Source organism: Streptomyces sp. NPDC057428 (assembly GCF_042803195.1).
Lineage (GTDB): Bacteria > Actinomycetota > Actinomycetes > Streptomycetales > Streptomycetaceae > Streptomyces.
Genome location: NZ_JBHVCT010000046.1, coordinates 1 through 50,830 on the forward strand (window position 1 = coordinate 1; position 50,830 = coordinate 50,830).

The window sequence follows — 50,830 nt, forward strand, 5'->3', positions numbered from 1 at the left end:
CGGCGGGGGTGACCCCGATTTTGTCTTCCGCGCTTGATGTGTTCGGCGGGGGGGGGGGGGCCCGGTTTTTCTCTTAACCCGGGCCCCCCCCCCCGACGGGGCAGGTGGAGCCGGAGCGAGAGTCTGGGAAGATGGGGGCGACGATGACGTCGCCCCCAGGTCAGGGACCAAGCACTGCACACCCGCACATCCCAAGGAGCGGACAGATGCCCATCGCAACCCCCGAGGTCTACGCCGAGATGCTCGACCGGGCGAAGGCAGGCAAGTTCGCCTACCCGGCCATCAACGTGACGTCGACCCAGACCCTGCACGCTGCACTGCGCGGCTTCGCGGAGGCGGAGAGCGACGGCATCGTCCAGATCTCCACCGGTGGTGCCGAGTTCCTGGGCGGCCAGTACAACAAGGACATGGTGACGGGCGCGGTGGCCCTCGCCGAGTTCGCGCACATCGTCGCCGCGAAGTACGACATCACCGTCGCGCTGCACACCGACCACTGCCCCAAGGACAAGCTGGACGGTTACGTACGGCCGCTGCTCGACGTCTCCGCCGAGCGCGTCGCCAAGGGTCTGAACCCGCTGTTCCAGTCCCACATGTGGGACGGCTCGGCCGAGACCCTCGCCGACAACCTGGCCATCGGCCAGGAGCTGCTGGCCAAGGCCGCCGCTGCCAAGATCATCCTTGAGGTCGAGATCACCCCGACCGGTGGCGAGGAGGACGGCGTCACGCACGAGATCAACGACGAGCTGTACACGACCGTCGACGACGCGCTGCGTACGGCCGAGGCGCTCGGTCTGGGCGAGAAGGGCCGCTACCTGCTGGCCGCGTCCTTCGGCAACGTCCACGGTGTCTACAAGCCGGGCAACGTCGTGCTGCGTCCCGAGCTCCTCAAGGACCTGCAGGAGGGTGTCTCCTCCAAGTACGGCAAGCCCGCCGGAAGCCAGCCCTTCGACTTCGTCTTCCACGGCGGGTCGGGCTCGACGGCCGAGGAGATCGCCACCGCGCTGGAGAACGGCGTCGTGAAGATGAACCTCGACACCGACACCCAGTACGCCTTCACCCGCCCGATCGTGGACCACATGTTCCGCAACTACGACGGTGTGCTGAAGGTCGACGGCGAGGTCGGCAACAAGAAGGTCTACGACCCGCGCAGCTGGGGCAAGTCCGCCGAGGCGGGCATGGCCGTGCGCGTCACGGAGGCCTGCTCCCACCTGCGTTCCGCCGGCACCAAGCTGAAGTAAGTACGTCACGGACGTACAGGCGGGCCCGGTCACCCTTCGGGGGGCCGGGCCCGCGCCATGTCCGAAGGATGGAGACCCACTGTGAGCACGCCTGCGCGCTACGACTTCGACACCGTCATCGACCGCCGGGGCACCTGGTGCGTCCAGTGGGACGGGGTCGCCGACCGCTTCGGAGTGGACGGACTGCTTCCGTTCACCATCTCCGACATGGACTTCGAGACCGCGCCCGAGGTGCTGACGGCGCTGCGCGCGCGTCTCGACCACGGGGTTCTCGGCTACACCACCTGGCAGCACGACGACTTCCGGTCGGCCGTCGCGCACTGGCACGCGACCCGGTACGGCGCCGAGATCGACACCGGCCGGCTCGTCTACGGCCCGTCCGTGCTCAGCCAGTTCTCGCAGTTGCTGCAGATGTGGACGGCCGAGGGCGACGGCGTGGTCGTCCACACGCCGACGTACGACGGCTTCCGCAAGGCGATAACCGGGCTCGGGCGGGAGCTGCGGGGGGTGCCGGTCGGGGACGTGGACGCCCTGGAACGGGAGCTGGCGCGTGCCGACGCCAGGGTCCTGGTGCTCTGTTCGCCGCACAACCCGACGGGGCGGGTGTGGACGGAGGCGGAGCTGCGCGAGATGACGGTGCTGGCCAGGCGGCACGGGGTGGCGGTGATCAGCGACGAGATCCACGCGGACTTCGTGCACGAGGGGCGTGTGCACGTGCCGTACTCACGCGTCGCGGACGACGTCGAGGCAGACGGTGTGGGTGAGGTCCGCGGCCGGTGGGCGGTCATCACGTCCGCGTCGAAGTCCTTCAACTTCCCTGCGCTGACCGGTTCGTACGGCCTGATCGGCGACCCCGCGGACCGGGCCGAATACCTGCGCCGCATGGAGACGGGCGAAGGCCTCGCCTCCCCGGCGGTGCTGGCGCTGACGGCCCACATCGCGGCGTACCGGCAGGGGGCGGACTGGCTGGACGCGGTCCGTGCGTACGTCGCGGAAAACCTCGCCCTGGTCGCGGAGCGGCTGAACTCCGCGTACCCCGAACTGGCGTGGGAGCCCCCGCAGGCGGGCTATCTCGCGTGGATCGATCTGCGCCCGCTGGGCGTGGACGACGAGGCGCTGCAACGGGTCCTGATCGAGCGCGAGAAGGTCGCGATCATGCCGGGCGCGGTGTACGGGGCGCCGGGATTCCTGCGCCTGAACGTGGGATGCGCCAGGAGCAAGGTCGAGGCGGGGGTGTCGGCGCTGGTGCGGGGGCTGAAGGCGGTGCGGTGAGTCGGGGCGCGTGCGGTGCGGGTTCGCCGCGCGGTGAATGACGACGTGTGGGGAGGGCCGCCGCGCGGGGATCATGCTCGTCGCGGTGTCGCGGTGGCTCTCGGGGTGGTGAGCCGCGATGCTGCTGCTATGACTGATGCGGACGCCGACGGGATCCGGGTTGCCTCGCCGGCGGGGCGATGGGTCGTCCTGACCACCGTGCTGGGGTCGAGTATGGCGCTGCTCGACTCCACGGTCGTCAACGTGGCCCTTCCGCGCATCGGCAAGGACCTGGGCGCCGACCTCGCCGGGCTTCAGTGGACCGTCAACGCCTACACGCTCACGCTCGCCGGGCTCATCCTGCTCGGGGGTGCGCTCGGGGACCGGTTCGGGCGGCGGCGGGTGTTCGTCCTGGGGGTGATCTGGTTCGCCGTGGCCTCGCTGCTGTGCGGGATCGCGCCGAACGCGGCGACGCTGGTCCTCGCGCGCGCACTGCAGGGCATCGGAGGCGCGCTGCTGACGCCCGGGTCGCTGGCCATCATCCAGGCGAGTTTCCACCCCGACGACCGTGCCCGCGCCGTGGGCCTCTGGTCCGGGCTCGGCGGCGTCGGAGCGGCGGTCGGGCCGTTCCTCGGCGGGTGGCTGGTGGACGGACCGGGCTGGCGCTGGGTGTTCTTCATCAACCTGCCGATCGCCGCCGTCTGCGTACCCGTCGCGACCCGTCAGGTACCGGAGTCCCGGGACCCGCGCGCGCACGGCCGGTTCGACGTACTGGGGGCCGCACTGGCCGCACTCGCGCTCGCGCTGATCACCTACGCGCTGATCGAGGTCCCGGAGCAGGGAGCCTCCGCCCTGGTCGTCGGAGCGGCGGTCGGCGGTGTGGTCCTGGCGGCGGCGTTCGTCCGCGTCGAGCGGCACCGCGCCGACCCCATGGTGCCGCCGTCGATCTTCGCGTCCCGGCAGTTCACGTCCGTCAACATCGTCACGGTCTGTGTGTACGCCGCTCTCGGCGGGTTCTTCTTCCTGTCCGCGATCCAGCTCCAGGTGGTGGCCGGTTACTCGGCGCTGGGCGCGGGGGCCGCGCTTCTGCCCACGACGGTGCTGATGCTGTTGTTCTCGGCGTCCTCCGGCGAGATCGGCCGGCGCATCGGACCCCGGATCCCGCTCACCGTCGGCTCCCTGCTGGCGGCTGCCGGGATGCTGCTGATGCTGCGCGTCGGACCCGGCGCCTCGTACCCGCTGGACGTCCTGCCCGCCGTGCTGGTGCTGGGTGTCGGGCTGGTCTCCCTCGTCGCGCCCCTCACCGCCAGTGTCCTGGCCGCCGTGGAGACCGGCCGGGCCGGCCTCGCCAGCGGTGTCAACAACGCCGCCGCGCGGGCCGCCGGGCTCCTCGCCGTCGCCGCGCTGCCGCTGCTGGCGGGGATGGGACCGGAGGCGTACCGGGACGCGGGGGAGTTCGCCTCGACGTTCCGGCGGGCGATGCCGATCTGCGCGGGGCTGCTCGTGGCGGGTGCGGTGATCGCCTGGTGGTCGCTGCGGAAGGTCTCGAAGCCCGGGCCCGAGCAGCAGTTGGCGTGCACGATGCACTGCGGCGTCGTGGCCCCGCCCTTGGAGCCGGAACCGGAATCCAGGCACACTTGACCCATGTCGATCCACGAGAACCTGCTCGGGGGCCCCGCCCCGACCCATCTGCCCGACGACCCGGAGCCGCGCGAGCTGCTCGCGGGCGGCGCGGCACCCGCCGACGTCGCCGCCAAGTACCCCAAGTCCTCGCTGGCCTGGGCGCAGCTCGCCGACGAGGCGTTCGAGGGCGGCCGGGTCATCGAGTCCTACGCGTACGCCCGGACCGGCTATCACCGCGGCCTCGACGCGCTGCGCCGGGCGGGCTGGAAGGGGCACGGCCCCGTCCCGTTCGAGCACGAGCCGAACCGCGGCTTCCTGCGCGCCCTGCACGCCCTCGCGCGCGCCGCACAGGCGATCGGTGAGCAGGACGAGTACGAGCGCTGCTCGAGCTTCCTGCGCGACTCGTCGCAGACGGCGGCCGACATTCTGGGCTGAGGCTTCCCGGTCCCGGGCCCCGGCGGGCCGTCGCCCGCCGGGGCCCGGGCACGTGCCGCGGAAGGCCGTTAGGATGCTGTGGAGGGGACCGGAGCTCCACCACCTGCGAGGAAGGGGCGGACCGCTACCCGGAAGCTCGTGTCGAGGAGACAGAAATGTCGACGGTTCACCCCGACCCCGAAGCCACCGGCGCGGACACCCCGCACCTGGACTTCGAGGGAACGACTCCGTACGAGGACTATGTCCAGGCGGATGTCCTGACCCACCTCCAGCACCTCCGCTCGGACGATCCCGGCGAGATGGTCTTCCTGGTGACCACCCAGGTCATGGAGCTGTGGTTCACGGTCATCGTCCATGAGTGGGAGACGGCCGCGCACGCCCTGCGCGAGGACCGCATACCGGTCGCCCGCGACGCGCTGAAGCGCTCACTGCGGGAACTGGAGGCGCTGAACGCCTCCTGGAAGCCGCTGGCGGGCCTCACGCCGGCCCAGTTCAACTCCTACCGCGGCTCGCTCGGCGAGGGATCCGGCTTCCAGTCGGCGATGTACCGCCGGATGGAGTTCCTGCTCGGTGACAAGTCCGCTTCCATGCTCGTGCCGCACCGGGGCGCGCCCCGTGTCCACGCGGAGCTGGAGAAGGCGCTCCACCAGCCCGGCCTGTACGACGAGACGCTCGCCCTGCTCGCCAGGCGCGGCTACGCGGTACCGCGGTCGGTGCTGGAACGCGACCTCTCGCAGAAGTACGAGCCCTCCGCCGCGGTCGAGGCCGCCTGGGCGGAGATCTACGCCAACCCGGACCAGAACGACGAGCTCGTACGGCTCGGCGAGGTCCTGACCGACGTCGGCGAGCTGGTCTGGCGCTGGCGCAACGACCACCTCACCGCCACCCGGCGGGCCATGGGCTCGAAGACCGGCACCGGCGGATCGGCCGGGGTCGCCTGGCTGGAGAAGCGGGCGACGAAGAACGTGTTCCCTGAACTCTGGACGGCCCGCAGCCATGTCTGACTACAAGGAGCGCGCCGAGGCGCTCGACGCCGCCGACGCACTGGCCCCCCTGCGCGAGCTTTTCGTCCTCGACGACACCGTCTATCTCGACGGCAACTCGCTGGGTGCGCTGCCCCGCCACGTGCCCGGGCGGGTACAGGACGTCATCACCCGTGAGTGGGGCTCTCTGCGCATCCGTTCCTGGACGGAGAGCGGCTGGTGGACCGCGCCGGAGCGGATCGGCGACCGGATCGCCCCGCTGGTCGGTGCCGCCGCCGGGCAGATCGTGGTGGGCGACTCGACCAGCGTGAACGTCTTCAAGGCCGTCGTCGCCGCGAGCCGCCTCGCGTCCGAGGGCCGCGACGAGATCCTCGTCGACGCCACGACGTTCCCCTCGGACGGGTACATCGCCGAGTCGGCGGCCCGGATGACGGGCCACCGCATCGTGCCGGTCGCGCCGGCGGGTGTACGGGAGGCTCTGGGACCCCGGACCGCGGTCGTCCTGCTGAACCACGTCGACTACCGCACGGGCAGGCTCCACGACCTGCCCGGCCTCACCGCCGCGGTCCACGACGCCGGTGCGCTCGCCGTCTGGGACCTGTGCCACAGCGCGGGCGCGCTCCCGGTCGGCCTCGACGCGCACGGTGTGGACCTGGCCGTCGGCTGCACGTACAAGTACCTGAACGGAGGGCCCGGTTCGCCTGCCTTCCTGTACGTCGCCGAACGCCACCAGGAGGCCTTCGACTCGCCGCTGCCCGGCTGGACCTCGCACGCCGACCCGTTCGCGATGACCCCCGGGTACGAGCCCGCCGACGGTTCCGTGCGGGGCCGCGTCGGCACCCCGGACATCCTGTCGATGCTGGCGCTGGAGGCGTCGCTCGAAGTGTGGGAGGGCGTCACGGTGGAGGCCGTCAGGGCCAAGTCCCTGGCGCTGACGGACTTCTTCCTGGAGTGCGTCGCCGCGTACGTCCCCGAGGGCCGGGTCACCTCGGCCACCCCCGAGGCCCACGCGGAGCGCGGCAGCCAGGTGTCGCTGCGGTGCGACGACGCCGAGGCGGTGATGCGCGTGCTCATCGAGCGCGGAGTGGTCGGCGACCTGCGCCGCCCGGACGTCCTGCGCTTCGGCTTCACCCCGCTGTACGTCGGCTTCGCGGACGCGGAGCGGGCGGCGAGGATCCTCGCAGAGGTGCTGGCGGTTTGAGTGTGTGCCGCAGCACCGGTCCGGGCTCCGGGCCGGTGCTGCGGCAGGCCACCGTACTGGTACCGTCCCCGCAGGTCAGTCCAGTTGGGCACAGGCGTAGGACGGTTGGAGCATCATGTCGGATTCTGCCGCGCGTGAACGGGACGCCCCCGAGGCCGAGTCGGCCTTCGGGCATCCGGCGGTCGCCCCCGACCGGACCGCGGCCTACGGCAGCCATCCGGACCAGGTGATCGACTTCTACGCCCCGCGCGACGGCCGGGACGGTGCGCCGCTCGTCGTCGTGCTGCACGGCGGGGCGTACCGAGCCCCGTACGACCGGCAGCACGTGTCGCCCTTCGCGGACTTCCTGGCTCGGCGCGGCTTCGCGGTGGCCAGCGTCGAGTACCGGCGCGGCGGCGAGATCCCCCGGCAGGGCGTGGACGGACCCGTGGCCGGACGCTGGCCCGAGACCTTCGACGACGTGGCCGCCGCGATGGACGCCTTGCCCGCGCTGGCCGCCCGTGAGCTGCCGCAGGCCGATGTGCGCAGGACCGTGGTCACCGGGCACTCGGCGGGAGGACACCTGGCGCTGTGGGCCGCCGCCCGGCACGTCCTTCCCGAGGGCTCGCCGTGGCGTCTGCCGGCCTCGCCCCCGTATCGCGGCGTGGTGGCGCTGGCCCCGATCGCCGACTTCGCGAGCGCGGTGGAACTGGACATCTGCTCCGGCGCGCTGCACCAGCTCCTGGGGGACGGGGAGGACTTCGAGACGCGGAGCGCCCACGTCGACCCCGCGCTGCTGCTGCCGACCGGTATCGCGACGACCGTCGTTCAGGGGGTGGAGGACACCACCGTCCCGGCAGCCGTCAGCGACACGTTCGTGGACGCGGCGGCGAAGGCGGGCGAGGTGGTGGGGCTGACGCTGCTCGACGGTGTCGGGCACTTCCCGCTGATCGACCCGGCGGCGGACGCCTGCGCGGTGGTGGCCGAGGAGATCGCCCAGCTGGCCTGGTAGTACTTGCGACGGACGGCCAGGGATCCGCATCACTGCTGACGACCGCGGGCAGGGCGTACGCCTACCTTGGACGTGTGACCGACACCAAGACGCGAAGCCCGGAGTTCCGGCTGGCCGCAGGGGCGATAGGCGGCCTGCGGCAGGACCTGTTCCACAACGTGCTCGACTACCGGCCGCTGGAACCGTTGGGAACGGGCGGCCCGGTGCTCCGGCGGCTTCCGGCGGCGATCCGGAAGCGGGCGGTGTGGACGCCGCACGCGGTGGTCGGTGCGGTCGCGCTGATCTCGGCGCTGGCCGGGGTCTTCCTGGCGAACACCTACTCGCCCTTCGGGATCGCGACCGCCATCACCGCGTTCCTTCCCGCCGCCACGCTGCTGATGACGCTGGTCCGCCCCGTTCTCGCGTTCTGGGTGTCGATCGCGTCGGCCCCGGTGATGGCCGTGGTCGGCAGCGGGAGCTGGCCGTGGTCGCCGAACGCCTTCGTGTGCCACCTCGGCGTCCTGATCGTCGTCGCGGCGCGGACCAGACCGCGTACGGCGGCCTGGATGTGGGCGATCACTCTGTGCACCGGCTCCTTCATGGAGAGCATCGGGCCCTGGAATCCCTCCTCCACCAATGGCGTCATGGCCTTCCTGTCCGCGCTCGCCCTGCTGGTCGTGACGGTCGTGCAGACCCGTCGCGAGGCCGAGCGCGAGGTCACCGTGCAGCGCACCGTCACCGCCGTCGAACGCGACCGGCGCACGCTCCTCGAGGAGCGCACGACCATCGCGCGTGAGCTGCACGACGTCGTCGCCCACCACATGTCCGTCGTCGCGATCCAGGCGGAGGCTGCCCCGTACCGGGTGGAGAACCCGCCGCCCGAGCTGGAGCAGGCATTCGTCACGATCCGGGAGAACGCCGTCGCCGCGCTCACTGAGCTGCGCCGCGTCCTCGGGGTCGTACGGGCGGAGGACTACGAGGCGCCGGACGCCCCGCAGCCCACCCTCGCCGAGATCGACCGGCTGCTGGACAACGTCCGTGAGACTGGCCTGGAGACCGAGAAGACGGTCACCGGCGCGGTGCGGAGCCTTCCGCAGGGGGTCGAGCTGTCGGCCTACAGGATCGTCCAGGAGGCGCTGAGCAACACACTCAGGCACGCCCCCGGCGCCACGGCGAAGGTCGAGATCGGTTACGTCCTCGGCGGGCTGGGCGTGCGGGTCGTCAACGGCCCGGCGCGAGGACTGGTCAAGCCGTCGCCGGGGGCCGGGCACGGGATCACGGGGATGCGGGAGCGGGTGGCGATGCTGAACGGGGAGATGACCGCGGGGACGACGGAGGACGGCGGCTACGAGGTAGCCGTGTTCCTCCCGGTGCCGGTGGAGCGGGAGCGCGTCGAGGCCGGTGAGGTGGCATGAACGCCCCGCCCATCCGGGTACTGATCGTCGACGACCAGATGATGGTCCGCGAGGGCTTCTCCGTGCTCCTCAACGCGATGCCCGGCATCGAGGTCGTCGGCGAGGCCGTCGACGGCCGGCAGGCGGTCTCCCAGGTCGCGGCGCTCCGGCCCGACGTCGTGCTGATGGACATCCGCATGCCGGAGCTCAACGGCATCGAGGCGACCCGCGAGATCGTCGCCGCCGACGCGGACGCCAAGGTGCTCGTCCTGACCACGTTCGACCTCGACGAGTACGTCTACCAGGCGCTGCGCGCCGGAGCCTCGGGCTTCCTGCTGAAGGACGCCTCGGCACGGCAGCTCGCCGACGGCGTACGGGTGGTGGCGTCGGGAGAGGCACTGCTCGCGCCGACGGTCACCAGACGGCTGATCAACGAGTTCTCGAAGATCGCCGAGGCGCCGAGGCCTCCGGCCATGGCACGGATCGGGGACCTCACCGAGCGGGAGACGGAGGTGCTCGTGGCTGTAGCCCAGGGGCTGTCGAACCTGGAGATCGCCTCGCACCTCGTGGTCGCCGAGTCGACGATCAAGACGCACGTCAGCCGCATCCTGGTGAAACTGGGCCTGCGGGACCGCACCCAGGCGGCCGTGTTCGCGTACGAGGCGAGGCTGGTCACCCCCGGATAGCGTCGCCCCATGCACGTCTCCTTCGACCCCTGGTCCCCGGCGTTCGTCGCCGACCCCTACCCCGCCTACACCGCGCTGCGTGCCACCGGCCGGGCCCACTACTTCGAGCCGACCCGGCAGTGGCTCGTCCCGCACTACTCCGACGTCTCCGGACTGCTGCGCGACCGGCGGCTGGGGCGGACCTACCTGCACCGCTTCAGCCACGACGAGTTCGGAGTCACCGCGCCGCCGGCCGCCCACGAGCCGTTCCACACGCTCAACGGGAACGGGATCCTCGACCTGGAGGCCCCGGACCACACCCGGATCCGGCGGCTCGTCGCCAAGGCCTTCACGCCGCGCACGGTCGAGGCGCTCGCCCCGACCGTGGAGCGGCTGGCCGCCGGGCTCGTCGGGGACTTCGTGGCGGCCGGCGGCGGTGACCTCCTCGGGGAGGTCGCCGAACCGCTGCCGGTCGCCGTCATCGCCGAGATGCTCGGGGTGCCCGAGTCGGACCGGGGGCTACTGAGACCGTGGTCCGCCGCGATCTGCGGGATGTTCGAACTGAACCCCCCGGAGGAGACGGCGCAGGCCGCCGTTCGTGCGTCGCTGGAATTCTCGTCGTATCTGCGGGAGTTGATCACCGCGCGGCGGGCGGAGCCGGGGACGGATCTGATCACCGCGCTCATCGCCGCCCACGACGACGAGGACCGGCTCACCGAGCAGGAGATCATCTCCACCTGTGTGCTGCTGCTCAACGCGGGCCACGAGGCCACGGTCAACGCCACCGTCAACGGCTGGTGGATGCTCTTCCGGCACCCCGCTCAGCTCGCCGCCCTCCGCGGCGACCACGGCCTGCTGCCGACGGCGGTGGAGGAGCTGCTGCGGTACGACACCCCGGTGCCCATGTTCGCGCGATGGGTCCTGGACGACATCGAGATCGACGGCCAGGTCATTCCCCGGGGGGCCCAGGTCGCGCTGCTCTTCGCGTCGGCCAACCGGGACCCCGAGCGCTTCACCGACGCGGAGACCCTCGACCTCTCCCGCGAGGACAACCCGCACATCTCGTTCGGGGCCGGCATCCACTACTGCCTGGGCGCCCCGCTGGCCCGCCTCGAGATGACGGCCTCCTTCGGCGAGCTGCTGCGCAGAGCCCCGGCCATGCGGCTGGTGGCGGAACCCGAGTGGAAGCCGGGGTACGTGATCAGGGGGCTGCGGGAGCTACGGGTGGAGATCTGAGCGGGCGGTCCGAGAGCCGCACGAGGTCCGGCGCCGGATTCGCCCAGGAGTGCAGCGCCCACGCGGACAGGACGAGCACCCCGGCCGCGCACACCGCGGCGACCATGACCCGCATCCCGAGCTGTCCACGGCCGTGCATCAGGCGCAGCGCCAGGAGCCAGACCGCCGACGGGACGACGGCCCCCGCGAGGAGCAGAAGGGGCAGTTCCGTCCACAGAACGGAGAGGTCCTGGCCCTCGCCCTCGAAGGTGCCGCCCATGTGCAGGCGGGTGCGCCGCGAGGTACTCCAGACGAGCAGCGCCGTGACCGCCCCCGCCAGGGCGAGTCCGCAGCCGCCGTACCCCGCCGTGTCCCGTTGCTCCATGCGTGCCAGGACGTCACCCCGGCCCGACCCGGTTCCGGAGCGGGCCCGGGTCAAGGTCAGCCGTTCGCGGGAAGCACGAGCCCCCACGCTCCCGCGCGCACCGTCCAGGTCCGGGTCCTGACCGGGCCCGCGACCTGTATGTCCGCGCGGTAGCGGAAGTCCGGGCCGGCGACCGTCACCGCCTTGGCCTCGGCGGTGACGGTCTCGCCAGAGGTCGTGTGGATCACCACGTCCGCCAGGCCGCCGTCGCCCTGGGTGGTCACCGAGACGCCCTCGACCGGCCGGTCCAGGTCGTTCAGCAGGACGCCGTCCGCCTCGACGCGGAGCCGGTGCGCGCGGGGCGCCGAGGAGGGCGAAGGAGGCGCCGGGCGGACCAGGGCCGCCATCAGGGTGCGGCAGGTGTCCCACATCGTGTGGGGCGCGTCCGGGGCGGAGCTCACGGCCGGGATGCGCAGGTCGCCGAGGACGACACCGTCGCTGTCGTCGACCAGGAGGTCCAGTCGGCGGACCGTCCCGTCGAGCACCGCGCGCGCCGCCGCCACCGCGCCGCGGGGCACCCCGAGCGCGTGCGCGAGCTCCAGCGTGTGCGCGGCGCCGACCGGGACGAGGGAGAGGGCCCCGTCGGAGAGTTCCCGCTCCCGGTGGAGCTGGGACACGGCCCGCAGCAGCGAGTGGTCGTCGCCGATGACCACCGGCCGTCTCGCGCCACGCCTGGACAGGGCCCGGGCGAACTCGTCGGGGCTGTCCGGGAGGCAGATCTTGGTGTGCGCTCCGGCGCTCAGCACGTCCTTCGCGATGCGCACGGATTCGCCGTCGTAGCGGCGGGCAAGGGGGTCGATGAGCACGAGTAGCTGGTGGTCGCCGTCGCCGGGGGGCTCTGCAGCCGACACCTCGGTCCTTCCTCGGGTAGCATCTTGGTGCAAGAGCCCCTTGCGCTATTGCGCCAGGGGCTTCGTCTATTCCGGGGCACCCGGTTCGACGGCTCAGGCATTGCCGTACATCGTCGTACGGCAGGTACGACCTTTACGTACGCCCCCTGGCCTTGGACATGCCCCGCCCGGAAGGGGTGTACGCCTGTGCCCGCACTTGTGCTGCTCGGTGCTCAGTGGGGTGACGAGGGCAAGGGGAAGGCCACCGACCTCCTCGGTGGATCCGTTGACTATGTGGTGCGTTACCAGGGCGGCAACAACGCCGGCCACACGGTTGTCGTAGGCGACCAGAAGTACGCACTGCATCTCCTCCCCTCCGGAATCCTGTCGCCGGGCTGTACCCCGGTCATCGGTAACGGTGTCGTCGTCGACCCGGCGGTCCTGCTCTCCGAGCTGAGCGGCCTGAACGAGCGTGGCGTCGACACGTCCAAGCTCCTGATCAGCGGCAACGCTCATTTGATCACTCCGTACAACGTCACCGTCGACAAGGTGACGGAACGCTTCCTCGGGAAGCGCAAGATCGGCACGACCGGCCGCGGAATCGGCCCGACGTACGCCGACAAGATCAACCGCGTCGGCATCCGCGTCCAGGACCTCTACGACGAGTCGATCCTGACGCAGAAGGTCGAGGCCGCGCTGGAGCAGAAGAACCAGCTGCTCGCCAAGGTCTTCAACCGGCGCGCTATCGAGGCCGGCAAGATCGTGGAGGAGATGCTCCAGTACGCGGAGCAGATCAAGCCGTACGTCGCCGACACGACGCTGATCCTGAACGACGCCATCGACGAGGGCAAGGTCGTCCTGTTCGAGGGCGGCCAGGGCACCCTGCTGGACGTCGATCACGGTACGTACCCCTTCGTCACCTCGTCGAACCCGACCGCGGGCGGCGCCTGCACCGGATCCGGCGTGGGCCCGACGAAGATCAGCCGGGTCATCGGCATCCTCAAGGCCTACACCACCCGCGTCGGTGCCGGACCCTTCCCGACCGAACTTCTCGACGAGGACGGCGAGGCGCTGCGCCGGATCGGTGGCGAGCGCGGTGTCACCACCGGCCGTGACCGCCGCTGCGGATGGTTCGACGCCCCGATCGCGCGGTACGCGACCCGGGTCAACGGGCTCACCGACTTCTTCCTCACCAAGCTGGACGTGCTGACCGGCTGGGAGCGGATCCCGGTGTGCGTGGCGTACGAGATCGACGGCAAGCGTGTCGAGGAACTGCCTTACAACCAGACCGACTTCCACCACGCGAAGCCGATCTACGAGATGCTGCCGGGCTGGTCCGAGGACATCACGAAGGCGAAGACCTTCTCCGACCTGCCGAAGAACGCGCAGGCGTACGTGAAGGCGCTGGAGGACATGTCCGGCGCCCCGATCTCCGCGATCGGCGTCGGTCCCGGCCGGACCGAGACCATCGAGATCAACTCCTTCATCTGAGGCCTGTGTCCGGGCGCGGCCGCGTGCCCGCGTGACCCGGACGAGAGGTGACGGGAACGAGACGACGGCGGCCGGCCCTTCCGCGAGGAGGGGCCGGCCGCCGTCGTGTTCAACAACCCTTTTGGAAAACGAAGGTGACGAATTCAAACCGGAAGGGCGAGTTCTGGTCTAGACCTTGACAGGTCCAGACCATCGGCGCTTGAGTGGCTGCAACCCCCCCATGGCGGCGCACGCTCGGCGCGAGCGCCGCGCCGAAGGAGTGGTCACGTGTTGAAACGTGTCATGAGCCTGATTGCCGCGCTGGGCGCGGTCATCGTGACGCTCGTCATTCTTCCCGCCACCACGGCCGCCGCCGCTGCCTGTGCCCCGGCCTGGAACGCCTCCGCCGTCTACTGGGGCGACGGCTCCGCCTCGTACAACGGACACAACTGGACCGCGAAGTGGTGGACGCAGAACGAACGCCCCGGCACGGTCGACGTCTGGGCCGACCAGGGCAGTTGCGGCGACGGCGGTACTGACCCGGGCCAGCCCTCGGGCTTCGTCGTCAGCGAGGCGCAGTTCAACCAGATGTTCCCGGGCCGGAACTCCTTCTACACCTACAGCGGCCTCACCGCGGCCCTGAACGCCTACCCGGGCTTCGCCAACACCGGCAGCGACACGGTCAAGAAGCAGGAAGCGGCCGCGTTCCTCGCCAACGTGAGCCACGAGACCGGTGGCCTCGTGCACATCGTGGAGCAGAACACGGCCAACTACCCGCACTACTGCGACACCAGTCAGTCGTACGGCTGCCCGGCCGGCCAGGCCGCCTACTACGGCCGCGGCCCGATCCAGCTCAGCTGGAACTTCAACTACAAGGCCGCCGGTGACGCCCTCGGCATCGACCTGCTCGGCAACCCGTGGCAGGTCGAGCAGAACGCCTCCGTGGCCTGGAAGACCGGCCTCTGGTACTGGAACACGCAGTCCGGCCCCGGCACGATGACGCCGCACAACGCCATGGTCAACGGCGTCGGCTTCGGCGAGACCATCCGGTCCATCAACGGCAGCATCGAGTGCAACGGCGGCAACCCCGCGCAGGTGCAGAGCCGCGTCGACAAGTACAAGGCGTTCGTCCAGATCCTCGGCACCGCCCCCGGCTCGAACCTGAGCTGCTGAGCCCGGCCCCACACCGGGGAGTGGGGCCGCGTCCGGCCACTGCCGGGTGCGCCCCCGATTCGCCGTCCGGGAGAGGCGGTTGGCAGGATCACGCCCCTTGACATCCTCCCCTCCCTAAAGTTATCGGCGGTTCGCCATGAGATTTGGCGTGTTGCCGCAGCGTGTGACGTTCATGAGATCGAAGGGACATGGTCGATGTCAGTGCGTCACCGTATCTTGTCTCGATGATTCGGAACGTGGTCGACAAGCGGGCCGTCGAGGCGGCAGTCATGGATGCCCAGCGGGCGGTTGCCGAGTTCGACGGGGCCTGCCAGTGGCTCGCCGCTGCCAGGCAGGGGCCGATGGAGCCACTTGCAGCCGAGGTTTGGGTATTCGACGAGGCCCTTGCCCAGGTGCTGTTGGTGAAGCACCGTTGGCGGGGGTGGGTTCCGCCGGGCGGGAAGGTCGAAGCCGGAGAAACGCCCCGGGAGGGTGCGAGCCGGGAACTGCTTGAAGAGGCGGGTCTTCAGCCGGAGTTGCTGCCTGACCCGGCGGCGGTCGCGGTTCGCTCATATCATCCGGACTATCCGGTCACCCTGGGGTTGTCGTATGCAACGGTCGTTGATGTGGCGACCCGGTTCGTGGCGGAGGACGGGCAGCCGGTGGCCTGGATGCGTTTGGACGAGGTTTGGGAGAGCTACTTTCCGGATGATTTGTTCCGTATCCGTCAGCACGCGGCATGGATGGCTGATCGGATGGGGCGTCACTGAGGAGTTGCCTCGGGTCCGCCGCGACGTGCGAGTTCGCGGCGGAGTTCGAGGTTCTCGCCGTGGGCTTGTGCGAGCGCGTCCCGCAGTGCCTGTGTCTCTTGGCGGATCTGCTTTTTGAGGCGGGCGACCTCGGCGGTGAGGGCCAGGACGAGGTTGCTCTCGCTGTTGTCCGCTTGTTGGGGCCGCACCGAGGAGCCGTCGGCCCATCACGAGCACCTTGCCGTCGCGGAGGGTATGCGCCACCGTCTCGACGCGGGCGGAGGCCTCGAAGTCCAGCCCGGAGAGCACCCGGGCGGCCCGGGCCACGGCATCGGTCAGCGCGCCACGTTCGATGCGGAACTCCACGGCAGGGGCCTCTCGTCCGGCGTACTACACGGTCGAGAACCACGCTAGGCGGTACCACTGACAGTCGCCGCAGGCCGACGACAGCGACGACCTCCGTGAGCCGCTGCCGTCGTGTCGTGCGGACGCCCCCCGACGCCCTCCGATCCCCCGGCCCGGAACGCCCCGACGTCCTCCGACGTCCTGCTAGCGCTCCGGAACACCCTGGGGACTCCAGGCGGGCGGGTCCCCGGCCGGGGAGATTCAGATCGCACCGTGTGGCCGGGAACGGGTATCAAACCGCACAGCCGTCCCGGTACTCTGCACTCCGATTTCGGGGTACGAACGTTTCGGACAACGAACGGGGGAGTGGTGGTGAGCCGCCGTCCCCGGCCGGGTCGGTCGGCAGACCGTCTCAACTCTCCTTCGTGTACGTCAGACTCTCGCCGGTGTCCGTGATCTCACGGCGCAGCGAGCCGTCGGGCAGCAGCGTCAGAACGGTCGGCCTGCCGGGGGTGCAGGACGACAGCGGCTTCCCGGACGTGACCTCGGACGGCCCGATGCGGACCGGTGAGTCCGGGGACGGATCACTCTCCAACTCCGCCTGGAACACGCAGTGGTAGGAGCCACCGGTGCCGAGAGGGCCCTCGGCCGTGAGTGACAGCACGGTGTCGCCCGCCCTGCCCTGCTGGATGACGAGTCGACGGGTGGGGGACCCCGTGCCGCCTCCGATGGTCCCGGACCAGGTGCCCAGGTATCCGGAAGGAATGTCGCCGTCCGCATCCCTTCCGTCCCCGGAGGAGCCGGACGAGGAGGTCCCGCCGGACCGGGACACGTTGCCGGTCGGAGGCGCCGTTGTGTCGCCGTCGCCGCCCCGCATGAAGGTGTAGACCCCCCAGCCCGCGCCCGCGGCGACGAGCACCGCGACCGCGCCGAGCGCAAGGACGGAACCCAGCCCGCGGCGGCGCTCAGGCTCGGCGGCCGGGGCGAAGTGGGCCGGGGGAGCGCCGTACGGCGGGTTCGGCCGGCCGTGTCCGTGGCCCCGGGCGGGTTGTCGGGGGTAGCCGTACGAGGGTCCCGGCGGGGCCGGCCGGCGGCCGGGCGGGCCGAACGGTGTGGGGGGCCCCGGTGTGCCGTCCGGCGGTCGCGGGGCAGCGGACGGGAGCGGACCGGGTGCCGAAGGGAACTGGGGCAGACGGTTCGAGGGGCCCGACGACGGGCCGGCGCCTCCCGGGGCCGTCACCGGAGGTCTGGCCTGGGGACGGCCCGGCGCCGCGGTGAGCGGCACGGGCCTGCTGCCCACGGCGCCGCTCACCGCCGGCCCGCCGGACGCCGGTCCGTTCGCCATCGGACCGTTCGCCGCCGGTTCACCGGGCGCCGGTCCGCCTGTCCGGCCGGCCCGCGTGGGCTCCCCGGCTTCCTGCCCGGCCGGTGCCGGGTCACCGGGCACCCCGCCGGCCGGGGGCGGGCCGTGCTCCTCCTCCGGGTCCTCGGAGTCCAGCAGTCCCACCGCGTGCCGTCCGAGCTGGGCGATGAGCGCGCCCGGCAGCCACGGTTCCGCCGTGTCCGTGTCACCCATGCGTTCCAGGACCGCGTCCGTGGAGGGCCGTGCGGAGGGGTCCTTGGCCAGGCATTCCCCGATCAGCCCGACGAGGTCCTCGGGTACGCCGGTGAGGTCCGGGTCCTCCTGCGCGATCCGGAACATCAGGGCGTGCGCCCCGTCGTCCGAGGAGCCGAAGGGCAGCCTGCCGGTCGCCGCGTACGCGAGCACGGAGCCGAGGCAGAACACGTCGCACGCCGTCGTGAGCCGCTCGCCACGCACCTGCTCGGGCGCCATGAACCCCGGTGAACCGATCATGGAGCCCGTGCGGGTGAGACCACTCTCCGCCGAGGTCTCCAGGGCCCGGGCGATACCGAAGTCGATGACCCGGGGCCCGTCGATCGTCATCAGGACGTTGGAGGGCTTCAGGTCACGGTGGATGAGCCCGGCGGTGTGGATGTCCTGGAGAGCCCCCGCGAGTCCGGCACCGAGGGCGCGGACGGAGCGTTCGGGCAGCGGGCCGTAGGCACCCGAGTCGGACACCGCGGCACCGGGCCGCCCGGAGACGATGCGGTGGAGCGAGGGGCCGGCGACGTAACCGGTCGCGAGCCACGGCACGGCGGCGTCGACCCCGGCGTCCAGTACCGGCGCGGTCCAGGCACCGCCGACGCGACGGGCGGCCTGTACCTCGGCGCGGAAACGGTCGCGGAACCGCTGCTCCGCGGCGAGTTCGGGGCGGACCAGTTTGATGGCGACGGTCCGGCCCCGGTCCGAGCGGGCCAGGAACACCTGGCCCATCCCGCCGGAGCCGAGGCGGCCCAACAGGCGGTAGGTGCCGATGCGTTGCGGATCGCCGGGCCCCAGCTTCTCCATGGTGCGCTTCCTCCCCCGTACGGTCATGGCGGACCGGGGTCGAGAATAGCGGCGCGCGCACCTCGGCCGCCGTCCTCATTCCCCGGAGGGCTCCGGCGGTGCCACGGTCCGGGAGGCCAGGGCGTCCATCGCCTCGGACAGGCGTTCCAGCACCGCCGCGGTCCGCGCGAACTCCTCCTCACCGAGTTCCTCGGCAAGCCGCGCCGCGAACTCCGCGTGCCCGGGGCCGATCCGGCTTACCGCCGCCCGCCCCGCGGCCGTCGGGCGGAGCAGTTTGGCACGCCGGTGGGCGGGATTCGCGACGTACTCGGCGAGACCGCGGTCCACCAGGAGATCCGCGATCCGCTGCACACTCTGGCGGGTGATGCCCATCGACCGGGCGATGCCCGAAACGGGGAGCGGCTCAGCCAGGACCGCGCCGAGTACCTGCCAGCGGGCAGCGGTGAGTCCGGCGGGCCCGGCCAGCTCCTCGGCGACGGCCAGGAACCTGCCGTTGAGCCGGAACACCCCGATCGCCGTCCGGCTGAACCGGCCAGGGTTGTCGCCGTTCTTCCCGCTCATCCTTCGAGCACCTCGTACGCACTCGGGTCCGAGTCGTGGAAGAGCCGGTGGAACGCGTCGAGCTTCTTCGGCCCGTACACCCCGAGCAGTCCCAGGATCTCCCGGGCGAAGGCGACCGGTTCGGTCGGTCCGGCCGTGACGAGGGCGCCGCGTGAGGCACCGGCAGGGTCCGTCACCGCGTCGGTGTCCACGTAGTGCGCGCCGCCCGCGTACCCGGTGGCCGCGAGGTAGAAGGACACGGCGCTCGTGTGGGACCGGTCGTCGAGCAGGCCCTCGCGGGCCAGTCCCGCGGTCGCCCCGCAGATGGCGGCGACGGGTACGCCCGCGTCGAGGAAGGCGCGTGCCGCCCGGGCGAAGGGGGCCAGCGTCCCGCCGGTGTCCCAGAGGGACGCGCCGGTGAGGACGAGCAGTCCGCTGTCCTCGGGGCTCAGCTCGCCGAGCGCGAGGTCGGGCTGGACGCGCAGCCCGCCCATGGTGGTGACGGGTTCGGTGGTGAGGCCGACCGTCCTCACGCTGTACCCGTGCTGCGTGAGACGGACCGTGGCGAAGCCCGGCTCCCAGTCGGCGAACGTGTCGTAGACGGCCAGGTGGACGGTCGTGCCGGTCACGGTGACCCCCGGTGGCTGGACGGAAGACCTCGATGACAGAAGGCTGTCATGATGACAGCATTCTGTCAATGTATCGACCGGTCCGTCCCGGGAACCCGACACCCTGCCGAGCCTGGCGGCCCATGCCGTACAGAGTGGCCATGGATGAGGGCGGGCGCGACCGCCTAGGCTCGCGACATGAGCTCCGATGCCCCTCGCGCCCCATATGCCGACCCCGCAGCCGGCGCGGCCGTGAAGGCCGCCGACCGCGCGCACGTCTTCCACTCCTGGTCCGCCCAGGGCCTGATCGATCCGCTCGCCGTCGCGGGTGCCGAGGGGGCGCACTTCTGGGACTACGAAGGCAACCGCTACCTCGATTTCACGAGCGGCCTGGTCTTCACCAACATCGGCTACCAGCACCCCACGGTCGTCGCCGCGATCCAGGAGCAGGCGGGGAAGCTCGTCACGTTCGCGCCGGCGTTCGCCGTCGAGGCGCGCTCGGAGGCGGCCCGACTGATCGCGGAGCGCACCCCCGGCGACCTGGACAAGATCTTCTTCACCAACGGCGGCGCGGAAGCCGTCGAGAACGCCGTCCGCATGGCCCGCGTGCACACCGGGCGACCGAAGGTGCTCTCCGCCTACCGCTCGTACCACGGTGGCACCGCCACGGCGATCAACCTCACCGGCGACCCGCGTCGCTGGGCGTCCGACAACGGCTCGGCGGGCGTCGTCCGCTTCTGGGCACCGTTCCTCTTCCGCTCCCCGTTCCACGCGCAGACCGAGGCCGAGGAGTGCGCCCGCGCGCTCCAGCACCTCGAGGACACGCTGGCCTTCGAGGGCCCTGCGACCGTCGCGGCGCTGATCCTTGAGACCATCCCGGGCACGGCGGGCATCATGCCCCCGCCGCCCGGCTATCTCGCGGGCGTCCGCGAGATCTGCGACCGGTACGGGATCGTCTTCGTGCTGGACGAGGTGATGGCCGGCTTCGGACGCACCGGGCAGTGGTTCGCCGCCGACCACTACGACGTCGTGCCCGACCTGATGACGTTCGCGAAGGGCGTCAACTCCGGTTACGTGCCCCTCGGCGGAGTCGCCATCAACGCCGAGATCGCCGCCACCTTCGAGACCCGTCCGTATCCCGGCGGGCTCACCTACTCCGGGCATCCGCTGGCCTGCGCGGCGGCCGTCGCCACGATCAAGGTCATGGAGGAGGAGAGGATCGTCGAGAGCGCCGCGCACCTGGGCGAGCACGTGCTGGGCCCCGGACTGCGGGAAATCGCCGAGCGCCACCCGTCGGTGGGCGAGGTGCGCGGGCTCGGCGCCTTCTGGGCCCTTGAGCTGGTCCGCGACCAGGAGACCCGCGAACCCCTCGTCCCCTACAACGCCACCGGTGAGGCGAACGCCCCGATGGCGGCCTTCGGCGCGGCCTGCCGGAAGAGCGGCCTCTGGCCCTTCATCAACATGAACCGCACCCACGTGGTGCCCGCCTGCAACATCACCGAGGCCGAGGTGAAGGAGGGCCTCTCCCTCCTGGACGCCGCCCTGTCGGTCGCCGACGAGCACACCGTGTAGCGGACACCGGAACGACGCCCTCCCCCGTGCCCGGAAGCGGACACAGGCCCTGGCTTATGGTGACCCAAGCCGAGATCGGGAGGGGGCGTCGTGCCTGCCAGCGGAGGTGTGACCCGCAGTACTCTGCGCCAGCAGATCGCCGACGCGCTGCGTGACGAGGTCCTCGCGGGGCGTATGCAGCCGCGGGTGGAGTTCACCGTCAAGCAGATCGCCGAGCAGTACGGGGTGTCCGCGACCCCCGTGCGGGAGGCGCTCTTCGACCTCTCCGCGCAGGGGCTGCTGGAATCGGATCAGCACCGGGGATTCCGGGTCCGCGAGTTCACCGTCGCCGACTACCGGGCGATGGTGGAGGCACGCGCACTGGTCATAGACGGGGTGTTCCGTGCGATCTTCGACGGGGCGAGCCCGGCGTCCACCGTGCTCGCCGTCCACCGTCCCGCCCTCATCTCCGTACGCCGCCGGGCCGAGGAGGCCACGCGGGCGGCGCGCAGCGGCGACCTCGACATCCTCATCGGCTACGACCTGAGGTTCTGGCGGGAACTCGGCGCGGTCATCGGCAACGCCTACATCAACGACTTCCTGCAGCGCCTCAGGATGCAGGCGTGGGTCTTCGCCGTCCCGTACCTGCGGGGGGACGCCTATGTGTGCGACCGGCTGTGGAACGGCCACCGGGAGCTGGTGGAGGCGGTCGCGGCCGCCGACGGCCCCGCCGTACGCGCGGCGCTGGACGCCTACTACGCGCACGGCCGCGACTGGGCCGACCGGCTCGCCGGCGACAACCCGCCGCCCCCGGACCACCGTGGCTGACCGTGGCGCCGGCCGCCTCGCCGGCCACCGTCGCACCGGGGCTGCCGGGGCGCCGCGACGAGACGATCGCGGCCGACTGCGGCGCGAACGGCCGGTCCTGGCCGTGCCGCGGTCCCGGACCCTGTGCGTGGGGACCCGGTCGCATTACGCTGTCCCGACCATCGCACGAACCCGTTGGAGAGCGAGACTTCGTGGCCTGTGACCTGTGGCTGGTCCCCCTCGTCGATGTGCTGTGCCACAGCCCCGACAACCCGTTCGCCGAAGAGATCGCCGTCTACGACAAGGCGTTGACCGAGGCGGGCCTGCCGCCCGTGCCCGTCTACGCCTACATGCCCGGCCTCACCGGGGACGTCGCCCCGGTGGCCGGCTTCGACTACGACGCCCTGCACTTCCTGCGCCGGGCCTATCTGCTGCACCTGAGCGGCCTCGCCGTCACGCCGGTCGACGAACTGGGCGGGGACTACGAACAGTTGCTGGAGATGTTCGAGCAGAGCGCGCAGGAATCGCATCTGGTCTGGCACTACGACCACGCCGGGGCCTACGTACCGCTGGACTTCCCGCACCCGCTGTCCAACGACCAGCTCCTGGAAGGCGGGGGCCCGCTGGGCTCGGCCCACGGGCTGCTGAGGGAGCTGGAGTTCGTCGGCCCGTCCATCGGCATCGACCCGGCCAACCCGCCGGCCGCCCCGCTCCCGCCCGCCGGGCCGACCACGCTGGAGGAGCCGGCCGCCCCGGCCCCGTACGACGACAGCCCGTTCGCCCGGGAACGGCACGTCTGGCTCGGCCTGCACGCCGGGGCCACCCGCAGTCTCGCGCAGGGCTCGATGATCATCTTCAGCTGACCGCCGGCCCCGGCCCCGGGCCGCCCTGTTCAGCGGGGCGGCTCCGGGGGGCGCTGGCGCGGCATGTTCGGACGGGCCACCGACGGCATGGTGAGCCGGCCCGGAGGCGCCCCCTGCTCGGGGCGGCCGCCGGTCCCGCCCGAGACCAGCGACTGCATGCCCATGGGCGCGGGCCCGGCCCGGAACTCCACCATCCAGTCCGCCGTCTCCATGCGGCCGAGCTCGGTGATGTCCTCCGAGAACCGGCGCAGCACACCGAGGCACCGCTCCGCGGCCTCGCTGGCCGTGCCCTCGGTCGGCCCGAGCATCTCCCGGACGCACTCCGAGGCCCAGTCGAACTGCAGGACCTGGAGGCGGCGCTGTACGGCCTGGGCCGTCGCCAGATTCCTTATCCAGCCCGAGGTCAGCCCGAAATACCGGTCGCAGGCCATGCACGCGGCCCCCAGCAGCAGGGACAGATAGCCCCAGCCGGCCGAGCCGTGCAGCTCGCCCGTCAGGTCGAGCAGGGGCAGGGCCGCGCCGGCGACCACCCCCACCGCGGTGCCGACGCGCAGGAGCCGCGCCGTGCGCCGCTTGCGGAACCTGTCGCGCAGGTACCAGTCGGCGGTATCCAGGGCGCCGGCCTCGACCCAGCGGTAGAGCTCGTCGAGCCGCTCGGCCGGATCGCCCCAGTCGCCCAGGGGGAACGCGCGGCAGGTCAGGTCCCGGGGGCCGGCACTCCGGCGCGTGGCGGACCGTCCGGTTCCGGTACCCGCGCCGGATCCAGCGCCGGACTCCTTGCGGGGCTGCTCGTCGGGCTGCATCTCCGGCTGACTCACCGGGGCACTCCTCTGCATTCTGCGTTCGGCGCGTAACGACGCGGATCGGCACGGTTGTCGGTCACGGGGAGGGATGGATCTCCGGCATATGACCGGGCCCCACTCGTGTAACTCTGCGTTACCTACGGTGTGCGTGTGCGTACGGATACGCGTCCTCTTCCTACCGCCGAATGGTGGGGCATGGGGTCGAAATCGCGGGATTCCCGCGTGCATACCGCCTCTGGTCAGGTATAGGAGCACCGCAGAGTCTCTTGCGGACTCACTCGAAAGAGTTGCTCCCCGGCGGGTGGGGCGCGGCGTCCGGTGAACACGTAGGCTCGGCGTACCGAAACAATCCGTCGTCGAAGTGCCAGGAGTGACCGTGATTCCCGGTGGTGGCCAGCCCAACATGCAGCAGCTGCTCCAGCAGGCCCAGAAGATGCAGCAGGAACTCGCCGCGGCCCAGGAGGAGCTCGCCAGGACCGAGGTCGAGGGTCAGGCGGGCGGTGGCCTCGTGAAGGCCACGGTGACGGGCTCCGGCGAGCTCCGTGCCCTGGTCATCGACCCCCGGGCGGTGGATCCGGAGGACACCGAGACGCTCGCCGACCTCGTGGTAGCAGCGGTCCAGGCGGCGAACGAGAACGCCCAGCAGCTCCAGCAGCAGAAGCTGGGCCCGCTGGCCCAGGGCCTGGGCGGCGGCGGCATGCCGGGTCTTCCGTTCTGACCCTTTAGCCACCCCGACGTACCGTCTACGGTACGAGCAGAAGAAGGAAAGGCGTTCCGTTGTACGAAGGCGTGGTTCAGGAGCTCATCGACGAGCTGGGCAGGCTGCCCGGTGTCGGTCCCAAGAGCGCGCAGCGGATCGCCTTCCACATCCTGCAGGCGGAACCCACCGACGTACGCCGGCTGGCCCATGCCCTCCTCGAGGTCAAGGACAAGGTCCGCTTCTGCGAGATCTGCGGCAACGTCGCCCAGCAGGAGCAGTGCGGCATCTGCCGCGACGCGCGCCGCGACCGCTCGGTCATCTGCGTGGTCGAGGAGCCCAAGGACGTCGTGGCGATCGAGCGGACCCGTGAGTTCCGGGGCCGCTACCACGTGCTCGGCGGCGCGATCAGCCCCATCGAGGGCGTCGGCCCCGACGATCTGCGCATCAGGGAACTCCTGGCCCGGCTCGCGGACGGCTCGATCACCGAGCTCATCCTGGCGACGGACCCGAACCTCGAGGGCGAGGCCACGGCGACGTACCTGGCCCGGATGGTCAAGCCGATGGGCCTGCGGGTGACACGGCTGGCGAGCGGACTGCCGGTCGGCGGCGACCTCGAGTACGCCGACGAGGTCACGCTCGGCCGTGCCTTCGAGGGGAGGCGACTGCTCGATGTGTGACCTGACATCTGATGGCGGCTTTATGTTCGGCGGCGCTATGTTCTACCCACCGTTCGCGACCGTGCCCACGGGAGGTCCCCTCGATGTCTGACGCCACGCTGAATTCCGTCACGCAGGACCCGGACGACTTCGCCGTCCAGATCGCGGACCAGATCAAAACGTTCATCGTCGCGGTCACCGAGGTCTCCAAGGCGGACGAGCCCGAGACGGCCGTCCCCGTCCTCCTCCTCCAGGTGTCGCAGCTCCTCCTGGCAGGCGGCAGGCTCGGCGCCTACCAGGACATCCTCCCGGACGAGCGCTACGAGCCCGATCTCGGCCCGGAACCGGACGCCGACGGCCTGCGTGAGCGCTTCGCGGAGCTCCTGGAGCCCATCGACGTCTACTCCGAGGTCTTCGACCCGTACGAGCCCCGCAAGGCCCCGGTGCCGCACCGCATCTCCGACGACCTGGCCGATCTGGTCACGGACCTCGGTCACGGTCTGGCGCACTACGAGGCGGACCGCACGGCGGAGGCCATGTGGTGGTGGCAGTTCTCGTATTTCTCCAACTGGGGCTCCACCGCGTCGGCCGCCCTGCGTGCCCTCCAGTCCCTCATCGCGCACATCCGGCTCAATCAGCCGCTCCAGGAGCTCGACGGGCTGGACATCGACCAGGACCCCGGTGACGGCGACCTGGTCGAGGAAGCGGGCCGTGTGATGGCAGCGGAGATCGCCGGGCCCCTGGGTCTGCGGCCGGTCCTGTAGCCGGCCTCGAAGGCTCCGGCGGAATCCGCCTCCGCTGTGTCCTGGGCCACAAACAGGCTTGCGGTTCCACGAAGCGGGGCAGCAGCCCGCTACGAGCAGTTCGGAGCGACACGTCGTTCCGCGTGGTGGGCGGGACATCTCACCATCCGGTATCGACAGGTCGATTCCGGGCTGCTCGTTAAACTGAGCCGACCGCACCATTATTGAGCGAGGAGCGCACGTGGGCCTTGTCGTGCAGAAGTACGGAGGTTCCTCCGTAGCCGATGCCGAAGGCATCAAGCGCGTCGCCAAGCGAGTCGTGGATGCCAAGAAGAACGGCAACCAGGTGGTTGTCGTGGTGTCCGCGATGGGCGACACGACGGACGAGCTGATCGATCTCGCCGAACAGGTATCCCCGATGCCCGCCGGTCGTGAGTTCGACATGCTGCTGACCGCCGGGGAGCGGATCTCCATGGCCCTCCTGGCGATGGCGATCAAGAACCTGGGTCACGAGGCCCAGTCGTTCACGGGCAGCCAGGCCGGTGTCATCACCGACTCGGTCCACAACAAGGCGCGCATCATAGATGTCACGCCCGGCCGCATCCGGACCTCGATCGACGAGGGCAACATCGCCATCGTCGCCGGGTTCCAGGGAGTGAGCCAGGAGGGCAAGAACATCACGACCCTCGGCCGCGGCGGGTCCGACACGACCGCCGTCGCGCTGGCAGCCGCGCTGGACGCGGAGGTCTGTGAGATCTACACCGATGTGGACGGTGTCTTCACCGCCGACCCCCGGGTCGTGAAGAAGGCCCGGAAGATCGACTGGATCTCCTTCGAGGACATGCTGGAGCTGGCCGCGTCCGGCTCCAAGGTGCTGCTGCACCGCTGTGTCGAGTACGCACGCCGTTACAACATCCCGATCCACGTCCGCTCGTCCTTCTCCGGACTGCGCGGGACCTGGGTCAGCAACGAGCCGCAAGGGGACCAGCTGGTGGAGCACGCGATCATCTCCGGAGTCGCCCACGACGTCTCCGAGGCCAAGGTCACCGTCGTCGGTGTGCCCGACAAGCCGGGCGAGGCCGCCGCGATCTTCCGCGCCATCGCCGACGCCGAGATCAACATGGACATGGTGGTGCAGAACGTCTCCGCCGCCTCGACCGGCCTGACGGACATCACGTTCACGCTGCCCAAGGCGGACGGCCGCAAGGCCATCGACGCCCTGGAACGCAGTCGCGCCGGCATAGGGTTCGAGTCCCTGCGCTACGACGACCAGATCGCGAAGATCTCCCTCGTCGGCGCGGGCATGAAGACGAACCCCGGCGTGACCGCCGGCTTCTTCGAGGCGCTGTCGAACGTGGGCGTGAACATCGAGCTGATCTCGACGTCCGAGATCCGTATCTCGGTGGTCACCCGTGTCGACGACGTCAACGAGGCCGTGCGCGCCGTGCACACCGCCTTCGGACTCGACAGCGACTCCGACGAGGCCGTCGTCTACGGGGGCACGGGCCGATGACCGTACGCCGCCCCTCGCTCGCGGTCGTGGGGGCGACCGGGGCGATCGGCGGCGTCATGCTCCAGATCCTCTCGGAGCACGCGGACGTCTGGGGCGAGGTCAGACTGGTCGCCTCCCCACGCTCGGCCGGTACCAAGCTGGTCGTGCGCGGCGAGGAGACCGAGGTCCTCGCTCTCTTCGAGGACGTGTTCGACGGGGTGGACGTGGCCCTGTTCCTGGTGCCGGACGAGGTGTCCGCCCGGTGGGGGCCCGTTGCCGCCGCCCGGGGCGCCGTGGTCGTGGACGACTCTGCGGCGTTCCGGATGGACGCCGAAGTGCCCCTGGTCGTGCCCGAGATCAACCCGCATGCCGCGCGGCGCAGGCCACGCGGCATCGTCGCGTCCCCGACCTGCACGACGCTGTCGCTGATCGTCGCCGTCGGCGCTCTGCACGCCGAATTCGGGCTGCGGGAACTGATCGTCTCCTCCTACCAGGCCGTGAGCAGCGTGGGCCGGGACGGCGTCACCGCGCTGCGCGAGCAACTCGCGCTGGTGGTGGGCACGGAGCTGGGCACGCGGCCCGGGGACGTGCGGCGGGCCGTGGGCGACGGGGAGAAGAGCCCCTTCGCCGCGCCGGTGGCGCTGAACGTGGTCCCGTGGGCCGGGACCGACGCCGGGGACGGCTGGTCGTCCGAGGAACTGGCCATCCGTGACCAGTGCCGCAAGATCCTGGGCCTGCCCGGCCTGAAGGTCACGGCGACCTGTGTGTACGTACCCGTGATCGCGACGCATTCCATGTCGGTGCACGCCCGCTTCGAGAACGAGGTCTCGGTGGACCGCGCGCACGAGGTCCTGGCGACCGCGCCCGGTGTGGTGCTCTTCGACAGTCCGGCGGCAGGGGACTTCCCCACGCCCTCCGACGTGGTGGGAACCGACCCGACCTGGGTGGGCCGGGTGCGGCAGTCGATGGACGATCCGCGTGCCGTCGAGATGTTCATCTGCGGAGATAATCTCCGAAAAGGCGCGGCCCTCAACGTGGCCCAGATCGCCGAGTCCGTAGCCGCAGAATTTCCCCGGACCTGATCGAACCCCTTTTGTAGGATCTGTGCGCACCCTGTGGGTAAATCGCTGGTGCGAACCCCTTGAGCTGGGGTGTTGTCGTATCCGACGATGATCTCCTCGGCATCTGCAACCGCTGGTCGGATGCGACGCGTCTACATCGTCACTTCTTGCGTGGCTGGATGCGTTTTCGGGGCGTTTGGGGAAGAGCAGGTACGAATGAGGGCATGTCGCACAGCATCGAACGCGGTGCCGTTGGCGTACAACCCTGACGGGGGGATGAGTGTCCAACTGGCGTGGCAGAGGTTCTCGACATCACAGTGGTGGGCCCGTTGCGAGGCGCTTCGGTGCGCCCGCTCCGGCGGCCCCGCGCACCCGGCGGTATGCCGGTGATTGCGCCCATGCGCGCCGCGCGCTCCGCCCGGCTGCCTTCGCAGCGCGAGGGCGCTGAGGAGACGGTGGCGGCAGGAACGACGGTCGATCATCTGACCGAGACCTATCGCGCCCACTACCGTTCGCTGCTGGGCCTCGCCGCCCTCCTGCTGGACGACACCGCGTCCTGCGAGGACGTGGTGCAGGAGGCGTTCATCCGGGTGCACTCGGCGCGCAACCGCGTACGGGACCCGGAGAAGACGCTCGCGTATCTCCGGCAGACCGTGGTCAACCTCTCCCGCTCCGCGCTGCGGCGCCGCATCCTCGGGCTGAAGCTGCTCTCCAAGCCGATGCCCGACATGGCGAGCGCGGAGGAGGGCGCGTACGACCAGTTGGAGCGGGACGCGCTGATCAAGGCGATGAAGGGGCTGCAGCGCCGTCAGCGCGAGGTGCTGGTGCTGCGCTACTTCTCGGACATGACGGAGGCTCAGGTCGCCGAGACACTGGGCATATCGCTCGGTTCGGTGAAGGCGTACGGATCCCGGGGCATAGCCGCACTGCGCCTTGTGATGGAGGCGCAGGCGTGAGCGGGCCCGAACACAGGCACGACGATGACCGGACTGGAAACGGAATTGTGAACGACGGGCCGGACGACACCCCGCACACCGAGCCTGAGCGGGACGGTGAGCAGAAGCAGGGCAAGGACGTAGGCGTCGACGGCGCCGAAGCGGCCCCAGGTGACGCAGCCGACGCTTCTGCGCCCGGCGATACCGAGGGCCGTGGCCTCGCGCCCGGTGGGGGTGGCACGCTGAGCGAGCTGTTCGGGGGCATGCCCGGTGCTGCCTCCGGCGGTACGGCCGGCGGTGCGAGCGATGGCGGGCCGGGTGGAGCCTTCGGCGGCGCCCGCGAAGGCGAGGACATGGGTGAGGCCGAGCTGCGGCTCATGCTGCGCGGCGCTGTCCAGGGCCTCGAACCCTCGACCGGCACCCTTGATCACCTGCAACGGGCTGTGCCGGCCAGGCGGGCCAGGCGGCGTCAGGCCCTGGTGGGTGCCGCGGCCGCGGCGCTGCTGATCGGTACGGCGGTTCCCGCCTTCGTCCACGTGGCGAACTCGGACGGTTCGGCCACTGCCAGTCCGGCCATGGCCGGTCATGGGCAGCAGGCGCAGGGCGGCAGCGGCGAGGCTGCGGGCAGCGGGGCCGACGGCCCGCGGCCGGCTGGTCCCGAGGACTCCCGCACCGAGGGGAGCGAGGGCGAGAACGGCAACTCCTCTACCCCTTCCGAGGGATCCGGCCCCGACGCGGAGGGCAGCGGGAAGGGGGACGGCGGCGACATCCCGGACGGTAAGCCCGGTGCGGCCACCGCCTGCGAGCCCGTTCAGCTCCGCGTCGCCTCGGCCGAGGCGGGCGCCGCCGGTGCGAAGGGCACGGTCTACGGGGCGTTCAAGATCTCCAACAAGTCCGGGACTTCGTGTTCGGTCACCACCGACGGCACCGTCGGCTTCCAGGCGGCAGGCGCCGCGGACCCGATGAAGATCAGCGTCGTTCAGCACATCGCGGGGGACGCGGCGTCCGGGCTGCCCGACCCCTCGCTGGAGCCGGGGACCGTGGTCCTGAAGCCCGCGATGGCGTACGAGGTGCGCTTCGCGTGGGTGCCTTCGGACACCTGCCCGACCACTGTCGGTACACCCAGTCCGACGCCTACGGACGGCGGCGGAGGCGGCGGTGACAGCACCGGGACCACCGCCGGTACGGAGGACACCACGGCACAGTCCGGCAGTGCGGACGAAGGGCCTGCGGACGGCAGCATCGCGGTGACGCACACCCCGGAGGCCGGTGCGCCGACCGCGGAGACCACGATCTCCAACGCCTGTGCCGGCACGATCTACCGGACGGGCGTACTGGAAGCCTCGTAGTGACCCGACACGATCCGCGGCCCGCCGGGAACCGGCCAGGTTCCGGCGGGCCGGTTCGTTCCATGCCGCGGCGCCGCTTCCTTCGTCCCATGGAGAAGCCGCCCGCCCCCGGGGCCGCAGCCGACCGGGCACGCAGCCGTCCCGCCCGCGCACCGGCGCGCCACGCGGCCGGCCTCGTGCTGGGAGCCGATCGGGACGGCACTTTTCTCAGGCCCGCTTCTCCGGCCGCCTCCTCAGGGCACGCCCCGGTTCAGTCGGCGTCGGCCGCGAGCCCCAGCTCCACGTCCCGCGCTGCTTCGGCCTCGCGGCGCATCAGCCGGAACCACATGAAGAGCACGAAGCCTCCGAACACGAACCACTCGCCGGTGTAGCCGAGGTTCTGGAATGCCTTCAGGTCGAGCCCGCTGCCCTGCGCAGCCGCGGCGGGCACCGGCTTCATGCCGCCACCTGAATCGCCCGACCCGGCAGGACCACCCGAACCGCCTTCCGGCAGGGTGACCCAGGCGTCGTACACGTCGTACGGGACGAGGTTCACCAGGGAAGCGGCACTGATCATGCCGACCTGGCCCTTCGGCAGGCCGCCCGTGAGATCAACGCCCTTGGTTCCGCTGTTCTCGGACGCCTGCAGGTCACCGGTCACGGTGACCTCCCCGGACGGCGCCGCCGGGACGTCGGTGCCGCCGGGCTCGCCCGGCAGCCAGCCCCGGACGACCGGCAGTGCCTTGCCGCTGTCGGTACGCAGCAGATCCAGCACGTAGAAGCCGCCCCGGTCGTCCAGTTCGCGCCCGGGCACGAGGAACTGGTCCTCGTACGTCCCCGTCGCCACGGCCGGGCGCCCGGAGGTCTCCGTGCTCACCGGCAGCAACTCGTCGACCGGTTTCGCGGCGCGGGTGCCCGGATCCGGGCGTTCCCCGGCCGTCTCATGGGTCTGGACACGGTCCTCGAAGCGGCCGAGCTGCCAGGTGCCCATGAACACGCAGAACGACATGGCCAGCACGGCGAAGAGGTTGATCCCCCACCATCGCGGGGTCAGCAGGAACCGGTACACCCCTCTACGGTACGGTTCCGCCATCCGGGCGCCGGGAGCGGGGTGCACCATTTATCCGGACCTTACGCCTTCGGCCCCGGGCCTTCCCCGGCACGGCCCGCCGTCGCTGCTCCCAGGTGCCGCAGCGTGAAGTCCAGCTCCAGCCTGACCTGTTTGATGCGTTCCTCCACGACGAGCGAGCCGTGACCGGCGTCGTAGCGGTACACCTCGTGGACGGCGCCGCGGGCAGAGAGACGGTCGACGTAGTTCTCCACCTGGCGGATGGGGCAGCGCGGGTCGTTGACGCCGGCCGAGATGTAGACGGGCGCGCGCACCGCGTCGACGTACGTCAGGGGGGACGAGGCCTCGAAGCGTTCGGGAACCTCCTCCGGTGTGCCACCCAGAAGGGTGCGGTCCATGGCCTTCAGGGCCTCCATCTCGTCGTGGTACGCGGTGACGTAGTCGGCGACGGGGACCGCGGCCAGACCGAGTGCCCAGGCGTCCGGCTGCGTGCCGAGGCCGAGCAGGGTCAGGTAGCCGCCCCACGAGCCGCCTGCCAGTACCAGCCGCTCGGCGTCCGCGAGCCCCGACTCCACCGCCCACTCCCGGACCGCCGCGATGTCCTCGAGTTCGATCAGCCCGACCCGGTGCTTGAGGGCGTCCGTCCAGGCGCGGCCGTAACCGGTCGAGCCGCGGTAGTTGACCCGCACGACGGCGAAGCCGTGGTCCACCCACGCGGCGGGCCCCGAGGCGAAGGCGTCGCTGTCGTGCCAGGTCGGTCCACCGTGTATCTCGAAGACCGTGGGGAACGGTCCGTCACCGGAGGCCGGTGTCTGGACCAGGGCGTGGATGCGGCCTCCGGGGCCGTCGACCCAGGCGTCCCGCACCGGCACCGACGCGGGTGCCTTGGCCCCGGGCGGGTCGAGGACGACCGCGCCCGTCGTGGAACGCACGGCGGGGGGCTGTTCGGCCGACGACCACAGGTACTCCACCGTGCCGTCGGGCCGTGCCGTGGCGCCGGACACCGTGCCCGCGGGGGTCTCGACCCGGATCGTGTCCTGGGTCCCCGGCTCGTGCCGCCACAACTCGCTGCGTGCCTCGAAGCTGTGCTCGATCAGCAGGGCCGAGCCGTCCGGATACCATTCCGCACCCACGTCACCCGGCAGATCGATCGGCAGGTCCGTCTGTGTCCCCGCGACCGGGTCCCAGATCATCGGCTCCCAGCGCCCGCGCCGCTGGTGCCCGATCAGCAGCCGGGTGTCACCGGCCACCGGGGCGAAGCCCAGCACGGCCAGGCCCAGCTCCTTCGTGCCGCCCTCGGTGTCGTCCAGCTCGGCGACCGTCGAGCCGTCCGTGCGCACCACTCGCAATGCAGAGTGCATCGCGTCGCCGTGCTCGGTGTGTTCCAGGGCGATCAGGTCCCCGTCGTGGGAGAGATCGCCGACCCCGGCGGACTCCCGGTGCCGGTAGATCACGACGGGCTCGGCCCCAGGGCGCACCAGGTGCACGGTCGTGCCGTCCTCGTCGGTAGAGCGGCCGACGACTGCCGTCCCGTCCCGACCGATCGCGAGCCCGGCCGGGTAGGAGGCTTCGAGACCGGGCGCTGCGGCCTCGTCCGTGCCGCCGCCGAAAGGCTGGCGCATCCAAACGCCGAATTCGTCGCCGTCGGTGTCGGAGAACCACCAGACATCCTGGCCGTCCGGCGTCAGCACCCCGTCCGTGGTTCCGTTGGGCCGGTCGGTGACCTGCCGCTGCTTCCCGGTCGCACGGTCCCACGCGTACAGCTCGTACGTGCCGGTGGCGTTCGACACGAAGAGCGCGCGGTCGGGGGCGTCCTCGGCCCAGTCGGGCAGGGAGACCCGGGCAGCGCGGAACCGCTGCTCCCACTGCGGCGGTTCCTTCTCCGTCTTGGGCACGGGCACGTCGTTCTGTGTGTCGCTCATGCCCCCCATCCAACCCGATGTGGCCGCGATGCCGAGCGGCCTGTGGATAACCGCTCGCGCGCACCCCGGCCTGTGGGTAACTTTCCGGTTCCAAACTCCGCGTACGACGATGTCAGTGGCGGGCGCCATACTCGGAGCATGACTGAGATAGCCGGCAAATCCGGTACGACGTCGGGAGCGACAGGGCTGCGCGCCGCGGTGGAGGCGTACTGGGCGACGGCGGACGCTCGCGACTGGGAGGCGTTCGCCGCCACCCTCTCCGCCGACGTGGTGTACGACCTGCCGCAGACCCGCGAACGCGTTCTCGGCAAGGAGCGGTACGTCCGCTTCAACCAGGAGTATCCGGGGGACTGGAGTGTGCGAATCGAGCGGATCGTCGCCGACGGGGACGGGCGGCAGGCGGCGGCCCGGACCCGTTTCACCGTCGCGGGCGAGGAGATGCCGGCCGTCCACTTCTTCAGCTTCGACGCTGCCGGCCGGATCACGGAGGTGACGGACTTCTGGCCCGAGCCGTACGAGCCGCCGGCGGGCCGGGAGCACCTCGTCGAGAGGTACTGAGCCCGGCCGGGACGTGCCCGCCGGGGTGTGCCGGCAACGGGCCCGACGTGCGCGCGGCCGAGGCGGGGCCGTCCGGTCCGCACCGGACGTGCTCAGCAGCGGTGCCCCCTGGCACGGCCGGGAGACACCACCGCACGACATCCGCGCTCTGCACGCGCTATGCGACGGAGCGGAAGGCCGGCAGATAGCCGTTCGACTGCCCGACTGCCTTCGGGTGGTAGGAGTTGGTGATGGGGATGGACACGCTGTGGATCCAGGCGTCTCCCGAGCAGAGTTCATGCCCGGTGAACTCGTCCACGACGCTGGAGTAGGTGAAGCCCGCGTCTGCCGCCCGCTTGGCGAGCACCCCGTTCAGCACGTCCGAGGCGTTGTTGATCGACCCGCGTTCGGTCTCCGTGAGCCCGGCGATGCAACTGCCCGAAAGCTTGTAGAAGCGCGGGTACCCGAGGACGACCACATGGGCCTGGGGGGCACGCGAACGGATGCCCGCGTAGAGCGAGTCGAGCGCGCCCGGCAGGGTGTTCTGCATCTGTGAGACCGCCGTGTTCACGCGGTTCACGCAGGTGGCCTCGCTCTGCAGGACGCACGTCTGCATGACGTCCGCGAATCCGACGTCGTTACCGCCGGCCGTGACGCTGACGAGCGTGGTCGACGAAGTCAGCGCGCTCAGCTGGCTGCTCGCCACGGATGACGTCGTCGCGCCCGAGCAGGCGACGAACTTGAACGACGCCGGATTGTTGGCGTTCGTCCAGAGGTACGGGTACGCGTTGGTGCTGCGCTTACAGCTGCCGCTCTCCGACGTGTAGCTGCCGGCGCCCACTCCGGAGGAGTAGGAGTCACCGAGAGCCACGTAGTCGGCCCCTGCGGCGGATGCGGGTGGTGCGATGCCGAGTGCGGCCACGGCGGCGATCGCGAGAGTGAAGAGGGAGGCCCGGAAGGTTCGTACTGACATGGCTGCCAGCCCTTCGAAACGTGGGGGACGAGGGGGGAGTTCGTGGGGCGAGCATGTTTCTAGCAGCTCCCGGTACCCGTCGGTAAGTGGCCTCGGAGGAAGTCGTCTGATATGCCCGAATGATCGTTCGGGTGTCGATGCTCCGCGCGTAGATAAACCTTCGGAGGGGCCTCGAATGGTGAAGGGGCGGGCCGTTTCGACACTCTCCGTGACTTCTCTGCGTCACTCTCTGCGAGTGGCCGTCCGTTCGGACCGGCAGCCGGTGCACACCCTCGTACCGTCGTCACACGCGCCGCTCAGGGCGCCGTGTGTCCGCCCCCTCGCCGGCGGTTCCCTTCCCGCTTCCGCGTCGGCCTGTGGCGGTCCGGCCTTCGTGTCCGCCCGGCGCCCTCACACGACCGCGGCCGCCAGGAGTCCTGGCGGCCGCGGTGCTGGGGATGCTCCGGACTACAGCGTGCGTTCGAGGCGGTCCGCCATGAGCCTGCTGAAGCGGGACGGGTCGCCCAGCTCGCCGCCGTCCGAGAGGAGGGCCAGCCCGTGGACGAGTTCGGCCGTCTCGGCGAGTTCGGCGGAGGCGTCAGGATCGTCGCCCCTCGCGTCGTGAGCCTTCTTCAGGCCGCTGATCAGCCCGTGGGACGGGTTGAGCTCCAGGATCCGCTTGGTGCGCGGCACCTCCTGGCCCATGGCGCGGTACATGTTCTCCAGGGCCGGGGTGGCGTCGTGCGTGTCCGAGACGATGCAGGCGGGCGAGACGGTGAGCCGTGAGGAGAGGCGCACCTCCTTCAGGGTGTCGCCCAACTGCTCGGTCATCCAGGTGAGGAGCCCGGAGTACTCCTGCTGCTGCTTCTCACGCTCGGCTTCGATCTCCTTCTTCTCCTCGTCGCTGTCCAGGTCGACTTCGCCCTTGGCGATGGACTGCAACTGCTTGCCGTCGAACTCCGGCACGGACTGGACCCAGACCTCGTCGACGGGATCGGTCAGCAGGAGCACCTCGAAGCCCTTGGCGCGGAACGCCTCCATGTGGGGCGAGCTCTCCATGGCGGAGCGCGACTCACCCGTCATGTAGAAGATCTGCTCCTGACCCTCCCTCATCCGCTCCACGTACGAGCGCAGGGTCGTCTGCTCCTCCTCGTCCCGGGTCGAGGAGAAGGAGGCGATCTCAAGGATCGCGTCCCGGTTCTCGAAGTCCTGGAACAGTCCCTCCTTGAGGACCCGCCCGAACTCCTTCCAGAACGTCGTGTACTTCTCAGGTGTCTTGGACCTCATGTCCTTGACCGTCGAAAGCACCTTCTTGACGAGGCGTCGCCGCATCATCTCGATCTGGCGGTCCTGCTGCAGGATCTCGCGCGATACGTTGAGCGAGAGGTCCTGTGCGTCCACGACACCCTTCACGAACCGAAGGTAAGTCGGCATGAGGGCTTCGCAGTCGTCCATGATGAATACGCGCTTCACATAGAGCTGCACTCCCCGCTTGTGGTCCTGCATGAACAGGTCCTGCGGTGCGTGGGACGGGAGGAAGAGCAGGGCCTGGTATTCGAAGGTCCCCTCCGCCTGCATGCGGATGGTCTCCAGAGGATCGGTCCAGTCGTGGCTGATGTGCTTGTAGAGCTCGCTGTACTCCTCGTCCGTCACGGAGTCCTTCGACCGGGCCCAAAGGGCCTTCATCGAGTTGACCGTCTCCGTCCCGGGTTCGGCGTCCTCCTCACCCGAGACCGCCGCCATGCGGATGGGCCAGGTGATGAAGTCCGAGTACCGCTTGACGATTTCCCTCAGCTTCCAGGGCGAGGTGTAGTCGAAGAGCTTGTCCTCGGTGTCCTCCGGCTTGAGCCGCAGCGTGACCGACGTGCCCTGCGGGGCGTCGTCCACGGTCTCGACCGTGTACGTGCCCTCACCACCGGACTGCCACCGTGTACCGGTCTCCTCGCCTGCGCGCCGGGTCAGCAGGGTCACCTCGTCGGCGACCATGAAGCTCGAATAGAAGCCCACACCGAACTGCCCGATGAGTTCCTCGGACGCGGTGGCGTCCTTGGCTTCCTTCAATTCCTGGAGGAATTTCGCCGTACCGGAATTCGCGATCGTCCCGATCAGCTGCACGACCTCGTCGTGCGACATTCCGATGCCGTTGTCGCGCACGGTCAGTGTGCGCTTCTCCGGGTCCGCCTCGATGCCGATGTGGAGGTCGGACGAGTCGGCCCGCAGCGTGTCGTCGCGGAGGCTCTCCAGGCGCAGCTTGTCCAGCGCGTCCGATGAATTGGAGATGAGCTCACGGAGGAAGACGTCCTTGTTCGAGTAGATCGAATGGATCATCATCTGCAGGAGCTGGCGCGCTTCTACCTGGAACTCGAATGTCTCGGCCGGCATGGGTGCGGGTTCCCTCTCTTGGTTAAATCATCTGAGTCGACACATATCGTAACCACCCTCCGGTGCGCCCATGTGCTGCTTCGCCCCCGGCTGTTGACGGTGCGACCCGCCGGTGCGGCGGACGTTGACGGCGGACACGAGCACCCGTAGCCGGAGCCGGTGAGCCCGTGCGGGCAGACTGGGCGCATGGGCGATGAGCGAACTGCTTCCGGCACCGCGCGGGACTCCGGACTGCCACCGGTGATCACATGCCGGGAGCCCGGCACGTTCGCCCGGGGGGTCCTTGCCGAGCGCCATCCGGCCCTCATCGAACAGGTGCGGGACGCCTTCCCCTACGGACCCGGCCGCCACCGTGCCCTCGACGACCTGCAGCACGAGATCATCCACGGTGTCGTCGAACCGCCCGGCCCCGCGAGTCCGGACCGGGGGTTCTGGCTGGACCAGGGGTATGAGCACTTCGGGCGGCCGTGGTTCGACGCCCCGTTCCTCTGGGCGGAGAGCTACTTCTACCGCCGGCTGCTGCAGGCGGTCGGGTATTTCGACGAGGGGCCGTGGCAGGGTGTCGACCCCTTCGCCCCCTTCAAACGGGCCGAACTGCACGGCGCCACGGTGGACGAGGAGCTCAGGTCCCTGGATGGCCTCGTCGCTCTTCCCGCAGGTGAGCGGGCGAATGCCCTGCTCCAGGCCTCGCTCTGGGGCAACCGTGCCGATCTGGGCTTCCGCCCTTCGGCCGACGAGCCCTCCCTCGGCGAGCCGGACCACAGCCTGGTCGCCGACGACACGGGGCAGTTGTGGTCGGTGCTGCCCGCGGGTGGGCGGGCCACCGTCGCCGTGATCGCGGACAACACCGGACGCGAGCTCATTCCCGACCTGATCCTCATCGACCACCTGCTCGAACACGAGCACGCGGATCGGGTGGTTCTCCATGTGAAACCCCGCCCGTACTACGTTTCGGACGCGATGACGGCCGATGTCGTCGACTGCCTGCGCCGCCTGGCCGGAGCCCCCGGCGAAGCGGGTGTGATCGGCAGGCGCGTCTGGGAGGCCATGGGAGCGGGGCGGCTCGAAGTGCGTACCCACCCCTTCTACTGTGCTCCGTTCGCGTACGAGCTGATGCCTGAGGACCTCCGGGCCGACCTGGCCGGCGCCACACTGACGATCCTGAAGGGCGACCTCAACTACCGTCGGCTCGTGGGTGACCGGCTGTGGCCGCCCACGACACCGTTCGCGGACGTCACCGCGCACTTTCCCGGTGCCGTCGCGGCACTGCGGACGCTGAAGTCCGATGTCGTCGTGGGTCTGGATGCGCGCACCGTGGCGCGCCTGGAGGAATCCGGCCGGGCGTGGCGTACCAGCGGTACACATGCTCTGGTCCAGGTGCGCGCCGGGCGGGGCGGACTGCTCAGCGTGCCACGCCGTGCCGGCTGACGAGGTCGTGCCATCCCTGTTCCAACTGCGCGATTGACACGCCTCGTTCACAGGTCAGATGGTGGACGAGGGGGGTGTCGATCGATGCGAGGAGCGAGTGGGCGAGCAGTTCCGGATTCCCGGTCACGCCCGTTCGGTGCACCAGCATGGCGACGTGACTGAGCCGCAGCCGGTAGGCGGGAATGGCGAAGGTGCGCAGCGGATCGGTGCGTGAGGCCAGGATGAGCTCGTGGTGATCGCGCTCGTGGCGCATGACGGCCGGGCCGAAAGCGTGCAGCCGCTCGGCAGCCGGGGCATCCGGCCCCATGGGGGGAGGCCCCGAGAGGAACGTCGCCTGGAGCAGTGACTCCCGGTGGTCGAGGAGCGCGATGAGGAGGCCGGTACGGTCCTTGAATCGCCGGAAGACGGTGCCCTTGCCGACCCCCGCCGCCGCGGCCACCGACTCCATGGTGAGGTCCGCGGCTCCGCACTCCGCCAGGAGCCGCGAAGCGGCTTCCAGCAGGAGCGCCCGATTGCGTGCCGCGTCCGCCCGGAGGTGCTCGGGTTCGCCCACGGCTGCGAGCGTGAGGCTCGTGCGCGTGTCGCCGGGGTCGGGCAGCCCGGGCAGCGGGGGCAGGGGGGCGGTCATGACCTCAAGGGTAGCGATGGAAGAAGAGAAGTGGACCGCAGTCCGTTTGAGGTGGTACAACCTTAAACGGACTACAGTCCGCTTACTTCTGCAGTCTCGGTCTCCCCAGGAGCTTCCCCCATGTCTGTAAGCATTCTCGCTCTCGTCGGCAGCCTTCGCGCCGGCTCCCACAACCGCCAGCTCGCCGAGGCGGCGGCCAAGCACGCCCCTGAGGGCGTCGAGGTCGAGCTTTACGAAGGCCTCGTGGACGTCCCGTTCTACAACGAGGACATCGACGTCGAGGGCAACGTGCCCGCCGCGGCCGCCCGGCTGCGCGAGGCGGCCGGCCGGACCGACGCGTTCCTGCTGTTCTCGCCCGAGTACAACGGCACGATGCCGGCCGTCCTGAAGAACGCGATCGACTGGCTGTCGCGCCCGCGCGGTGCCGGCGCCCTCGCCGCCAAGCCGGTTGCGGTGGTCGGTACCGCTTTCGGCCAGTTCGGCGGCGTGTGGGCCCAGGACGAGGCGCGCAAGGCGGCCGGCGTCGCGGGCGCGACCGTTCTCGCGGACGTCAAGCTGTCAATCCCGGGTTCGGTGATCCGCTTCGCCGAGCTCCACCCGGCGGACGACGCCGAGGTCGTCACCTCGCTGACCGAGGTTCTCAGCCAGATCGCCGAGAGCACCGCAGCGGCTGCCTGATCAGTCCCTCGGCGTACACCCGCCGAGGATGCGGCTCCGCCGCCGAAGCCATGACCGGCTCGTGTGGGCCCGGTCCTGTTCCCTCCTCTTGAGGAGTCAGTGGCAGGGCCGGGCCCACACGTCGTCTGCGGCCGGTCGTGAGGCCCGGACGGGGTTGTGCGGGCGCCACAGGGGCAGCGGATCCGCGGTCCGAAAAGTGCGTCGTCCCCGGCAGGGCCGAATGTCATGATCCTGGCGTACGGAGCCCACCTCTGACCGGAAGGACGCCATGCCCGCATACGCCATAGCCCACCTCGCGGAAGCCGACCCCCACCCGGAGATCATCGAATACATCGAGCGCATCGCCGGCACCTTCGAGCCGTACGGGGGCCGCTTCCTGGTGCACGCCACACCGCACGAGGTGAAGGAGGGCAGCTGGCCGGGGCACGTCGTACTGATCGGCTTCCCGGGCATCTCCGAAGCGCGGGCCTGGTGGGACTCGCCCGCCTATCAGGCGATCGCACCACTGCGCTCACGGCACATCGAGGGCGACATCATCATGGTCGAAGGCGTCCCCGAGGGATACGACCCCACTACCACCGCGAAGGCGATGCGCGAGGGCCTGTCCGCCGAGTAGCTCGCACGCACGAAACAGGTCAGGCGCCTTCTGCTGAGAGAAGGCGCCTGACCTGGTGTTTCATCTGTCGGGGTGGCGGGATTTGAACCCACGACCTCTTCTTCCCGAATGAGGGTCGGGCGGGATCGGCACCTGCGGGTCTAGAGCTGCAGGTCAGGGGGTAGGGATGAGGTGGTTCCGAGGGGTGTCGGTTGGTATCAGGGAGAAGATTCTCTCCCAGGATTCTCCCAGCGAGGGCTCCAAGGCCGAGGGCTCGCCTCGGATGCTGGGCGGCTAGTCGCGTTGCGGAAGCAAGCGAACGGGCAATGCCGGAGGGGCACTGCTGATCCCGACGATCGTGTCGCTGTTGGGCCAGGACAGCGAGACGGCGGGAACCCGCCTCCCGCTGGTGTAGTTGCCGACCATGCTGGTTTGCTGCGTCCGCTGAAGCCGTGACGGTAGTTCGGCGAGTTCGATGCCACCGCACCGCGGTGCGGCCCCCGGGCGTTCGATCGGTTCCGGGTCCAAGGAGGCAACCGAGGACCCCCGGTTCACGGGTAGATTGCTCTGCGCCAGCCAGATCGGCCCAACGGGAACCTGCCGTAGGGCTGGATCCCGAGCGGCGCGAAGTCGTCGAAGGCGCGGGACACAGTCGCGTCGTGGAGGCCCAGAAGCTGCGACAGGGTGCACGCTCGCTTGGCTGATGAACTCCCGCCCGCCGCAGCGTTCACGGAGCTCAGCTGAAGTTCGCGAAACCGCAGATGCTCCGGTTTCGGCAGCGGATGAGGCCGCAAGCGAGGGAGACGAAGGCACTCCCGCGCACCTACACCGTCTCCGACGACTTCACCGCTTCACCGCACTGCAACGCGAACTGGACCGCCTCCCGAACCCTGATCGAGCTCGTGGGGCCCGAGGAGTCTCTGCGGGGCTTCTCACGAGCCGGGTTCGAGGTGCCCCTCACCGACCAGGGCCAGTGCATCACGCAATGGGGCTGACAGCTGTGGGCGGAGCCCGTTCTTGGTGCTTTCGTGGGGTTTGGTGCCTGTCTGCCTACGATGATCGGTATGGCGCCTGATGTCTCCCTGTCCTCCGTCTGGCCGGTCCTGCACTACGACGACAGGGAGGCGGCGCTGTGCTTCCTGGTCGACGTGCTGGGTTTCGAGCAGGTGGTCGCCGCGCCGGATGAGCACGGCGGGATCGGCCACGCGGAGCTGCGCTGGCCTGGCGGTGGTGCGCTGGTGTTCGGCTCGACGAGGCACACGGACAGCGTGCACGGGCGGATGCGGGCGGGCGCCAGCGCGGTCTACGTGGTGAGTGACGAGGTGGACGCGGTGCACCGGCGGGTGGTGGACGCGGGCGGCGAGGTCCTCGAAGCGCCGCACGAGACGCGGTTCGGGTCGGGGGCTGCGGCGTACGTGTGCACGGTGCAGGACCCGGAGGGCAACCTGTGGACCTTCGGCACCTACTGGGGCCCTTCACCGGAGTAGGGCGCCGGGCAGAGATGACAGGACCCCGGCCGGGGGCGGCCGGGGTCCTGTGCTGTTGGCGTGCGGCGCCGGGGTCAGTGACTGCCGGCGAGTTCGCCGGTGAGCTTGCCGTGGAGGTCGGCGCTCAGGTCGTTCAGCCCGGTGATTTCCACGGTCTTGCCGCGCTGGGCGTACTTGGTCTCGATCGCGTCCAGGGCGGCGACGGAGGAGGCGTCCCAGACGTGGGCCTCGGACAGGTCGATGACGATCTTGTCGGGGTCGCTGGCGTAGTCGAACTGGCCGACGAGGTCGTTGGAGGAGGCGAAGAACAGTTCGCCGGTGACCCGGTAGACGACCGTGGTGCCGTCGGGGTCGAGGACGCTGTGGACGCGGGCGAGGTGGGCGACGCGCTTGGCAAAGATGACCATGGCGGTGACGGAGCCGACGACGACGCCGATGGCGAGGTTGTGGGTGGCGACCACCACGATCACGGTGATGGCCATGACGGCGATCTCACCGGCGGGCATCCGCTTGAGGGTCGTGGGGGCGATGGAGTGCCAGTCGAAGGTCGCGAAGGCGACCATGACCATGACGGCGACCAGGGCGGCCATGGGGATGTCGGAGACGACGGGGCCGAAGACGATGCACAGCACCATCAGGAACGAGCCGGCCAGGAACGTGGACAGGCGGGTGCGGGCGCCGGAGACCTTCACGTTGATCATGGTCTGGCCGATCATGGCGCAGCCGCCCATGCCGCCGAAGAAGCCGGTGACGATGTTGGCGATGCCCTGGCCGATGGACTCGCGGGTCTTGGAGGAGTGGGTGTTGGTGATGTCGTCGACGAGCTTGGCCGTCATCAGCGACTCCATCAGGCCGACCAGTGCCATCGCGAACGCGTACGGCGCGATCGTCGTCAGGGTGTCCATGGTGAAGGGCACGTCCGGCAGGCCCGGCACCGGCAGGGAGGACGGCAGGTCGCCCTTGTCGCCGACGGTGGGCACCGCGATGCCGGCCGCGACGGTGATGACGGTCAGGATGACGATCGAGACGAGCGGGGCCGGGATCACCTTGGTGACCTTCGGGAAGAACACCATCAGCGCGAGCCCGCCGATGATCAGCGGGTACACCGCCCACGGCACGTCGTGCATCTCGGGCACCTGTGCCACGAAGATCAGGATCGCGAGGGCGTTGACGAAGCCGACCATCACGCTGCGGGGCACGAAGCGCATCAGCTTCGCCACCCCGAGCGCGCCCAGGATCACCTGGATGGCACCGCCGAGGATGACGGCGGCGATCAGGTAGCCCAGGCCGTGCTCGCGGTTGAGCGGGGCGATGACCAGGGCGATGGCGCCGGTGGCAGCGGAGATCATCGCGCGCCGTCCGCCGACGATGGAGATGACGACGGCCATGGTGAAGGAGGCGAACAGGCCGACTGCCGGGTCGACGCCGGCGATGATCGAGAAGGAGATCGCCTCGGGGATCAGCGCGAGGGCCACGACCACGCCGGCCAGGATCTCGGTGCGCCAGACCTTCGGGTTGTTGAGCCAGTCGGGCTTGAGGCCGCGCAGCCGCGCGGCGGGAGTCACAGCAGCAGAAGACAAGGAGATGCGTACCTGTCGTGCTCGGGCACACCGCGGGGCAGGCCGGGGCGTGCGGGAGGAGGCGCGGGAGGCCGGTCGGCATCCCGCGGGCGGCCCGAGGCGGGCCGGGAAGTCGTGAAGGGACGCGAGCCGGGGCCTGGGCGGTGCCCGGCCGGGTGGGTCACGTCCGAGGGCGAAGGGTCACGGCGGGCAGGGGGCGGCGGTCAGCGTCGTGGGCTCGCGCACGCTCTCTCCTGCAAGAATCGGATCTTCGCCGGGGGCGTCATCGGCCCCGGAAACGGCAGTAGGGGGCAGCCTCGCCGCCCTCACCTTCATCAACTCTACCGTAACGTTAGGGTAGAGGTGCGGGGTCGCACAGGACGCGGCCCGCCACGAGAAAGGGTCAGGGACACGGGCGTGGACGGCAAGCACATGCAGATCGGCGAGGTCGCCGCGCGGACGGAGCTGTCGCTGCGCACCATCCGGCACTACGAGGAGACCGGCCTGGTCATCCCCTCCGCCCGCTCTCAGGGCGGATTCCGCCTCTACACCGAGACCGACGTCGCCCGCCTCATGGTCATCCGCCGGATGAAGCCGCTCGGCTTCACCCTGGAGCAGATGCGCGACCTGCTGGACGCCACCGACCGCCTGGACGGCGACGACGCTCTCGACGACGGCGAGCGCGAGGCGCTGCTGGAGCGGGTGCGGACCTACCGGCAGGTCGCCGCCGAGCAGGTGGAGAAGCTGCGCATTCAGCTGGCCCGGGCCGAGGAGTTCGCCGACACTCTGGGTGCCCGCCTGGAGCAAAACGCTCCGGCCGCCCGCGTCTAGAACCGCACCGCGGCGTCACCCCCGGCCGGCACCGCCTCACCCTGCGGGCAGCCCCGCCCCGCCCGGGCCGGGGCGGCCCGGGCCAGCTGATCAGTGCCCCGTCCGCGCGTGGTTCTCGGCGTCGGTCCTCACGCGCCGGTTCCCTTCAGGGAGGCGAGGGCGGCGTCCAGGCGGAGAGTGGCTTCCCGGGCCACGGGCGCCATCGCATCGAGTCCGGTCAGTGTGACCATGGTGCCGGGATCGACGGCCTGCACGACCACCTGGTCGCCGTCGGCGCGCACGACGACGTTGCACGGCAGCAGCAGACCGATCGAGCGGTCGGCTTCCAGGGCCTGGTGTGCGAGGGGTGGGTTACAGGCGCCGAGGATCAGGTAGGGCTCCATGTCATGCCCGAGCTTCGCCTTCAGCGTGGCCTGCACGTCGATCTCCGTCAGGACCCCGAAACCCTGCTCGGCCAGTGCGTCACGGACCTCGCGCTGAACCTGCTCGAACGACCCCTTCACGCTCACGGTGCGGTCGTAGCCCATTGCCTGCCTCCTCGTTTGCGGGAGCGGTCGGCCGGCGAAACGGCCGATCCGTAGTACGGATGACTGCTGCCACCTGAGTCGAAATATACCCCCGGGGGTAAGGGTGTTACGGTGGATCACATACCCCAGGGGGTAATTTTCGTACGGAAGGAGCATCACGGTGTTTTTCGTTGACGTGATCGAGCTGGAGGGTCTGGGCAACCGCAGCTACCTCGCCGGCGGTCCGGCGGCTGCTGTGGCCGTCGATCCGCCCCGGGACATCGATCAGGTGCTGGCAGCGGCCGCCCGGCGGGGGGTGCGTATCTCGCACGTGGTGGAGACCCACATCCACAACGACTACGTCACCGGCGGACTGGAGCTGGCCCGGATCACGGGCGCCGTCTACCTGGTGCCCGCCGGTGCGCACGTCTCCTTCGCCCGCACTCCCGTGCACGACGGGGACGCGGTCGACATCGACAGCGCCGCCGACCTGGACCTGGCGGCGATTGCGACTCCCGGTCACACTCCGCACCACACCGCGTACGTGCTGCGGGAGGCGGGCCGGCCGGTGGCCGCGTTCACCGGTGGGTCCCTGCTGATCGGTACGGTCGGTCGTCCCGATCTCGTCGAGCCCCGTCTGACCGAGGAGCTGGCGCGTGCCCAGCACGCCTCGGCGCACCGCCTGGCCGAAGCGCTTCCCGACGAGACGGCCGTGCTGCCCACCCACGGGTTCGGCAGCTTCTGTTCCTCCGCGCAGGCCGACGGCGACAGCACGACGATCGGCAAGGAGAAGACGGCGAACGCGGCCCTGACGGTGGATGTGGACACATTTGTCGCCGACCTGCTCGCCGGCCTGGAGGACGTGCCCGCCTACTACACGCACATGGGCCCGGCCAACGCGGGCGGGCCCGACCCGGTCGACATGACTCCGCCCGCGGTCGCCGATCCGCAGGAGATCGCCACCCGGCTCGCGGCCGGGGAGTGGGTCGTGGACCTGCGTAGCCGGATCGCCTTCGCCGAGGGGCATGTCGCGGGCTCGTTCAACTTCGAGCTGGACGGCAAGCTCGCGACGTATCTGGCTTGGATGATTCCGTGGGGCAAGCCCGTCACCCTGCTCGCCGAGAGTGCCGAGCAGCTGGCGGCGGCCCAACGGGAGCTGGTCCGCGTCGGCATCGACCGGCCCGCCTCCGCCGCGACCGGCGGCCCGGCGCAATGGCTGCGCGAAGGGGAGCGTCCTGCCTCGTTCGCCCGCGCCACCTTCGCCGAGCTGGCAGGTCAGGACATGGACGAGGTCGTGGTGCTGGACGTGCGCCGTGATTCCGAGCGCGCCGAAGGCTGGATAGCCGGCTCGGTGCACATCCCGATCCACCAGGTGCACCGCCGCATCGGTGAGGTACCGGACGGGACGGTGTGGGTGCACTGCGCGGGCGGAATGCGCGCGGGCATCGCCGCCTCCCTGTTGGATGCCGCCGGTCGGCGGGTGGTGGCCGTGGACGACGGTTTCGACGCTGCCGAGAAGGCCGGGCTGACCGTCCTGACAGGCTGCCCCGGCACCAGGCCGGCGCCCCTGCGCGGGGCGCCGACGAAAGATGAGGCGAGTATCTGATGCTCCTCTTCCGCAAGAGCCAGAAGCGCGTGTCCGTCGACGAGGCGCAGGCCATCACCAACGGTGATCAGTCCGATGCCGTTCTGCTGGACGTGCGCGAGAAAGACGAGTGGAAGTCCGGGCATGCCCCCAACGCCGTGCACGCCCCGCTGACCGGCCTGGTCGCGGGTGGAGCACTGCCCGCGACCGCGCAGGGTCGGGCGCTGGTGGTGATCTGTCGTAGCGGGCACCGCTCGCAGCATGCCGCGAAGCTCCTGGCCGAACGGGGCGCGGACGCGGTGGACGTGGAGGGCGGCATGAACGCGTGGGCCGCCGCCGGGTATCCGGTCGTCGACGAGCGCGGGAACAGCGGCGAGATAGCGTGAGCACCCTCGTCCTCGCTCTCATCGCCGGGGCCGTCATCGGTCTGGCCCTCGGCGCCCTGGGCGGTGGCGGCAGCGTCCTCGCGGTCCCCGCCCTGATCTACCTGCTCGGCTTCTCCCCGGCCTCGGCCACCACCGCCAGCTTGATCATTGTCACCGCGACCTCTGCCACCGCCCTGTACGCCCACGCCCGCGACGGCAACGTCGCCTGGAAGGCCGGCGCGCCGTTCGCGCTCGCGGGCATCGTCCCCGCCTTCCTCGCCGGAGCCGCCGCCGGGCACTTGCCGTCCGCCGTACTCACCACAGCGTTCGCAGCCATCGCCGCCCTGGCCGCCCTGCGCATGCTGCGTCCAACCGAATCGGCGCCGCCTGAGCGGATACGTCCGGCCAAAGCGGCCGCCACCGGAGCCGGGCTCGGTGCCGTCACCGGGTTCCTCGGCGTAGGCGGGGGGTTCCTCGCCGTCCCCGCCCTGGTCAGCGTTCTCGGGCTGCGGATGAAGCAGGCAGTGGGCACCAGTCTGCTGGTCATCACCGTCAACTCCCTGTCCGCCCTCACCGCCAGAACAGGAGCTGGAGGAGACTTGCGCTGGGAAGTGATCGCCCCTTTCACCGGAGCGGCGATCCTCGGCGCCTGGGACGGAAAGCGCCTGTCCACCAAGATCAGCGGGCAGGGCCTGCAGCGCATCTTCGCCTACGTTCTGTTGGCGGTGGCGCTCTGGATGCTCATAGACGTCGTCATCTGAGCCGAGCGGTGAGCATCACCACCGCCGCGCTCCAGCCGGCCCCATCAGGCCAGGGACAGGAACAGCTTCTCCAGTCGGGCGCGCATCTCATCCCGGTCCTCGCCGGAGCGACTGCCGTCCTCCATCTCGGTCAGGCACTGCTGGAGCCCGGTGGCGATGATCGCGAAACCGGCCCGGTCCAGAGCCCGGGACGCAGCCGCCAACTGCGTCACGACCTCCTCGCAGTCCCGCCCCTCCTCGATCATCCGGATCACCCCGGAGATCTGTCCCTGTGCACGGCGCAATCGGTTCAGAACCGCTTTCAGCTCCGCACCCGCCAGATCAAGCTCCATCATCACTCCTCACCACATACCCCCAGGGGTAAATATACTCCCCTGTATGGGAGCCCTGCCGACAGCAAAGGATGACACCCTCCATGACCACGCCCACCGCCCTTGGTACCGGTGAAGCCCGCACCCGCCTGCACGAACTGACCGTCATCGACGTCCGTACCCCCGGCGAATACGCCGCAGGTCACCTGCCCGGCGCCCTCAACATCCCCCTCGACCACATCCAGCGCGCCCTGCCCGACATCCGCCACGCGGCACACCGCCAAGACGTACTGGTCGTCTGCGCATCCGGTGCCCGCTCCGAGAACGCCTGCAAGATCCTCGCTGAGAACGACATCACCACCACGACCCTCTCCGGCGGCACCGGAGCCTGGGCTGCCAGCGGGCACGAACTCCACCGTCCTCAGGGCTCGGCCCGCACCGTGTGGGGCATGGAGCGCCAGGTCCGTCTCACTGCTGGTGCCCTCGTCCTGCTCGGCCTTCTGCTCGGCGTTCTCATCCACCCGGCCTTCCAGATCCTGTCGGCCGGCATCGCTGGTGGGCTGGTCTTCTCTGCGCTCACCAACACCTGCGGCATGGCCGCGATCCTCGCGAAGCTCCCGTACAACCGCCCCCGTGCCCTCGACCTCGACCGCACGCTGGCGGAACTGCGCAGCCGCTGATCTGCAGCGCCACAAGGGCGGGGGCCCGGCTGACCGGGCCCCCGCCCTTGCACCTGCCGCTCGGCATAACACGTCAGCTCTGGGCAGAGGGTTCTCGCTCCTCGACGTCACTGCGCCGCTTCCGGACGGGCCGCAGCAGCACGTACAGCGCCGCCACCATGACCCCGGCCGCGAGAACCAGCAGGACGAGCCGGTCGGACACCACAGCACCGATACCGGAAAGCCGCTGCTCCAGCGCGAATTCCGTATCGGTACTGATCAGCGACGGCAGCGCCGACGTCCCGTCGAAGAGCAGAAACAGCGAGCCGAGCGCCACGAAGACCAGCCCGCCGAGCACCGACGTACTGTGCAGAGACCACCGCCCCACCTGAAGGGGCCGTCCGCGCAGCCATTTTCTGCGGCCCAGATCGAACCGGTCCCACAGCAGAGCGAGCGCGAACATGGGCAAGGCCATCCCCATCGCGTAGACCGCCAGCAACGCCCCGCCGTGCAAGGGATCTCCGTCCACCGCCGCTACGGTGAGGATGCCTCCGAGGATCGGCCCAGCGCAGAAGCCCGCGAGCCCGTAGACCGCTCCGAGCGCGAACACCGACAGCGCCGAACCCGAGCGCCGCGCCCCGGCTGCCTGTGCCATGCGCCGCGATCCGAAACCCAAGCCGGCGATCTGTGCCACACCCAGTGCGATGATGGTCCATCCGCCCACCGTCACCAGTGTGTCGCGGTGTCCGTAGAAGAGACGGCTGGCGAAGGAACCGGCCACCCCGAGTGGCACGAGCGTGGTGCACAACCCGACGTAGAAAAGCCCCGTCCGCGCGACCAGCTTCGTCCGGCTCGTGAATGAGTAGGCGAAGAACGCCGGCAGCAACAGTGCGCTGCATGGACTCAGCAGCGCGAGCAGCCCGCCCAGGAAGGCCATCGCGAGGCCGACCTCGCTCACCGTCGTGCCGCCTTTGCAGCGGCGTCGATGGCCTGCTCGAACGTCGCTGTCGGCTGCGCGCCCAGGACCGGCTTGCCGTTGATGAGGAAGGCAGGGGTGCTGGTCACGCCGAGGCCGTATCCCTCCTCCTGATCCTTGCTCACAGCGCTACGGGCCTCATCGGACGCCATGTCCGAGCGGAACCGCTCAAGGTCGGCGATCCCCGCCTCACGCGCCATGGACACCAGCCTGTCCTTGGAGAACTCGCCCTGATTCCGTTCCCGCGGCTCGCCGTAGGCGACCTTGTGAAAGTCCCAGAACTTCTTCTGCTGACCAGCAGCCCATCCAGCGAGCGCCGCCTGCTCCGACTCTTCACCGAACACCGGGAAGTTGCGCCACTCGATTCGCAGCACCCCCTTGTCGACGTAGGAACGCAGGAGTGCCGGCTCCGTCTCCCTGGCGAAGCGCCCGCAGAACGGGCACTGGAAGTCGGAGTACTCGATCATCACCACCGGGGCGTCGGCCTTGCCCACGGCCAGTGCGTCGCCCCCGTCCCGGCGCGCGAGCGCGAGCAGACTCTCGTCGGCGCCTTCCGGCGTCGCCGACTCGGTACTGACGACAGGTGACTCGGGCTTCGCGGCGTCACGCCGTTCGGGGGCATCAAGGGTGAAGGCGAACACGGCGGTCGCCGCTGCGGCGACGATCGCCGCAAGCGCCGTGAGGGACCGCTTGCGGGATCGGAGAGGAGAGGAGGAAGAGGTCGAAGACGTCATGGCACACCTCAGATGTGGAGGAGGGAGATGGGCTGGAGGAACTGGCCGCGAATCAGGCGGCAGCGGGGAGAGGGCACTGCCTCTGCAGGGACAGTCGCCGCAGCGCGGCCTCCGCCAGCAGCCCGACGGACAGAACCGCCAGAAGGGGCTGCAGGGGCGCCCAGTAGCTCATGGCACCAGACGCTCCCAGGAGCACGAGGACGAGCTTGTTGCACACCGGACAGCCCACAGCGAGGGTAAGCATTCAGAAGGTCGTGGTCTGGGGCTTTGTCTGACGATGTGACAGGTGGTGGGCGGGTGCGGCAGGATCCGTGCTCGTGTCGTCCGTCTTCGAGTCCGCGTCGCGTGAGGATCTCCTCGCGGTGATCGGGCTGCTCCAGCGGCAGGTCGAGGCTGCGGAGGCGCAGGCCGCCGAGCTCGCCG

General features: G+C 70.3%; 51 protein-coding genes and 2 pseudogenes. 34 read left to right on the forward strand and 19 right to left on the reverse strand.

All coding sequences use genetic code 11. The features are described from left to right. The first annotated feature begins 206 nt into the window (after positions 1-206). The 10 genes from fbaA (at position 207) to ACFU5K_RS18830 (ending at position 10,996) form a co-directional block, all read left to right on the forward strand. Positions 207-1,238, forward strand: coding sequence for a class II fructose-bisphosphate aldolase (gene fbaA / locus ACFU5K_RS18785; protein WP_384062760.1), 1,032 nt, complete (start codon positions 207-209; stop codon positions 1,236-1,238). Between the two features lie 57 nt (positions 1,239-1,295). Then, entirely contained in the window at positions 1,296-2,510 is a 1,215-nt protein-coding gene (locus ACFU5K_RS18790) for a MalY/PatB family protein (protein ID WP_384062763.1), read from the forward strand. 129 nt (positions 2,511-2,639) lie between these two features. Next, positions 2,640-4,130: an MFS transporter gene (locus tag ACFU5K_RS18795; RefSeq protein WP_384062766.1), complete on the forward strand. Its 1,491-nt coding sequence runs from the start codon at positions 2,640-2,642 to the stop codon at positions 4,128-4,130. 3 nt (positions 4,131-4,133) lie between these two features. After that, a complete protein-coding gene (locus tag ACFU5K_RS18800) occupies positions 4,134-4,547 on the forward strand; it encodes a DUF3151 domain-containing protein (protein ID WP_384062768.1) in 414 nt (137 codons plus the stop codon). Positions 4,548-4,702: 155 nt separating this feature from the next. Continuing rightward, positions 4,703-5,551, forward strand: coding sequence for a tryptophan 2,3-dioxygenase family protein (locus ACFU5K_RS18805; protein WP_327117125.1), 849 nt, complete (start codon positions 4,703-4,705; stop codon positions 5,549-5,551). After that, positions 5,544-6,731, forward strand: a complete 1,188-nt coding sequence (gene kynU / locus ACFU5K_RS18810) for a kynureninase (protein WP_384062772.1) — start codon at positions 5,544-5,546, stop codon at positions 6,729-6,731. The genes ACFU5K_RS18805 and kynU overlap by 8 nt, the downstream gene beginning before the upstream one ends. A gap of 115 nt (positions 6,732-6,846) precedes the next feature. Further along, positions 6,847-7,722 carry an alpha/beta hydrolase family protein gene (locus tag ACFU5K_RS18815; RefSeq protein WP_384062775.1) on the forward strand — a complete coding sequence of 292 codons (876 nt, stop codon included), beginning with the start codon at positions 6,847-6,849 and terminating at the stop codon, positions 7,720-7,722. A 74-nt stretch (positions 7,723-7,796) separates the two neighbouring features. Further along, positions 7,797-9,116, forward strand: coding sequence for a histidine kinase (locus ACFU5K_RS18820; RefSeq protein WP_384062778.1), 1,320 nt, complete (start codon positions 7,797-7,799; stop codon positions 9,114-9,116). Further along, the gene (locus ACFU5K_RS18825) at positions 9,113-9,781 is read left to right on the forward strand and encodes a response regulator (RefSeq protein ID WP_384062781.1); all 669 of its coding nucleotides are present in this window, start codon (positions 9,113-9,115) and stop codon (positions 9,779-9,781) included. The genes ACFU5K_RS18820 and ACFU5K_RS18825 overlap by 4 nt, the downstream gene beginning before the upstream one ends. Before the next feature lie 9 nt (positions 9,782-9,790). Further along, a complete protein-coding gene (locus tag ACFU5K_RS18830) occupies positions 9,791-10,996 on the forward strand; it encodes a cytochrome P450 (protein ID WP_384062783.1) in 1,206 nt (401 codons plus the stop codon). Here ACFU5K_RS18830 and ACFU5K_RS18835 read toward each other — a convergent pair. Continuing rightward, positions 10,962-11,360: a hypothetical protein gene (locus tag ACFU5K_RS18835; protein WP_384062786.1), complete on the reverse strand. Its 399-nt coding sequence runs from the start codon at positions 11,358-11,360 to the stop codon at positions 10,962-10,964. The two genes, ACFU5K_RS18830 and ACFU5K_RS18835, sit on opposite strands and share 35 nt — an antisense overlap. A 56-nt stretch (positions 11,361-11,416) precedes the next feature. After that, a complete protein-coding gene (locus ACFU5K_RS18840) occupies positions 11,417-12,250 on the reverse strand; it encodes a diacylglycerol kinase (RefSeq protein ID WP_384062789.1) in 834 nt (277 codons plus the stop codon). A gap of 186 nt (positions 12,251-12,436) precedes the next feature. Here ACFU5K_RS18840 and ACFU5K_RS18845 point away from each other — a divergent pair, with 186 nt between their 5' ends. From ACFU5K_RS18845 to ACFU5K_RS18855, 3 genes are all read left to right on the forward strand, one after another. Continuing rightward, the gene (locus ACFU5K_RS18845) at positions 12,437-13,720 is read left to right on the forward strand and encodes an adenylosuccinate synthase (RefSeq protein ID WP_384062792.1); all 1,284 of its coding nucleotides are present in this window, start codon (positions 12,437-12,439) and stop codon (positions 13,718-13,720) included. A gap of 267 nt (positions 13,721-13,987) precedes the next feature. Further along, on the forward strand, positions 13,988-14,872 hold the full coding sequence (locus ACFU5K_RS18850; RefSeq protein ID WP_384062794.1) for a glycoside hydrolase family 19 protein: 885 nt from the start codon (positions 13,988-13,990) through the stop codon (positions 14,870-14,872). A 236-nt stretch (positions 14,873-15,108) separates the two neighbouring features. Continuing rightward, the gene (locus ACFU5K_RS18855; protein WP_384062797.1) at positions 15,109-15,621 is read left to right on the forward strand and encodes an NUDIX domain-containing protein; all 513 of its coding nucleotides are present in this window, start codon (positions 15,109-15,111) and stop codon (positions 15,619-15,621) included. Here the strand turns inward: ACFU5K_RS18855 and ACFU5K_RS18860 are convergent. The 5 genes and pseudogenes from ACFU5K_RS18860 to ACFU5K_RS18880 form a co-directional block, all read right to left on the reverse strand. Continuing rightward, positions 15,615-15,809: a hypothetical protein gene (locus tag ACFU5K_RS18860; RefSeq protein ID WP_384062884.1), complete on the reverse strand. Its 195-nt coding sequence runs from the start codon at positions 15,807-15,809 to the stop codon at positions 15,615-15,617. The two genes, ACFU5K_RS18855 and ACFU5K_RS18860, sit on opposite strands and share 7 nt — an antisense overlap. Position 15,810: 1 nt before the next feature. Continuing rightward, positions 15,811-15,966: pseudogene (locus ACFU5K_RS18865) on the reverse strand (DNA polymerase III subunit beta); the annotation flags it as partial. Between the two features lie 391 nt (positions 15,967-16,357). Beyond that, positions 16,358-18,355, reverse strand: coding sequence for a protein kinase (locus ACFU5K_RS18870; RefSeq protein ID WP_384062800.1), 1,998 nt, complete (start codon positions 18,353-18,355; stop codon positions 16,358-16,360). A gap of 75 nt (positions 18,356-18,430) precedes the next feature. Beyond that, a complete protein-coding gene (locus ACFU5K_RS18875) occupies positions 18,431-18,916 on the reverse strand; it encodes a MarR family winged helix-turn-helix transcriptional regulator (RefSeq protein WP_384062802.1) in 486 nt (161 codons plus the stop codon). Continuing rightward, positions 18,913-19,524 (reverse strand): DJ-1/PfpI family protein, encoded by a 612-nt coding sequence (locus tag ACFU5K_RS18880; RefSeq protein ID WP_384062805.1) that lies wholly within the window; start codon positions 19,522-19,524, stop codon positions 18,913-18,915. The genes ACFU5K_RS18875 and ACFU5K_RS18880 overlap by 4 nt, the downstream gene beginning before the upstream one ends. A gap of 177 nt (positions 19,525-19,701) precedes the next feature. Between ACFU5K_RS18880 and ACFU5K_RS18885 the strand changes: the two genes are divergently transcribed. The 3 genes from ACFU5K_RS18885 to ACFU5K_RS18895 all read left to right on the forward strand — a co-directional run bounded on the left by ACFU5K_RS18885 (position 19,702) and on the right by ACFU5K_RS18895 (position 22,724). Next, positions 19,702-21,075: an aspartate aminotransferase family protein gene (locus tag ACFU5K_RS18885; RefSeq protein WP_384062808.1), complete on the forward strand. Its 1,374-nt coding sequence runs from the start codon at positions 19,702-19,704 to the stop codon at positions 21,073-21,075. Between the two features lie 90 nt (positions 21,076-21,165). Beyond that, entirely contained in the window at positions 21,166-21,882 is a 717-nt protein-coding gene (locus ACFU5K_RS18890) for a GntR family transcriptional regulator (protein WP_384062811.1), read from the forward strand. 191 nt (positions 21,883-22,073) lie between these two features. Further along, on the forward strand, positions 22,074-22,724 hold the full coding sequence (locus ACFU5K_RS18895; RefSeq protein WP_384062813.1) for a hypothetical protein: 651 nt from the start codon (positions 22,074-22,076) through the stop codon (positions 22,722-22,724). Between the two features lie 29 nt (positions 22,725-22,753). Here ACFU5K_RS18895 and ACFU5K_RS18900 read toward each other — a convergent pair whose 3' ends face one another. After that, entirely contained in the window at positions 22,754-23,542 is a 789-nt protein-coding gene (locus ACFU5K_RS18900) for an SLATT domain-containing protein (protein ID WP_384062816.1), read from the reverse strand. A 361-nt stretch (positions 23,543-23,903) separates the two neighbouring features. On the opposite strand from ACFU5K_RS18900, the gene ACFU5K_RS18905 reads away from it, so the two are divergent. The 7 genes from ACFU5K_RS18905 (at position 23,904) to ACFU5K_RS18935 (ending at position 30,463) form a co-directional block, all read left to right on the forward strand. Next, positions 23,904-24,245: a YbaB/EbfC family nucleoid-associated protein gene (locus tag ACFU5K_RS18905; protein ID WP_384062881.1), complete on the forward strand. Its 342-nt coding sequence runs from the start codon at positions 23,904-23,906 to the stop codon at positions 24,243-24,245. Between the two features lie 59 nt (positions 24,246-24,304). Continuing rightward, a complete protein-coding gene (gene recR, locus ACFU5K_RS18910; protein WP_099173476.1) occupies positions 24,305-24,904 on the forward strand; it encodes a recombination mediator RecR in 600 nt (199 codons plus the stop codon). A gap of 83 nt (positions 24,905-24,987) precedes the next feature. Next, the gene (locus ACFU5K_RS18915; protein ID WP_384062819.1) at positions 24,988-25,647 is read left to right on the forward strand and encodes a DUF5063 domain-containing protein; all 660 of its coding nucleotides are present in this window, start codon (positions 24,988-24,990) and stop codon (positions 25,645-25,647) included. A gap of 220 nt (positions 25,648-25,867) precedes the next feature. After that, the gene (locus ACFU5K_RS18920; RefSeq protein WP_329038755.1) at positions 25,868-27,139 is read left to right on the forward strand and encodes an aspartate kinase; all 1,272 of its coding nucleotides are present in this window, start codon (positions 25,868-25,870) and stop codon (positions 27,137-27,139) included. Then, the gene (locus ACFU5K_RS18925; protein WP_384062822.1) at positions 27,136-28,200 is read left to right on the forward strand and encodes an aspartate-semialdehyde dehydrogenase; all 1,065 of its coding nucleotides are present in this window, start codon (positions 27,136-27,138) and stop codon (positions 28,198-28,200) included. The genes ACFU5K_RS18920 and ACFU5K_RS18925 overlap by 4 nt, the downstream gene beginning before the upstream one ends. A 359-nt stretch (positions 28,201-28,559) precedes the next feature. Beyond that, entirely contained in the window at positions 28,560-29,135 is a 576-nt protein-coding gene (locus tag ACFU5K_RS18930) for a SigE family RNA polymerase sigma factor (protein WP_384062825.1), read from the forward strand. Positions 29,136-29,182: 47 nt separating this feature from the next. Then, positions 29,183-30,463, forward strand: coding sequence for a hypothetical protein (locus ACFU5K_RS18935; protein WP_384062828.1), 1,281 nt, complete (start codon positions 29,183-29,185; stop codon positions 30,461-30,463). A 250-nt stretch (positions 30,464-30,713) separates the two neighbouring features. On the opposite strand, the gene ACFU5K_RS18940 is transcribed toward ACFU5K_RS18935, so the two are convergent. Further along, the gene (locus ACFU5K_RS18940; RefSeq protein WP_384062831.1) at positions 30,714-31,511 is read right to left on the reverse strand and encodes an SURF1 family protein; all 798 of its coding nucleotides are present in this window, start codon (positions 31,509-31,511) and stop codon (positions 30,714-30,716) included. 62 nt (positions 31,512-31,573) lie between these two features. Beyond that, positions 31,574-33,433 (reverse strand): S9 family peptidase, encoded by a 1,860-nt coding sequence (locus ACFU5K_RS18945; RefSeq protein WP_384062834.1) that lies wholly within the window; start codon positions 33,431-33,433, stop codon positions 31,574-31,576. Between the two features lie 138 nt (positions 33,434-33,571). Between ACFU5K_RS18945 and ACFU5K_RS18950 the strand changes: the two genes are divergently transcribed. Continuing rightward, positions 33,572-33,991 carry a nuclear transport factor 2 family protein gene (locus ACFU5K_RS18950; protein ID WP_384062835.1) on the forward strand — a complete coding sequence of 140 codons (420 nt, stop codon included), beginning with the start codon at positions 33,572-33,574 and terminating at the stop codon, positions 33,989-33,991. Positions 33,992-34,148: 157 nt separating this feature from the next. Here ACFU5K_RS18950 and ACFU5K_RS18955 read toward each other — a convergent pair whose 3' ends face one another. Continuing rightward, positions 34,149-34,943, reverse strand: a complete 795-nt coding sequence (locus ACFU5K_RS18955; RefSeq protein ID WP_384062837.1) for an SGNH/GDSL hydrolase family protein — start codon at positions 34,941-34,943, stop codon at positions 34,149-34,151. Between the two features lie 447 nt (positions 34,944-35,390). Beyond that, positions 35,391-37,304, reverse strand: a complete 1,914-nt coding sequence (htpG, locus tag ACFU5K_RS18960) for a molecular chaperone HtpG (protein WP_384062840.1) — start codon at positions 37,302-37,304, stop codon at positions 35,391-35,393. A 186-nt stretch (positions 37,305-37,490) separates the two neighbouring features. Between htpG and ACFU5K_RS18965 the strand changes: the two genes are divergently transcribed. Continuing rightward, positions 37,491-38,732, forward strand: coding sequence for a damage-control phosphatase ARMT1 family protein (locus ACFU5K_RS18965; RefSeq protein ID WP_384062843.1), 1,242 nt, complete (start codon positions 37,491-37,493; stop codon positions 38,730-38,732). On the opposite strand, the gene ACFU5K_RS18970 is transcribed toward ACFU5K_RS18965, so the two are convergent. Then, positions 38,707-39,360, reverse strand: a complete 654-nt coding sequence (locus ACFU5K_RS18970; protein ID WP_384062846.1) for a TetR/AcrR family transcriptional regulator — start codon at positions 39,358-39,360, stop codon at positions 38,707-38,709. The genes ACFU5K_RS18965 and ACFU5K_RS18970 overlap by 26 nt on opposite strands. A 120-nt stretch (positions 39,361-39,480) precedes the next feature. Here ACFU5K_RS18970 and ACFU5K_RS18975 point away from each other — a divergent pair, with 120 nt between their 5' ends. The 4 genes from ACFU5K_RS18975 to ACFU5K_RS18990 all read left to right on the forward strand — a co-directional run bounded on the left by ACFU5K_RS18975 (position 39,481) and on the right by ACFU5K_RS18990 (position 42,120). Next, entirely contained in the window at positions 39,481-40,038 is a 558-nt protein-coding gene (locus ACFU5K_RS18975) for an NAD(P)H-dependent oxidoreductase (RefSeq protein ID WP_384062848.1), read from the forward strand. Positions 40,039-40,306: 268 nt separating this feature from the next. Further along, complete coding sequence (locus tag ACFU5K_RS18980; RefSeq protein WP_384062850.1) at positions 40,307-40,654, forward strand: DUF1330 domain-containing protein; 348 nt, start codon at positions 40,307-40,309, stop codon at positions 40,652-40,654. Between the two features lie 761 nt (positions 40,655-41,415). Further along, entirely contained in the window at positions 41,416-41,628 is a 213-nt protein-coding gene (locus tag ACFU5K_RS18985) for a hypothetical protein (RefSeq protein WP_384062853.1), read from the forward strand. 69 nt (positions 41,629-41,697) lie between these two features. Further along, positions 41,698-42,120, forward strand: coding sequence for a VOC family protein (locus tag ACFU5K_RS18990; RefSeq protein ID WP_384062856.1), 423 nt, complete (start codon positions 41,698-41,700; stop codon positions 42,118-42,120). Positions 42,121-42,194: 74 nt separating this feature from the next. On the opposite strand, the gene ACFU5K_RS18995 is transcribed toward ACFU5K_RS18990, so the two are convergent. Further along, positions 42,195-43,700: a SulP family inorganic anion transporter gene (locus ACFU5K_RS18995; protein ID WP_384062858.1), complete on the reverse strand. Its 1,506-nt coding sequence runs from the start codon at positions 43,698-43,700 to the stop codon at positions 42,195-42,197. Positions 43,701-44,096: 396 nt separating this feature from the next. Between ACFU5K_RS18995 and ACFU5K_RS19000 the strand changes: the two genes are divergently transcribed. Beyond that, complete coding sequence (locus tag ACFU5K_RS19000; protein WP_384062861.1) at positions 44,097-44,510, forward strand: MerR family transcriptional regulator; 414 nt, start codon at positions 44,097-44,099, stop codon at positions 44,508-44,510. A 128-nt stretch (positions 44,511-44,638) separates the two neighbouring features. Here ACFU5K_RS19000 and ACFU5K_RS19005 read toward each other — a convergent pair whose 3' ends face one another. Beyond that, complete coding sequence (locus ACFU5K_RS19005; protein WP_030812994.1) at positions 44,639-45,037, reverse strand: DUF302 domain-containing protein; 399 nt, start codon at positions 45,035-45,037, stop codon at positions 44,639-44,641. A gap of 160 nt (positions 45,038-45,197) precedes the next feature. Between ACFU5K_RS19005 and ACFU5K_RS19010 the strand changes: the two genes are divergently transcribed. From ACFU5K_RS19010 to ACFU5K_RS19020, 3 genes are read left to right on the forward strand one after another with little or no spacing between them, the layout of a single operon-like run. Then, the gene (locus ACFU5K_RS19010) at positions 45,198-46,622 is read left to right on the forward strand and encodes a rhodanese-like domain-containing protein (RefSeq protein WP_384062864.1); all 1,425 of its coding nucleotides are present in this window, start codon (positions 45,198-45,200) and stop codon (positions 46,620-46,622) included. Then, a complete protein-coding gene (locus tag ACFU5K_RS19015) occupies positions 46,622-46,987 on the forward strand; it encodes a rhodanese-like domain-containing protein (protein ID WP_384062866.1) in 366 nt (121 codons plus the stop codon). Before ACFU5K_RS19010 ends, ACFU5K_RS19015 begins: the two co-directional genes overlap by 1 nt. Next, positions 46,984-47,727: a sulfite exporter TauE/SafE family protein gene (locus ACFU5K_RS19020; RefSeq protein WP_384062869.1), complete on the forward strand. Its 744-nt coding sequence runs from the start codon at positions 46,984-46,986 to the stop codon at positions 47,725-47,727. The genes ACFU5K_RS19015 and ACFU5K_RS19020 overlap by 4 nt, the downstream gene beginning before the upstream one ends. A 44-nt stretch (positions 47,728-47,771) precedes the next feature. On the opposite strand, the gene ACFU5K_RS19025 is transcribed toward ACFU5K_RS19020, so the two are convergent. Then, positions 47,772-48,059 carry a metal-sensitive transcriptional regulator gene (locus ACFU5K_RS19025; RefSeq protein WP_010056191.1) on the reverse strand — a complete coding sequence of 96 codons (288 nt, stop codon included), beginning with the start codon at positions 48,057-48,059 and terminating at the stop codon, positions 47,772-47,774. Between the two features lie 83 nt (positions 48,060-48,142). Between ACFU5K_RS19025 and ACFU5K_RS19030 the strand changes: the two genes are divergently transcribed. Further along, positions 48,143-48,718, forward strand: a complete 576-nt coding sequence (locus ACFU5K_RS19030) for a rhodanese-like domain-containing protein (protein WP_384062872.1) — start codon at positions 48,143-48,145, stop codon at positions 48,716-48,718. Positions 48,719-48,791: 73 nt separating this feature from the next. On the opposite strand, the gene ACFU5K_RS19035 is transcribed toward ACFU5K_RS19030, so the two are convergent. The 3 genes and pseudogenes from ACFU5K_RS19035 to ACFU5K_RS19045 form a co-directional block, all read right to left on the reverse strand. Continuing rightward, positions 48,792-49,655, reverse strand: coding sequence for a cytochrome c biogenesis CcdA family protein (locus ACFU5K_RS19035; RefSeq protein ID WP_384062875.1), 864 nt, complete (start codon positions 49,653-49,655; stop codon positions 48,792-48,794). After that, a complete protein-coding gene (locus ACFU5K_RS19040) occupies positions 49,652-50,407 on the reverse strand; it encodes a DsbA family protein (RefSeq protein WP_384062878.1) in 756 nt (251 codons plus the stop codon). Before ACFU5K_RS19040 ends, ACFU5K_RS19035 begins: the two co-directional genes overlap by 4 nt. Before the next feature lie 52 nt (positions 50,408-50,459). Then, positions 50,460-50,639 (reverse strand): annotated as a pseudogene (locus ACFU5K_RS19045) (hypothetical protein); the annotation flags it as partial. Positions 50,640-50,830 lie beyond the last annotated feature (191 nt).

What these genes read in the sequence shown, in the direction of transcription:
- fbaA (WP_384062760.1), top strand. Translation starts at nt 207, where the DNA reads ATGCCCATCGCAACCCCCGAGGTCTACGCCGAGATGCTCGACCGGGCG.
- ACFU5K_RS18790 (WP_384062763.1), top strand. Translation starts at nt 1,296, where the DNA reads ATGTCCGAAGGATGGAGACCCACTGTGAGCACGCCTGCGCGCTACGAC.
- ACFU5K_RS18795 (WP_384062766.1), top strand. Translation starts at nt 2,640, where the DNA reads ATGACTGATGCGGACGCCGACGGGATCCGGGTTGCCTCGCCGGCGGGG.
- ACFU5K_RS18800 (WP_384062768.1), top strand. Translation starts at nt 4,134, where the DNA reads ATGTCGATCCACGAGAACCTGCTCGGGGGCCCCGCCCCGACCCATCTG.
- ACFU5K_RS18805 (WP_327117125.1), top strand. Translation starts at nt 4,703, where the DNA reads ATGTCGACGGTTCACCCCGACCCCGAAGCCACCGGCGCGGACACCCCG.
- kynU (WP_384062772.1), top strand. Translation starts at nt 5,544, where the DNA reads ATGTCTGACTACAAGGAGCGCGCCGAGGCGCTCGACGCCGCCGACGCA.
- ACFU5K_RS18815 (WP_384062775.1), top strand. Translation starts at nt 6,847, where the DNA reads ATGTCGGATTCTGCCGCGCGTGAACGGGACGCCCCCGAGGCCGAGTCG.
- ACFU5K_RS18825 (WP_384062781.1), top strand. Translation starts at nt 9,113, where the DNA reads ATGAACGCCCCGCCCATCCGGGTACTGATCGTCGACGACCAGATGATG.
- ACFU5K_RS18830 (WP_384062783.1), top strand. Translation starts at nt 9,791, where the DNA reads ATGCACGTCTCCTTCGACCCCTGGTCCCCGGCGTTCGTCGCCGACCCC.
- ACFU5K_RS18835 (WP_384062786.1), bottom strand. Translation starts at nt 11,360, where the DNA reads ATGGAGCAACGGGACACGGCGGGGTACGGCGGCTGCGGACTCGCCCTG.
- ACFU5K_RS18870 (WP_384062800.1), bottom strand. Translation starts at nt 18,355, where the DNA reads ATGGAGAAGCTGGGGCCCGGCGATCCGCAACGCATCGGCACCTACCGC.
- ACFU5K_RS18875 (WP_384062802.1), bottom strand. Translation starts at nt 18,916, where the DNA reads ATGAGCGGGAAGAACGGCGACAACCCTGGCCGGTTCAGCCGGACGGCG.
- ACFU5K_RS18885 (WP_384062808.1), top strand. Translation starts at nt 19,702, where the DNA reads ATGAGCTCCGATGCCCCTCGCGCCCCATATGCCGACCCCGCAGCCGGC.
- ACFU5K_RS18915 (WP_384062819.1), top strand. Translation starts at nt 24,988, where the DNA reads ATGTCTGACGCCACGCTGAATTCCGTCACGCAGGACCCGGACGACTTC.
- ACFU5K_RS18925 (WP_384062822.1), top strand. Translation starts at nt 27,136, where the DNA reads ATGACCGTACGCCGCCCCTCGCTCGCGGTCGTGGGGGCGACCGGGGCG.
- ACFU5K_RS18930 (WP_384062825.1), top strand. Translation starts at nt 28,560, where the DNA reads ATGCCGGTGATTGCGCCCATGCGCGCCGCGCGCTCCGCCCGGCTGCCT.
- ACFU5K_RS18945 (WP_384062834.1), bottom strand. Translation starts at nt 33,433, where the DNA reads ATGAGCGACACACAGAACGACGTGCCCGTGCCCAAGACGGAGAAGGAA.
- ACFU5K_RS18950 (WP_384062835.1), top strand. Translation starts at nt 33,572, where the DNA reads ATGACTGAGATAGCCGGCAAATCCGGTACGACGTCGGGAGCGACAGGG.
- ACFU5K_RS18955 (WP_384062837.1), bottom strand. Translation starts at nt 34,943, where the DNA reads ATGTCAGTACGAACCTTCCGGGCCTCCCTCTTCACTCTCGCGATCGCC.
- htpG (WP_384062840.1), bottom strand. Translation starts at nt 37,304, where the DNA reads ATGCCGGCCGAGACATTCGAGTTCCAGGTAGAAGCGCGCCAGCTCCTG.
- ACFU5K_RS18965 (WP_384062843.1), top strand. Translation starts at nt 37,491, where the DNA reads ATGGGCGATGAGCGAACTGCTTCCGGCACCGCGCGGGACTCCGGACTG.
- ACFU5K_RS18970 (WP_384062846.1), bottom strand. Translation starts at nt 39,360, where the DNA reads ATGACCGCCCCCCTGCCCCCGCTGCCCGGGCTGCCCGACCCCGGCGAC.
- ACFU5K_RS18975 (WP_384062848.1), top strand. Translation starts at nt 39,481, where the DNA reads ATGTCTGTAAGCATTCTCGCTCTCGTCGGCAGCCTTCGCGCCGGCTCC.
- ACFU5K_RS18980 (WP_384062850.1), top strand. Translation starts at nt 40,307, where the DNA reads ATGCCCGCATACGCCATAGCCCACCTCGCGGAAGCCGACCCCCACCCG.
- ACFU5K_RS18985 (WP_384062853.1), top strand. Translation starts at nt 41,416, where the DNA reads ATGAGGCCGCAAGCGAGGGAGACGAAGGCACTCCCGCGCACCTACACC.
- ACFU5K_RS18990 (WP_384062856.1), top strand. Translation starts at nt 41,698, where the DNA reads ATGGCGCCTGATGTCTCCCTGTCCTCCGTCTGGCCGGTCCTGCACTAC.
- ACFU5K_RS19005 (WP_030812994.1), bottom strand. Translation starts at nt 45,037, where the DNA reads ATGGGCTACGACCGCACCGTGAGCGTGAAGGGGTCGTTCGAGCAGGTT.
- ACFU5K_RS19015 (WP_384062866.1), top strand. Translation starts at nt 46,622, where the DNA reads ATGCTCCTCTTCCGCAAGAGCCAGAAGCGCGTGTCCGTCGACGAGGCG.
- ACFU5K_RS19025 (WP_010056191.1), bottom strand. Translation starts at nt 48,059, where the DNA reads ATGGAGCTTGATCTGGCGGGTGCGGAGCTGAAAGCGGTTCTGAACCGA.
- ACFU5K_RS19030 (WP_384062872.1), top strand. Translation starts at nt 48,143, where the DNA reads ATGACCACGCCCACCGCCCTTGGTACCGGTGAAGCCCGCACCCGCCTG.
- ACFU5K_RS19040 (WP_384062878.1), bottom strand. Translation starts at nt 50,407, where the DNA reads ATGACGTCTTCGACCTCTTCCTCCTCTCCTCTCCGATCCCGCAAGCGG.